The following is a 57,671-nucleotide window of genomic DNA, read 5'->3' as shown; positions in this document are numbered from 1 at the left end:
ACTCAACTGCGGATGCATCTCCGCCAGCATCCCCACCCGCAGCCAATGCTCTGCTTGCGAATTGATCGAACGACTGAACGCATTGCTCGCAGAGCGGATGTTTTCATGCATTGTGTCCGAAATCTTGACGATGCCCATGGTGTACTCCAAAATAAATATAATGTATACAAAACGTATAATATCAAAAAAGCATTCTGATGCCACCGACTGTCTATAACTTAGGCGAAATAAGACCTTGTATTAACGATCGCGATACTGCGGCTATTTAACAAAAACAGAAGGGAAATCGAAGAGGGAAATCCTCGAGGAGAGTGTCAGGCATATCCTGTCATGTGACGGGATATGCCTAGTGCCTAGCTATCTTAAAAACTCAATATTTCCAGCGCACCATCAGCAGGGCATTTCTTGGGGTGCCGTAAATGTTGTAAAACATGGCATTGCCGGGATATTGCAGGTATTTGCGGTCAAACAGGTTATTGACGGTCAGAGACAAATCCCAATGCTGGTCGATCTGGTAACCCAGCTTGGCGGAAGCAATGGCATAGCTGCCTTGGCGGGCCGTATCGGTATACATGTCGCTTTGCGCCTGCACGCCGGCCCCTACGCTCCATCCATTCAGGACGCCCGAGAACGCGCTGCCGCCAAAGCGGTATTGCGACCAAAACTTGAACATATGCTGCGGGATCTGGTTGGCTGCAAAGCGGTCGCCAGCATCCGCAGTGCTGTCGCTGCGGAACTTGGCTTGATTATAGGTATAGCCAATGGAAAGGTTCAAGTTCTCGCTGGGTTGCCCAGCAACCTCGAATTCGACGCCCTGGCTTTCCACCTCTCCAGCCTGCGTGTAGCAGGTACCTGTGGAAGTACCGCCGCAACCAATGTTGGCACTGTCGACTATGGCGCGGTTTTTATCCCGTATCCTGAACAATGCAACCGAGGCGTTCAAGCGTCCGTCGAGAAACTCGCCCTTGAGGCCGGTTTCAACCTGCCAGCCTACCCGCGGGTCCAATACTTTGCCGGATGCGTCGAAATTGGTTTGCGGTACAAAGGTATCCGCATAGCTGGCATACCAGGTGACCTGTTGGTCGATATCCCATACCAAGCCGCCATAAGGGGTGAATTCCCCGTCGGTATCGGCATTGCTGTGTTGCCATGCCGTCCTGTTGGGCCAGCCGGTGCGGTTCTTGCTGCTGAAATCAGTCCAGCGACCGCCCAGTATCAAACTCAGCGAATCCAGCACCTTGATCTTTGCCGAGGCATAAAACCCAGATTGCTCGGTGTATGTCTGGCCTTTGCTGAGGATGTTGGTATTCAGGACGCCGTCCCAGTTGTGGTTGGTGAGCGGAGATTGATTAGTCGCTGATGAATAACGCGAGCCGCCCAGATAATCATATTCTGCCTTGTTATAGCCGACAGTCAGCATATGAGTGCGGCCGAATAATTCCACCGGCCCCGATAAGTTGAAGTCCATGCTGAGCCAGGTGGTTTCAGTATCGATAAAGCCGACATTGACGTTGCTCAACCCAGTCGTCGTGCTCACGGGTGCCGTTGCATACACGCCATAGCCGGCATATTGGTTATTCTTGTAGCTATACACACCCTTGGCTACCCATCCGCTATCGAATTTGTGCTTGAAATCCACCGCAATATTCTTGTCCTCATCCTCGGCATTCTTGTCGATGCCGACAAACGTGGACTGCCGGCTCGGCAAACTGCCGTCGCTATAGGTTGGCAAGCCCCAGAAGGTTTTGTAGTCACGGTCTGAATAACTGGCCCACAAGCCCACCGTCGTGCTGGGCGTAAGATCGTATTCCAGCACGCCGTACAACAACTTATCGCGATTCATGCCGACATCGTAGAACCTGTCCTGGTCCTGGTACACCATGACCGTGCGGCCGCGCAAACTGCCATTCGCATTCAAAGGGCCGCCCACATCAAACTCCGCGCGCTGCTGGTCCCATGAACCCAGCCCCGCGACAGCAGACATCGTCAGCACATCCTGCGGGCGCTTAAGTACATAGTTGATCGTTCCGCCGGGCTCGCCGCTTCCGGTCATCAATCCAGAAGGACCGCGCAGCACCTCGACACGGTCGTAGAGTGCCAAATCACAATGGCGTGAAGTATCCTGTTGCGGCACCCCGTTGAACTGGGTATTGGCTGTATAGCCGCGAATCATGAAGCTTTCGGCGCGCTCATACCCGTAACCGCGCACGCCCGTCATCTGGTTGAGCGCTTCCCCTACCGTGGTGAAGTTCTGGTCGTTCATCTGCTGGCGCGTCATCACCGACACTGACTGCGGAATCTCGCGCAAGGTCTGCTCAGTCTTGCCTATGGTGACAGCCTTGGCCGCATAGGTACCGGTGCCTTCAGTCACTGCGCTACGTTCCAATTTGGTTGATACGCTTACTTCCGGTAAGGTGGAAGCTGGGTTGCTTTTGTCGCTGCCCAGCGATTTAGCTCTTTGCAGCACAAACACGCCATTGCCGCTATCCACCACTTCCAAGCCGGAACCCGCCAGCAGCGCATCAAATCCCTGCCGGACTGTATAGCTTCCGTTCAACCCACGGCTTGTTTTTCCTGCCACCAAGGCAGGCTGCACCGTAATACTGACTCCAACCGCACTGGCAAAGTCGCCCAATGCCGCATCCAGGGGTCCGGGATTGATGTTGTAGCTTGATACCGCTTGCTTGGTGTTTTCTTCTGCTTGTGCCGATGGAAGGCAAACTGTTCCTGCGACAGCCATGCAAAGCATGGCGCCGCGCACTGCCTGTTGCAGACTGTAATGATGAGCCTGTTGTTGCATGAAATCCCCTTTGGTGAATATGAATGCGAATTGCTTTCAATTCACTTCACACGCGAAGTGCAGATAAAGGGACAAATGCAAGTGAGAAATTCAGGCAGGTTAATTACTCAAGCTGGTCAGCGCCACCCAGTAGCGGGTACGGTAGCTTATCCTCACCGGCAGTACTTGCGGCAGGCTGGCAATCACCTGGTCGGTGTTATTCAATTGGAATGCGCCGGAAATTCGCAACTCGGCAACCTCTGGCGCACAACGCAAGAATCCTGGCCGGTAGCGCTCGAGTTCGGCCGCAAAATCCTTGAGTCGCATTTCCCGGGCATGCAACACGCCTTTTATCCAGCTGTCAGCATGCTGGTTTACCGCTGCCGGCTGCCGGATCTTGCGTGAAGAGAACGTGGTTTGCCAACCGACGGCGAGCACCTGCCGCATGCCGCTACTGGTGGTAATTTCCACCGCGCCTTGCAACACGGCAAGCGAAATATCATCGTGCTGCTGCCGCACGATGAAACGCGTGCCGAGCGGCCGCAATGTGCCGTAGCGGGTTTCCACCAGCAATGGCCTGTAAGCCGGATGTTCGGGCGGCACATTGTCATGACCAGTCTGGATAAGAATCTCCCCTGCCTCCAGCAATATCAGGCGCTGGGTTTGATCAATATTGGTGTTGATGCCGCTGGCGGTGTTGAGGTGCACCTGTGTGCCGTCTGCCAGTGCAATTTCACGACGCTCGCCGACACGTGTGCTGTATTGCGCAAAATAAAGCCGTGCTGATTCGCTGCGCCAGGCCTGCCAGCCTACAGAGCCTGCCACCACCAGCACAGCCAGCGACTTGACGGCCCTGCGCCGGCCTTCAGTGCGGGAAAGTTGCAAGGTAGCAGAGGCGAGGCCTCCGGGCAAAATGCCCAATTTGGCGCTGACTTCCTGGGCACGCTGCCATGCAGCCTCATGCAAAGGATTAGCCTGACGCCAGACAACGCAAGCCTGGCGGTCTTTTTCCGTGGCCGAGGATTCCTGCAGCCTGAAAAACCATTCAGCCGCTGCTACCGCAGTCTTTTCGTCAATGGGCGATAGGGTGGTCATACGGAAAACATGATGCAGCGCGCCATGGCCTGCACCATGTAACGCTTGACGGTACGCTCGCTCACGGCAAGCTGTTTTGCAACCTGGGCGTAGGTCATGCCGTCAAGCTGGGCCATCAGGAATGCCGCTCGCACTTTTCCCGGCAGGCCGTCCAGCATGTTGTCGATCTGCTGCAAGGTTTCCAGGATCAAAAGCTTGTGCTCGGGAGAGGGAGCTGGCAACTCCGGCATCATGGCCAGCGAATCCAGGTATGCCTGCTCCAACGCACGCCTGCGGTAGAGGTTGGCCATGAGCCGCTTGGCGACTACAGTAAGGTAAGCGCGGGGCTCTTTGAGCTGCCACCCGGATTGTTTTTCCGCAATGTGCTCGGGCGCCGTCATGATGCGCATGAAAGTGTCCTGCGCCACATCGGCCGCATCCGCTGCATCACCCAACTTACGCCGCAACCAGTCCTGCAACCAGCCGTGATGGTGGTTATAAAGAAGTTGCAGCGATTGCCGCTCCTGGTCGAAAGACATTGCCTGGCCAAAAAATAAGAATTGTTCTCATTTTAATCAGCTATCCCACCACAGTCCATCCGTTCTGAATCCTAGTTTCTATTGGGGACGTCCTGAGGCCTTGACGAAGCCCCCTCCCCATAAGCAATGGCTCTAGAAATCGATGGTAGCGGAAACGGTCAATACCCTGGGCGCGGACAAGACGATGCCGCCCGAACCGGCGCTGCTTTCCCAGAAACTGCGATTGGCCACATTCTGTATATTGGCGCGCAACGTCAATGGATGGCCGAGATAGTCAGTGCGATATCTTGCCCCGAGATCCCAGCGCACCCATCCGGGCAATGACAAGGTATTTTGTGCATTGACATATTGTTCCCCGGTCGCAATTGCCCGCGTACTCAGTGTTAGGCCAGGAGCAAAAGGCGCGTCCCACTCGAGGCCGGCATTCGCAATCCAGCGTGGAGCCGCCACTGCATCCCTGCCGTCGTTGTTTCCGTCTTGTGTCCTCATCTGGTTGGCCTGCATGTAAGTCACACCGCTAATGGTGCGCAAGCCGTCAGCCAGTTCGCCTGCCACGCTGAGCTCAATGCCGCGGTTGCGCTGCTCGCCATCCATACGGTACAGATAAGCGGTCGGGGTGCTGCCGGGCACATTGATGGCATTCGGCTGTTTCAACTCGAACAAGGCTATCGTGCCCAACAGGCGGCCAAAATCCACCTTGACCCCAATTTCCTTTTGCTTGGTTTTGACCGGCTCGAATACCTGGCCCGCGTTCTCGGCCGGAGGCGTAACCTGGGCGCCAGGGCTCAGCCCTTCGATGTAGTTGACATAGAGCGAGGTATTGTCCCAAGGCTTGACGACAATCCCTAGGGCAGGAGTGTTGACCGTTTTGTCGTACTCAGAAGCCTTGCTGTTGACGGGAGACCCGCCGTCGTAATTATCTATGGCCACCTTCTGCCGGCGCAGGCCCAGTATCAATTGCAGGGCGCCGTCATGCCAGGACATGGTATCGGACACCCCCACCGAGGATATTTTGGTTTCGGACGCCTTGCGCATACCGAAGAATCCGCCATAGGGCGCATTGGATGCAACCGGGTCGGCAACCCATACCGGGTTTTCCAGGCTGGAGGCAAATGCCGCCCATTGCGCAAACCCATAGCCTGCCTCGATATCCATGACAGAATAGGAGACATTGACTTCATGCTGGGCAGCCAAGGCCATAAACTTCACACGGCTGCCCAGCAGATAGGATTTGGTATCGGAATATTCCGGGTAGTTAACCGGGGAAACTCGCAGGAGACCATCTGCCGCCTCGATTCTTGACTCAGTACGGAAATTGCTGTGCTCATGGTCCCTCGTGCCTGCCGCGCCATACACTGTCCAAGCGGACGAGATGTCATATTCCGCCTGGGCCACTTGGTAATCATCCCGGTACTTCCTGCGTTCCCAGTCCTGTGCCAATTGCTTCCCTACCCTGGGCGTGCCGGGAATATACTGCAGGCTGGGACTGAGCCTGTATCCCAGCGAGGCCCCTTTTACATCATCAGATTGATATCCAATATCCAATGAGGCACGCAGTTTCTCTCCCCTGAAATCCAGCCCGATCGCGCCCGTGATCAAGGTTGCCTCCTGGTTGGAAATAGCCGTATCTCCGCTGCGATAAACCCCGTTCAAGCGTATCCCGAACTGGTTCTGTTCGCCCCAGCGCCGCCCTAGGTCGATATGCCCGCCCCATTGTGAGTCCGAGGCATAATTAAGCGTAAAGCGCGTAATCGGCTGGTCCGTCGCCCGTTTCGGCACCACATTGATTGCGCCGCCAACGCCGCCGCTAGGCGCCATGCCCATCAGCAACGCGCCCGGCCCCTTGAGGACTTCCACACGCTCCACGGTTTCCAGCGACAACGTACCGTAGGGCAGCACGCCATACAGGCCATTGAGGGCGACATCCCGGTTACCCAGCACGAAACCGCGCATGAAGAAATTGTCTCCGCCGCCGATGCTGGTATTGCGGCCGCGCGAGCTCATGCGCACGGCCGAGTCGTTATCGAGCACATCGGCCAAGGTTGCCGCCTGCTGGTTGCGGATGAGATCGCTGGTATAGCTGGCGATGTTGAACGGCGTATCCATGACATCGCGGTTGCCGAGCATGCCCACGCGCCCGCCACGCGCCACTTGCCCGCCAGCATATGCCCTGGGTAGCTCGCCTGGCAATTCTGCTCTCTCCCGAACGGAAATTTCGGGCAGCACGGCATCGCTCACGACTGAAGCGTTACGCAGCACATATCCGCCCCCGCTCACCTGCGCGGCCTGCAATCCGGTTCCCGCCAGCAAGGCAGCCAGCGCCCCTTGCAAGGTATATTGCCCGGCTAGGCCCGTGGTCGTCTTGCCTGCAGTTTGTGCCTCGGTAAAGGTCAACAGGACATTGGCATTGCTTGCCAGGCTGCGCAATGCTGCCGCTAATGGTCCGGCAGAAATGTTGTAATACTGCGCAGCCTCGGCTGGACGGGTCGCTGCCGGGGTGTCTGCGTGGGCGATACCCGGCATAGCAAGATACATGGTTGTGGAAAGCAGCATTGATGCGCCGCAGGCGGCAGACTGTCTGAGCGCCATGGTTTTAGGTATTGGAATGTTGCGGTGATGATGTTGCCGGCGTGGCATGTGGTTCCCCTTGTGCTGAATAGTAAAAAAACGATTCCCTCACAAGGTAAGTGCCGCGAAATAGTCAATCGGGCAGAAATTTTTTAATTAAGCGGGAGATGGCGCGCCTTCCACTGCCACCCAATAACGGGTACGCAGTTTCACCTGCACCGGCAGCACATTCGGCAGGATGGCCAGGATGCGGTCAATATCGTTCAATGGAAATACGCCGGAAAAGCGTAAATCCGCCACCGCAGGGGCACAACGCACCACGCCGGGAAGATAGCGCGCAAGCTCTGCCATGAAATCCCCCAGCCGTATATTGTCCGCGACAATCTGGCCCTTGATCCAGGCGAGCGATGGCTCATCCAGCGCAGCAGGCGTACCTATGCCGATGCGGGTAAAGAGGATGCGCTCGCCCTGCTTCACCACCAGGCGTGCCGCCGGGATTTCGGCAGGCACAATCTCTACGGCACTCTGCAATACAGCCACGGCGGTATGCCCGTCCCACTGCCGCACAACAAAATGCGTACCCAAGGCCTGTATACGCCCCTGAACGGTTTGCACATACAAGGGACGCGGATCGGCAGGCCCGCCGAAGGCTGCCTGCCGGGTCATAATGGCGATTTCCCCTGCCAGCAAACGCACCACCCTGGCTTGGTCATCAAAACGCACATCTATCGCAGTGGCGGTGTTCAGCGTCACCCTGGTGCCATCTTCCAGTGTGATGCTGCGCTGCTCGCCGGCTGCCGTGCGGTGATCGGCGGTTGCTCTTTGCCACGCATTGGTACGGCTGGTGACTGCGCCGGTGGCAAACAGTACGCCGCCCCATGACAGCAAGGTGATGATCTTGCGGCGCCCGGGCAATTTCGGCGCCTGCGACAGCGCGTAAGGGGAAAGCGCGCCGTAGGCCACCTTGGGCTGCATATTCCCCAGCCAGCCGGTGACAGTTTCAAGATGTTGCCAGGCATATGCATGGTCAGGATCGGCCTCACGCCATTGTTGCCAGCGCAGTTTGTCTTCTTCCGTCGCTTCGCCCGACATCAGCAACGTCAGCCATTCGGCAGCCTGGTCAGCCGCGGTTGCGCTGATGCGCTGCCCGCCGACCAACAGGGTTTGCGACGGCTCGGCAGGATCATGATGGTCAAGAGAATCTAACTGCGGCATAGAAGGCTCTCACACCGTCAATGCGAACAGGCATTGGCGGTTGGCCCGGGTAAGATACTGCTTGACCGAACTGGTGGACACTTGCAGGCGATCGGCAATTTCCGCATAACTCAGCTCCTCGAGATGCGCCAGCAGGAAAGCCTCTTTTACCTGCGGCGGCAAGCCGTCCAACGCCCTGTCGACCTGCTGCAATGCTTCCAGCGCCATGAGTCGTACCTCGGGCGCTGGCACCATGGCCTCCGGCAGGAAGGAAAGCATTTCAAGGTAGCTGGTTTCAAGCAATTGCCGGCGGTAGCGATGTGCCATCAGGCGGCGCGCGATCGTCACCAGGAAAGGCCGCGGCTCGCGGATTTCCTGCACCGTATCCGCCGCCATGATGCTGACAAACGTGTCCTGGGCAAGGTCATCCGCCACGAAAGCGTCGCCCAGCTTGCGTCTCAGCCAATCGTGCAGCCAGCGATGGTGGTTAAGATACAAGCAATGCAATGATTGCGGCTGATCAATCGACATGGCACGACCATTAAAATAAGAATTGTTCTCATTTTAATGCAAATCCGGGCCGGATGCATGTGTCAGAACGCAGCCTAAATACCATCCCGAGAAGGAATAAAAGCTCGGTCGATGTTCTGATGCATTCGATCCGCCATTTGCATCAAGGCAACATCGTGGGATTTTTTCAATGCGGTTTTCAGGCCGTTTTTCTGTTGATCGAGCAACTCCAGAATTTCTGTCTTCATCTGCTCACGATAGCGAGCTTCATCATAAGCGATCATGGCCTTATCCACGGCAAACCAGGTCGCAATCCCTGCCGTAACACCGCACGCTGCCGCGAAAGGGCCCGCAGGAGAGCATAGGGCTGTGGCGGTTCCCACGCCCCCAGCGATGGAACCACCACGTTTGGCAATCACTCTGGCAATCATTGAAGTGGATGTAATACGTGGCGCCAGGGCACGGCCAAGGCGATAGGCAAGCTGGCGGGCTGTATAGGCAGAAAATACTAGGCCGCCAGCACCCAGCGACACGACCGCGCGTTGCCTGTCGCGAGAGAAATCCAGCGCACTCAATACCGGCAGCTGGACAGAAGCCAGGGCGCAGGGCGCCTGCTCGATTTCCTTGATTAACTGGCCTTGCAAGGCCGAGGCCGCATATTGCAAGTCGCGGCTGGAATCAGTCAATGCCTGGCGCGGAATGTCATGAATCATCTTCTCCATTGGCTCGGGATCAAACATGGTTTGCTGCATTTTCTCATTCAGCAAGTCCTCAAGGGTTTTATTCCCAGCCACCTTGTGAGTCACAGCCACCGCCAGCCGTTCATATTCTCCCTTGATGGAGAAATACCAGTCCAGGTAATCATCTACCCGCTTTTCCACACCCGTGAAAGCCTCATCCACTTGCTGATCGATGCGTTGATGGGCAGCCAACTTGGCACTGGATACCGACTGTTGCAAATCCTGCCTGACAGAAGCCTGAAGCAACGCAATTTTATTTGCATCCACCTCGCATGGATTCAATAGCTCGCTGACCTGTTCGACCACAGGCTTGAACGCAACTTTGGGCAATCCCCAATAGACCAAGGCCAGCAAACCGATCATTAGCAGCAGGATTCTGGTTACCCGGCTTGTGGCAATATGTTGCGGTGTTTGCCTGGCGAGCCTGTCAGCCAGGCTCAGGACGCCCAGCAAATAATGATTGAGGGCATAAGCGATAACGCCAGCGGGCAGCAACACCACGAGCCAGGCCAACACTTTGACATACACATTATCAATACCGGGAATAAGCACCTGGGCGGCATGCCAGACCAGTTGATCAATTGCAGCCAGCCATGCATTCACAAAACCAATCCACTGGGTGGCAGACTCACTCAGCACGCTTGCATGGATTTCCTCAGCCAGCACATGCCAGGCGACAGGCCGGGTATCAACCGCCCCATAAAAGAAATCCAGGAAGAAGAATGCCACTGCAAGCAGCACGGTATTGAGCCACAGCAGCGGCCAGTTCCTGGCAAACACGCCAAGATAATCCGCACGCACCTGGCCTGCCAGTTGCCTGTTGCAGATATGGGCCACATATACAAGCACCAGGCAGTCCAATGCCACGACTCCCCATTGCCCGGCACTGAGCAATGTACTGGCAGACAAAAGCAATGCGGCCCAGAAAAACGCCCGGCCCACTTGCATGGCAAGCACAAAACTTCCGGACCAGAGCCAGCGCCTCAGCTTGCTATCCGGCATGGCAGCCTTGTCCAGCATGGCCCGCCGCCTGAACAAAAGGCCTTCTGACAGATGCGCAAAAACCGGCGGGCTGAAAACGATGACCAAGCCAAAGACTTGCCAGTATGTCAGCCTGCCCAGGTACAAGGACGCCCAGTAAAGTGCGGCACATGCCAGCGCAAGCGCCACTAATTGAAACGCGGATTGGCCTGATTTACCCACGATGTGATCGCCCCCAGCCAACAGCCGGATTGCTGGTCACTTTATCAATCACAGGCTGGCTATCCATTTATGGCAGATAAGGCGTGAGCCTGCCCCAATCCAAGCGCTGCTCCACCTCGTCGGCAAGACGTTCCAGGCTGGCTTCACGCAAGGCGACATAATCGTAGTGCGCCATTTCCTCTTGCGCTTGAGCAAGCTGGTGATAGCCTGCCCAGTCCAGCCAGGCCTGCGTTGCCTCGGCATGATCGAACAAGCCATGCAGGTAAGTACCCGCTATCTGGTTGTCCTCGGACAATACGCCTTCTGCCTGCGGACCGATATAGAGCAAAGGCCGTTCCAAGGCAGGGCCGCTGCTTACGCCCATATGGATTTCATAGCCAATTACGGTAGCATCGGCGAAGGCCAACTTGCCTTCGACTTCTTTGAGGTGTTTTTCCTTGGTCAGGGTGGTTTCCATCTCCAGCCAGCCGAAGCCGTCGCTAGAACCCGCGTCGCCCTCAATCCCATGCGGATCGTGAATTTTCCGGCCCAGCATCTGGAAGCCGCCGCAAATGCCCAGCACCTTGCCGCCATAGCGCAAATGCCGGGCGATCTTGTCATGCCAGCCATGCGACTTAAGCGTGGCAAGGTCACCGCGCACATTCTTGCTGCCGGGCAGGATGATGAGATCGGCAGGCGGCACAGGCTCGTTGAGTTCAATAAACTGGAAATCGACATGGGGGTGCATGCGCAGGGCATCCATATCGGTATGGTTGCTGACATGCGGCAGCACCGGAGCGATCACGCGTAGCCAGGTCTGTGGCTTTTCCAGTGTTTCTCTTGCCACGGCATCCTCGGCCTCGATATGCAGGTTGTGCAGATAGGGCAGCACGCCCAGCACCGGCTTGCCGGTTTCGCGCTCCAGCCAGTCGATGCCGGGTTGCAGCAAGGCGATGTCGCCACGGAAACGATTGATGACAAAGCCGACGATACGTTGCCTTTCCGATGCAGAAAGCAAGGCCAGGGTGCCGACCAGATGGGCGAACACGCCACCTCTATGGATATCGGCGATCAGGATTACCGGGCAATCCGCCACTTCGGCAAAGCCCATATTGGCGATGTCATTCTCGCGCAGGTTGATCTCGGCCGGGCTGCCTGCCCCTTCCACCAGCACGCACTGGTACTGCTCGCGCAGGCGCTGCCAGGAGTCCAGCACCGCCTGCATCGCAGTGGGCTTGTAGGCATGGTAGGCATTGGCTTCGAGATTGGCAGCCACCTTGCCGTGAATGATCACTTGGCAGCCGGTGTCGCTGTTCGGTTTCAGCAAAACGGGGTTCATATCGGTATGTGGCCGCAACCCGCATGCCTGCGCCTGTACCGCCTGCGCACGCCCGATCTCGCCGCCGTCGCTGGTCACAGCGGAGTTGAGCGCCATGTTCTGCGGCTTGAATGGCACGACGCGCACGCCCCTGCGGTACAATACCCGGCATAGTGCAGCCACCAGCGTGCTCTTGCCCGCATCCGAGGTGGTCCCTTGAACCATCAATGTTTTGGCGTATGTCATTGGCCCATTATCCCACTACTTTTCTCGCAACCCCAGTCTTGCTGATTGCCGCCCTGTTGCTGGACAGGTGGCTGGGCGAGCCCAGGCGCTGGCATCCGCTGGTGGGGTTTGGCAATATTGCCGCCTGGGTAGAACAGCGCCTCAACCGCAGCCATACGCCTGTGATCTCCCGCCTGCTGGGCATTGCCGCCTGGCTGGCACTCGTGTTGCCATGTTTTGCCGCAGCATGCTGGCTCACCCGGCTGGCCCATGGCTGGCTGCTGGACATCCTGCTGCTTTACTTTGCGATTGGTGCCCGCAGCCTCAAGGAGCATGCCATGCGCATCCACCACGCGCTTGTGCAACAGGATTTGCCTGCCGCCCGGAAAGCCGTGGGCATGATCGTAAGCCGCGATACGGCATCGCTGGACGAAAACGAAATTGCGGCTGCCAGCGTGGAATCGATATTGGAAAACGGCAACGACGCCATCTTCGGCGCCATTTTCTGGTTTGTGCTATTGGGCGGGCCTGGCGCGCTGTTATTCCGCCTGGCTAATACGCTGGATGCCATGTGGGGCTACCGCACGCCGCGTTTCCTCTATTTCGGCTGGGCCGCGGCGCGCTTGGACGACCTCATGAATCTGATCCCGGCCCGCCTGACTGCCTTGAGCTATGCCTTGCGCGGCCATACCCGCACTGCATTGATATGCTGGAAAGTACAAGCGCGCACTTGGTATAGCCCGAATGCGGGGCCTGTCATGGCTTCCGGGGCAGGCGCTCTACAGGTCATCCTGGGTGGAGCAGCCAGCTACCATGGAATACTAAAATCCCGTCCGGTGCTGGGCATGGGATCAGCAGCGGATACAAGCAGCATCCTCGCGGCCGTACGCCTGGTGCACCGTAGCATAGTGCTATGGCTGGCTGCCGTCCTGGTGCTGAGCTTAATTGCAGGAGCCGTCCATGCTTGAACATGGTGGCAACCTGCGGGCGGCATCAGAGCGCTTCGGCATTCCGTTCAGTGACTGGCTCGACCTTTCCACCGGCATCAACCCGCACGGCTATCCGGTACCGGATATCCCGCCATCTGCCTGGCAACGACTGCCAGAAACCGACAATAGGCTGGAACAGGCAGCCGCTCATTATTATGGCGCAAAGCAAATACTGGTCACGTCCGGCTCACAAGCCGCGATTCAGGCCCTGCCACGCCTGCGCCCGCATTGCCGGGTGACCGTGCTTGGCCCGATGTATGCCGAGCATACCCATGCCTGGCAACAGCATGGTCACACGGTCAACGAATTGGTTGACTTGCCTGATAGCACAATGCTGGGCAATACCGAGGTCTTGATACTCTGCAATCCCAACAACCCCACGGGACGTATGATTGCACCCGATCAGTTACTGCGATGGCGTCAAATACTGGCCGCTCGTGACGGCTGGCTTATCGTGGATGAAGCCTTCATGGATACTACCCCGCAATTCAGCCTGGCTGCATCCAGCCACCTGCCTGGGTTGATCGTATTGCGCTCGCTTGGTAAGTTTTTCGGGCTGGCGGGCGCACGTGTAGGCTTTTTGCTGGCAGAGACCGGGTTATTGGCCCGCTGTGCCGAGCTGCTGGGCCCATGGCCGGTCAGCGGCCCAGCGCGCATTGTGGCCGAGATAGCGCTTGCCGATCGCAACTGGCAGCAGCACAACCGCTCGCAATTGCTCGCTGCAAACCATCAATTAGCCAGCGTGCTCCGGAAATATGGTCTTGAACCCGTAAATGGCTGTGCCTTGTTCCAATGGCTCAAGCCGGAACATGCTGAAAACCTGCATCTGCGCCTCGCCCAGCTTGGCATTTGGACACGTTATTTTCCGTCGCAACAAGGTTTAAGGCTTGGTCTGCCGGGTCATGCCGGCTGGTCAAAGCTTGAGACCTCGTTAAAACAGATTTAGAGCAGCTAGCCAGGAGCGAGCGCTTCGCTGAGTTTTGTCAGCCGCTCTTAGACCATGGCAGTAAAGCGGTTTGCAGGTCCTCGATGACGCTATCCCAATCACCCACGGCTGGCTGACGGAACAATCGGGCTTGCGGATACCACGGCGTATCGGGCCGGTGAAGCATCCAGCGGTAATCCGGCACAAACGGCAGGAGCACCCACACAGGCTTACCCAACGCCCCGGCCAGATGGGCGACTGAAGTATCGACACTGATGACAATATCCATCGCCTCGATCAGTGCTGCGGTATCGGCAAAATCCTGCAATTGCTGTTGGTGCAATTGCAGGGCTGGCAACGCTGCGAGCAAGGCAGCATCCGCGGGACGTATTTCTTTTTGCAGAGAATGAAATTCCAGCGGCAAGGACAACAGTGGCGCCAACTGTGCCAATGACAGGCTGCGCCTGTGGTCGTTGGTATGCCCGGTTGAGCCTGACCAGACTAGGCCGATACGAGGGCGCGTAGCGGGTGCCAGGTTGAACAGCGCTTGCCGTTGCTGGTCTGCGTGCAGATAAGGGATATCTGCCGGCACAGACTCAACCGTCGTCCCAAATATCATGGGCAGGCTCATGAGGGGTGTAAGGTAATCAAAACCCTCGAAGCCGCTCTCGCGCGCAACCACCTGGCATTGCGGCCCCATCGTCGTCAGCAGGCCGACCAGTGGCGGCTGCACTTCCAGGATCACATGCGCTCCCAATGCCGCCACCATGGGCACATAGCGGCAAAACTGGATCGTATCGCCCAGGCCTTGCTCAGCATAAAGCAGTACCCGCTTTTGATTGACGTCACACTGGCCCAGCCACTCTGGCTTGGGCGAGCTTTTACGGACTCCCCTGGCGAAACCGGCGATGCCAAAGCCCGCTTCATAAAGCGGCCAGCCTTGCTCGTATTCCCCCAGCAGGAGATGCATCAGGGCCTGGTTCCAGCGGAATTTATTCTGTTCGGGTTCCAGTTCGGCAGCACGCGCATAATCCTGCAATGCCTCCTGAACCATGCAATAATCCAGGTATAAATTGCCGCGGTTGTTAAACGCTGTGGCATTGCCGGGAGACATCTCGATCACCCCGTTGTAGAACGCCAGTGCATCTTCAAACCGGTCCATTTCGGACAGCGTATTGGCGAGATTCAAATAGGTGGAAATGTTATTGGGGCTCAACGCCAGCGCCTGCTGGTGATCCAGGACCGCCTCATCAAAGCGCTTGGCGCCATGATATGCCAACGCGCGGTAGTGATAGGCAATGGCAGCATCCGGCTTAAGTGTGGCTGCATAGTCAAAATGGGCAAGCGCAAACTCATACTGCTTCAACGCTGTCAGGGCGCGGCCGCAGCCAACCAAGGCATCAAAATCCTCTGATGATTGCGCCAGCACCTCGTTATACCGCGCCAAGGCCGCATTGGGGTTGTCCACGGCAAGCAAGCGACCGGCCTCATCCAGTATCGAACGTATGGAAACAACACCCTGCTGTTTGACGCGACTTGCCTTGCCCATATCTCTAGCTAGCGATTGACGTATGCCACCCGCGTCACTGTGTCCTCAATAATGATCTTGCTGACACTAGCATAGTCAATCTGCAGCTTAAACGTGTGAATAAGCGGTAAATCCAGCGCATATCCTGTCAATGCGCGGATCACCCCTGCATGCGTGAAGACCAGTGCCGGCCGCTCGGCATGGTCCAAATCCGAAACAAATGCCTGGACGCGCTGTGAAAGCTGCAAAAACGACTCGCCATTGGGCGGTACATGCCGCACATGGTCCTCCGCCCACACCTCTACCAAGCCACGCGGAATATCATTCCAGGACTGCATTTCCCAATCGCCGAAATTCAGCTCCTTGAGCCGGGCATCCTGCTGCACCGACACTTGCGGGCTGAAAGTTATTGCCACTGATTCGGCAAGTTTCATGCAGCGTTGCAGGGGACTGCTATAAATCACAGGGTCCCGCACATGCCCAAGCTTGTGATACAGCGTATCAAATTCAGCGAGAAAAGTTTCCGTTACGTCAACATCGCTATGTCCGTAACAGGTGCCAGGCAATACATCCGGCGTAGTGTGGCGAACCAAATAAATTTCCAATTACATACTCCAGATCAGAATGCCAACATCAGGATACCAAGATAAAACGCCAATTCTGTCAGTTGCTGCATGGCCCCCAGGCAATCGCCGGTATAACCGCCAAGGCGTCGACTGAGCTTGCGGCTGAACCACAGCCAGACGACCGCTACCAGCAGCAATGCCGGCCACTGGTCTACCGGCAGCAATAACATAGGCGCTAGGCCAAGCACGATAGCAACCCACAGGCTTGTCAACGAAAGTTTACTGGCCAGAGGTTTTGCCTTGCCTTCTTCCCGCACATACTCCTGCCTAGCAATCACCAGCACAGCAGCCAAGCGGCTTACCGCATGTGCCGCCACCATCACAAACGGCAGGATTTCGATCTTGATATGGCTAAGACTGGTGAACTTGAGCATCAAGGCCAGCAAAAGCGCAATCGCGCCATAACTGCCGATACGGGAGTCTTTCATGATGGCCAACGCTTGCTCCCTAGTCCATCCGCCGCCCAAGCCATCCATGGTATCTGCGAGACCATCTTCATGAAAAACACCGGTGAGCCAGACTGTTGCCAACATGCTCAAGACAATCGAGACACTCAAGGGCAACAGCTGCAAACTCAAGCAAAACACCAGGGCCCCTGCCAAGCCGACCAAGACACCGACCAGCGGAAAATACCGCGCGGCATCATTCAGCTCTGCAGGTTCAAAATGCTCTATAGGAGGCAAGGGCAAGCGCGTAAAGTATCCCAGCGCCAGCAGAAACAAACGCCATTGCCGGCTCATGCGCTACCCTGGCGGCTGATACTCGCAGAATCAAACGAAGCCATCTGATTCAGGAAGTTGACAGCAGCCTGCACCAGGGGATAAACCAGCGCAGCCCCGGTACCTTCACCGAGCCGCAATCCAAGATTCATCAAGGGTTTGGCCTTGAGCTCCTGCAATAAAAGCGCATGCCCTGCTTCAGCCGAGCAATGTGCAAAAATACAGTAGTCCAGCACCGCCGGCGCAATCCGGCTTGCCACCAGCAAGGCCGCTGTCGCAATAAATCCGTCAATCAGCAAGATAACCCGGCGCTCTGCTGCCCCCAACATGGCGCCCACCATCATGGCAATTTCGAAGCCGCCAAAGGTGGCAAGCACTGCAACAGGGTCTGCTTTATCCACATGGTGATGTGCGATTGCCTGGCGGATTACGGCTACCTTGTGCTTGACGCCGGCATCGTCCAACCCCGTCCCACGCCCCACGCACTGCTCTATCGGCAAACCACACAGCACAGCCACCAAGGCAGACGCAGAAGTAGTATTGCCAATGCCCATTTCCCCCATGCCCATCACATTCGTCCCTGCATCGGCTTCAGCCTGAGCAAGTTTATAACCGTTAGTCATGGCCTTCACGCACCGGGGCAAACACATGGCGGGGATTTTCAGAAAATTACTGGTGCCCATGCTCACCTTGGCACGAATCAAATCAGGATGCGCAGAAAACTCGTAATTCACGCCAGCATCAATAATTCTGACTCGCATATCATGCTGACGGGCAAACACATTTATGGCGGCCCCGCCCCCAAGAAAATTCACGACCATCTGCCGGGTCACTTCCTGCGGATACGGACTAACGCCTTCCTCCACCACACCGTGATCCCCCGCAAAAACCAGCATGGCCGGACGTTGCAGGGCAGGCGTCAATGATTGCTGAATCAATCCAATCTGTAACGCCAAGTCTTCAAGCTGACCAAGCGCCCCTATAGGCTTGGTCTTGTTGTCGATCTTGGCTTGCAATTCAGCTTTGAGACTCTCGTCCAGCGGAGAGACAGAGAATTGTGGCAAAGTATGGCTCATGAAATTTACTTTTTAAATCAAGCTTGGAGCATACCCGAGCATGCAACTTTTTAAAATACAGGAATAAATCACGAATTTTTCGTGATCGGTTAAGATCTGTTACTGTTTTATTCGTAACCGCACCGAAGCCGATTTTTGAGCAGGTCAAGGCATGAGGGGTGATGTTTGGTTGTTCAAAATGAACGACGAATAACGCAGCAACGCGGCTCGTGAACAAAACATCAACAGGCCCTAGACTAAACGCTGAAGTTTGCTATAATGCTGGCCTTGCGTGAGCTCCGAGAGCCGACGTAATCAAAGTAACAATGGCCAGGTAGCTCAGTTGGTAGAGCAGCGGATTGAAAATCCGCGTGTCGACGGTTCGATTCCGCCCCTGGCCACCAAAGAATACCAAAGGGTTAGCTTCAGTGTTGAGCTAGCCCTTTTTGTTTTCTGCAGGATTTCTTGGCAATCTCCCAACCAAAGACAACGCCATGCCCCATGCAAGCATCCGCTGGCACACCTCCGACATTGAGATTTTATTGGTGAGGCAACTACTATGAACAAGCTTCCCTACCTCAACGGATATCCTGCCACCTTGCTTGCACAAATCTGCACCTTGCTGGAAAAAGGCCAGCTTGGCGCCTGGCTGGAACACAAATATCCAACGCGCCATGACATCCAGACGGATAAAGCGCTGTACCAATATGTGACGGACATCAAACAACGCTACTTGAGAAATGCACCGGCTGTAGCCAAAATACAATTCGACAACCAGCAGCACCCGATGAAGGGAACACTCGGCACCAACACTTTCGTAGCACGCGTGCAAGGGAACAGGCTGAAGAACAAAAACGAAATTCGCATCGCTACACTTTTTCGCGATGCTCCCGAAGCGTTTCTACGCATGATCGTGGTACACGAGCTGTCACATATGAAAGAGAAAGACCATAACAAGGCCTTCTACCAACTGTGCCGGCATATGGAGCCTGACTATCACCAATTGGAATTCGATATGCGGGTATGGCTAACCTGGCGCGAGCGCAGGCATGCTTGAATCCTGATATTTAAGACAGTTAACGACCATGGGATGCGAATATTCAGCTGGCACGACATCGCCACGCCCAAGAGCAAAATCACCAATATGGCTGTGGTATGATGGCCCGCTTGATAACTTGCGGTTTAATGTTCATGGTGAGTCATACCGATATTGATGCAAGCGAGCTTCACGCATTCTTATCCTCGCAAAAGACCATTCTGGTGGATGTACGCAACGATGATGAAGTCGCGCGGGGCGTCATTGAAGGTGCCATGCACCTGCCGATGGCCGTCATCCCCCATATGGGCAAGCTGTTGTGCGAGCACAATGAAACCGCACTGATCTTCTACTGTCACAGCGGCATCCGCTCTGCGCAGGCCGCCGCCTTCATCGCCAGCATGGACCGCGACAACGTCTACAACCTGCGTGGCGGCATCCTGGCATGGGCCAATGCTGGCTATACCTTTGTACTCAAGGCCGGTTGATCATGGAATTCCATCAAGAACTCGACGCGCGCGGGCTCAAGTGTCCGCTTCCCATCCTGCGCTGCAAGAAGGCATTGGCTAACGTAGCCGCAGGCGAAATTCTCAAGGTTATCGCGACCGACCCCGGTTCGGTCAAGGATTTCCAGGCTTTCTGCAAACAGACCGGCCATGAAATGCTGACGATTGCAGAAAACGAAGACGCCCCCCAAAAAGAATTCATTTTCCATATCAGGAAACGTGCGACATAAGCCCTGTGCGCCCATCACTACCAATCACCTTCAAATCGCTTGAATATCATAATGTCAGCGAAAATCCACGCTTGGGTAGCGCTGTATTTCCTTGCCGAGCGCCCAGCCACAGTTACCTTAGATATAGTTAAAATATGATAAATATGCTAAAAGCAAGATCAAGAGTAGCGTACACTGATACAAAAAAAAGGCATCAATACTGCGGGAAAGTGGCGGTTACCTGAACGCAAAAATACCCGCTCTTCGCGGTCGTAGGGATAAACTGCCATCTCGGAAATATCTACCTCCCAACTCATGGATGGAACAAATGGATACTTCGCCTTACCCGATACCGGCCAACGAAGAGCAGCGTTTGAAAGTCTTGGCTCAGTACCATCTTCTGGACACCCCCGAGACCGAAGATTTTGATAGGTTGGTCAACCTTGCCGCCCGCTTGTTTGAAGTGCCCATCGCCTTGGTTTCGCTGGTGGATCATGACCGGCAGTTTTTTAAGGCACGCGTGGGACTCGAGGCCTGCGAAACAAGCCGCGAAGTCTCCTTCTGCGCCCACGCGATTATCCAGGATGACATCCTCTTCATTCCCGATGCGCTGAACGATCCCCGTTTCTCTTCCAATCCCCTTGTAGTCGGTCCGCCCTTCATTCGTTTCTATGCAGGCAAGCCACTCATCGCCCCTACTGGAGAGAAGCTCGGAACAGTCTGTTTGATCGACAGCAAGCCGCGTACGACCTTCAGCGACGAAGACCGCCACAACCTCTCGGACCTGGCAGCCCTGGTCATGGACCGCATGGAAATGCGTCGCCTGGACTACGTCAAGACCATCAGCCAGAAGCGTTTCGAGAATATTGCGGCCACCTCCCCCGATGCGATCATCTGCTCGAATGCCAAAGGCGAATTTACGTTCTGGAATCGCTCGGCAGAGAGGCTTTTCGGATATTCGGCCAGTGAGCTTGCGGATAAGTCCACTGCCGTGATCGTCCCGGATAGCTGGCGTCATATCTATGACGCTGAACTGCAACGGCTACAGCAAGGCGAAAAGATGGAGCTCGCCGATCAAACTATAGAGCTATCAGGGCTACGCAAAGACGGCAGCGAGTTTCCAGCAGAGTTTTCGCTGTCGACATGGGAAGAAGGCAATACCATCAGCGTTGGCGCTATCGTGCGTGACATTACCGAACGCCGGCAAAACGAAGTGCGGTTGTTCCAACTGGCCTCGCTCGACGCGCTGACCGACCTGCCGAACCGGGGCGCATGGCGCGCATGCCTGACGGAGACGCTCGCCGCCGAGAAACCCGCGACGATCCTGCTGCTCGATCTCGATAGATTCAAAGAGGTCAACGACACCCTGGGGCATTCTGCTGGTGATACGGTATTGAAAGAGGTTGCCGCACGCATGAAAGCGACCTGTGCCAATGCCATCATGATGGCCCGGCTCGGCGGCGATGAGTTCGTGGTTCTGCTCCCGGGAAATAATGTCAGGGAGGCAAAAAACATCGCTCAACAATTGGTGAACGAGATTGCCAAGCCCTACGAGTTCGTCGGCCAGTCGATTGAAATCGGTGTCAGCATCGGCGTCTCGCTTGCACCAATGCACAGCGCCCGCTCCGATGAATTGCTTGGGGCTGCTGATCTCGCGCTCTATAAGGCCAAGGCCGCAGGCAAGGGGCGCTATGAACTATTTACGCCGGCCTTCCGCCAGGTTGCCGTGGCGCGCCGTGCATTCGAGCAAGAACTGCGGCTCGCCTTCGAGAACGGTGAATTCGAGCTTTTCTATCAACCGCAGGTCGCGACAAAAACACAGCAACTGACCGGGGCCGAGGCATTGATGCGATGGCGCCACCCTGCGCGCGGCCTGCTGGCTCCCGCTTCATTCATTGAGGTGCTGAGCGAGAAGCCCTCTGCCGCCGCTGTGGGTGAATGGATATTGCGCACCGCTTGCTTGCAGGCAGTCAAGTGGCAGGCTCACATTCCCTATTTTCGCATTAGCGTCAACCTGTTCGAGGCGCAATTGCACTCAGGCCGCCTCCTCACCGTGGTTCAGAAGGTACTTGAAGAAACCGGCCTTCCTGCGGAGTCGCTCGAACTTGAGATCGTTGAAAACATCCTCTTGCGCAACGACAATATGACACTGAAGCTTTTGCATGGCCTGCGTGATATCGGCGTCGGGCTCTCTTTCGACGACTACGGCACCGGCTTCGCCTCTCTTAGCCTATTGAAACGTTATCCGGTAAACCGTCTCAAGATCGACCGATCCTTTATTCGCGACGTCAATGCCAATCCAGAAGATGCCGCCGTGGTAAACGCCGTCATCTATCTTGGCAAGAGTTTTGGCCTCGAAGTCATCGCCGAAGGCGTTGAGACGCAAGCGCACCTGGACTTCCTCATGGACAGTCATTGCACTGAAGTCCAAGGCTACCTATTCGGGAAGCCGGTTCCAGCGGACGAGTTCTCATCCGCTTTCATTAGCACGTAAAGAGTGCTTATAAACTGACTCCACCCAAGATTATGTCTCCTTGGCAACTGGATTGGTGTGCTTGATCTTGGCCATGAAGACGACTCGGAAAACCCCGCTGCATCTTGCTTCAGCCTAATATATAAAAGCTCGGGCTAGCAGCATGGTCAAATAAAAAAGCCTCCGGTCGGAGGCTTTTCCACTACTTCAGTTTGGCCAGTTGTATCTGCAGTTTTTCCAGCGTTGAAGTGAAGACTGCTAAACGCTCCTGCTCTTGCGCAACGACTGCGGCAGGTGCGCGGGCGACAAAGCTTTCATTACCCAGCTTACCCTGCGCCTTACCGATTTCACCTTGCAAACGGGCAATTTCCTTGCCCAGGCGCTCTTTCTCAGCAGCAACATCAATCTCGATCTTGAGCATGAGCTTGAAATCCCCAGCCAATGCCACCGGCGCATCAGCCTCAGGCAATTCATCCACGATCTCGACTTCCGCCAGCTTGGCTAACGCCTTGAGATGCGGCGCATAGGCGGCCAGCTTCTCCGCGTCACCAGCCGCAATCAAAGGCACGCGGGTTGCGGGCGACACGCCCATTTCACCGCGCAGGCTGCGACAAGCGTCCACTGCCTGCTTAAGCAATGCCACCCAGGACTCGGCATCCGTATCGATCTTGGCAGGCTGCGCCTTGGGGTAGGCTTCCAACATGATACTGGGGCCGGTGCGGCCGGACAGCGGGCCCACGGTCTGCCAGATTTCCTCGGTGATGAAAGGCATCAATGGATGCGCCAGGCGCAATATGGTTTCCAGCACACGCAGCAAGGTACGGCGTGTCGCACGCTGCTCGGCTTCATTCCCGGTCTGCAATTGCACTTTGGCCAACTCGAGGTACCAGTCGCAATACTCGTCCCAGACAAACTTGTAGATGGCCTGCGCCACATTGTCAAAACGGTAATCGGCAAAGCCGCGCTCTATTTCCGCCTCGGTATGCTGCAACAGGCTGACGATCCAGCGGTCTGCCTGCGAGAACTTGAGGTAGCCTTCAGGCTGGGTCTTGCAGTCTTCCAGGCCATTGTTCTGGCCCTCGGTGTTCATCAGCACAAAGCGCGTAGCGTTCCACAGCTTGTTGCAGAAGTTGCGGTAGCCTTCGCAGCGCTGCAGGTCGAACTTGATGTCGCGGCCAGGGGAAGCCAGCGAGGCGAAGGTGAAGCGCAAGGCGTCGGTGCCGAACGCAGGAATGCCTTCCGGGAACTCCTTGCGCGTACGCTTCTCGATCTGCTCGGCCTGCTTGGGGTTCATCAGGCCGGTTGTACGCTTCTTGACCAGGTCGTCCAGCCCGATACCGTCGATCAGGTCGATCGGGTCCAGCACATTGCCCTTGGACTTGGACATTTTCTGACCCTCGGCATCCCGGATCAGGCCGTGTACATAGACATGCTTGAACGGAATCTTGCCGGTAATGTGCTTGGTCATCATCACCATGCGCGCCACCCAGAAGAAGATGATGTCGAAACCCGTCACCAGCACGGAAGAAGGCAGGTATTGCTGCAAGGCGACATTCGCCTTGTCCTTTTCCTCGTCGCCAGTCCAGTCCAATGTGGAGAACGGCCAGAGCGCGGAGGAATACCAGGTGTCCAGCACATCGTCGTCGCGCTTCAGGTTGCCGCGGTAACCGTCGTTGGCCGCGAGCTGAATCGCCTCGGATTCGTTGTGCGCGACATAGACCTTGCCGTCGTCGCTATACCAGGCGGGAATCTGGTGTCCCCACCATAGCTGGCGCGAGATGCACCAATCCTGGATATTATTCAGCCATTGGTTGTAAGTGTTCACCCAGTTTTCCGGCACGAACTTGATTTCGCCTGAAGCCACCACATCCAGCGCCTTTTGCGTGATGCTCTTGCCGTCGGCAGACGGCTTGCTCATGGCGACAAACCATTGATCGGTCAGCATGGGCTCAATCACGACATTGGTGCGGTCGCCGCGCGGCACCTTGAGCTTGTGCTTGTCGATCTTGGCCAGATAGCCCTGGGCTTCAAGGTCGGCCACAATCTGCTTGCGTGCGGCAAAGCGCTCCAGGCCACGGTATTGCTGCGGCGCAGTGTCATTGACGAAGCCTTGCAGGTTCAGGATGCCGATCAGCGGCAAACCGTGGCGCTGGCCCACTGCATAATCGTTGAAGTCATGCGCAGGCGTCACCTTCACCACGCCAGTACCAAACTCGCGGTCTACATAATCATCGGCAATAATCGGGATTTCGCGGTCACACAGCGGCAGCTTGACGGTCTTGCCAACCAAATGCGCATAACGCTCGTCTTCCGGGTGCACCATCACGGCCACGTCACCCAGCATGGTTTCCGGACGTGTGGTGGCTACGGTTAAATGACCGGAGCCATCCGCCAAGGGATAATTGATATGCCAGAGCGAGCCGTCTTCCTCTTCCTGCACCACTTCTAGGTCTGATACTGCCGTGCCCAGCTTCACATCCCAGTTGACCAAACGCTTGCCGCGATAAATCAGGCCTTCGTTATAGAGGCGTACAAAGGTCTCGGTAACTGTCCGGGATAAGCCTTCATCCATGGTGAAGCGCTCGCGACGCCAATCGGGAGAAGTGCCCAAACGACGCATTTGCTTGGTAATGGTGCCACCGGAATATTCTTTCCACTCCCAGACCTTTTCCAGGAATTTCTCGCGCCCAAGGTCATGGCGGTTGACGCCCTGCGCATCCAGCTGGCGCTCCACCACGATCTGCGTGGCGATACCCGCATGGTCGGTACCCGGCTGCCATAAGGTGTTGTCGCCGCGCATGCGATGGTAGCGCGTCAAGGCATCCATGATGGTCTGGTTGAAGCCATGGCCCATATGCAGTGTGCCCGTCACATTGGGCGGCGGCAGCAGGATGCAGAAATTATCCTGCTTGGAAGTATCCAGCCCGGCAGCATAGTAGCCGCGCTCTTCCCAGAACTGGTACCAGCGGCTTTCTATGTTCTTGGGCTCAAAGGATTTATCGAGGGTTTGGATTGGGGAGTTATCTGTGCTCATAGGGGTGGGATTTTAACATAGCGGCCCGCGCCGCAATCACGCGGTTGCGCTAAAAACCTACCAGCCTGCCGACAAGCGCACCAATGCCAGCAGGATGATGATGAACACCAGCCCATGGATGTAGCTCAACAGCAGATATTGCCGCCGCAGGCGTTGCGGCGACCTGCTGGAAAGCAGGAACAGGCGACCATCTGCAGGCGCGCGCATCACATGCACGCCAGGCGCCGTGCGTAATTCCCGGTGCTGCTTTTCCACTTCACGCGCCGCGGCGCGGCGGGCCAGTTCCCACTCCTTCAGGTCAATCTCGCCGTTGCCGTCCAGGTCGAAGCGCTTGAGCAATCCGTCCTTGTCGCGCTTCCATTCGGCAAGCAGGGCGGCAACATCCTCTTTCTGGTTGAGCGGCATATTGGCCCCGCCCACGGTGGCAAACTCGCCCAGCGCATAAATCGAACCCGCAAAAAGAATCTCTTCCACGCGCTTGTAATCCGCCGCATAGCTGACGCGGCGTTCCTGGCCTACGACTTCCGCATGGTCCGGGTCAATGAAACACTGGCCCGAGCCATCGGTAATCACAAAGGTTTCATGGCTTGCCCCCTCATGCACCAGGCGCCAGTGCCGGCCATCACGGCGTTGGAAAACCTGGAAGCGGTACCAGACACAACGCAGCGATGTAAACGGGCTGACAATCAGGTGCTCAGGGTCGGCTATCGCGCGGCCATATAGCTCGACATAGCCTTGCGCAGCGGAGGCAATGCGCGAAGTGGGCAGGTCGGCAATGGCGCGCATGCGTTTGTAATTGCCCGCCCAGGCAATAAAACTCACCCCGGCAGCCAGGGCCAGGCATGCCATCCAGACCCTGGAATCGCCAGACTGTACAGCGACCGCAAGCAATGCCAGATGCGCGGTGCCGCTCAGGCAATCTAGGTAATAGCTACGCCAGCCGCGCAACATGCAATGCAATCAGTAACTACTGCCTGAAACGCGCGGCAATATCGACATCCTTGAGCTCGCTGCGGGCAAAGCGCAGCATGGCTTCACGGTTAAAGCCCAGCGCACGGGCTACCAGCAGGTCAGGAAACTGGGCAATCCTCACATTGTGCAGATTGACGCTTTCATTGTAGAACTCGCGGCGGTCGGCAATCGCGTTTTCCAGGCCGCTGATGCGGGCCTGCAAATGCAGGAACTGCTCATTGGCTTTCAACTCCGGGTAGGATTCCGCCACGGCAAACAAGGCGCCAAGCCCGGTGCGCAATGCGCTCTCCGCCGCACCCAGCGCGACAACATCATGCTGCTCGCTGGCTGCCTGCACCCGCGAACGCGCCTGGATCACCTGCTGCAAGGTTGCCTGCTCGTGCTGCATATATTGCTTGCAGGTATCCACCAGCTTGGGCAGCTCGTCATGGCGCTGCTTGAGCAGCACATCGATATTCGCCCATGCTTTTTCGACATTGTTCTTGAGGTTCACCAGGCCGTTGTAGACCATGATGAAATACACCACTGCAACCACCAGTAGCACCACCAGGAAAATCTGCATATTGCCTCCCTTTTTTGCAGGCAGTGTAATCTGCATCTCTGTACGCAGGCAAATGCCATGTTCTTTGTCATTCCGGGCGAAGACCCGGAATCCTGTTAATACCGGTTTAGCAAATAGTTAGACCGGGGGCTCCCCATAAGCAAAAAGCCAGCAATGCTGGCTTTTTGCAATCTCACATTTAAAGCTTATACAGAACGGGTACGGCGTGCTGCAAACCCTATCAACCCCAGCCCCGCCAGCAACAAGCCATAAGTGCTTGGTTCAGGCACGGGCGCCAGCGTCGCAGTGAATGCCAGGTCACCACCCAGAGTGGTATTCCAATCCGTGCCGGTCAACTGGCTGCGGTCATTGCCATTGTTGAGGTAAACAAAAGTGCCGCCTTCATAAGCGGTATCAGGTGCAAAACCCCACTCATTGGTACTGGTCACGCCATCCTGAATGCCGGATGTCGTGAAATACAGCACATATTGACTGTTAGCCTCCAGGTTCACGGACGGATATGCTGTGATCTCAGTATATTCGCTGGAAGCAGAGAAGCGGAATGGATCAGACTGGTAAATGATCTCCCCTACCCTGGAACCTGTCCAAGTTCCCACTTCGACCGTAAATGCCGCATTCAAGTCTGTGAGGATAAAAGAAAACGACTCCAGTACCTGGGCCTGTTCACCGATGCTAATGGTTTGGCCATAGGTGGCAGTATCCGGCGTGCCGAATGGCGAGACCTCGCCATCCCATTGGTCTATAGTGCTGATGGTAGTAGCGGCATGAACTGCCGGTGCAAATGCTAATGTCAAAAGAAAACCCAATGCGGGAAATTTCATCACGACCTCCTTGATGTTGAATGAACTTAAGCGCCGTTACAACTCGTGCTTAAAAATTTCCCCCCTGCCACGTGACCCTAATCCCAGATTAAAGTTCTGGTACGATGGCAACTAAATATCACCACGGAACAATCACTATGCTGGAACCGCTCTGGATCTGGGGCATACTCGGGCTAATCCTCATCGCGTTGGAAATGCTGTCCGGCACGCTTTACATACTCTGGTTCGGCATTGCCGCACTGGGCCTCAGCCTGCTCACCTACCTGTTTCCCGCACTGGCTACCGCCTGGCAATTGCTGATCTTTGCCGCGCTTTCCCTAGGGTCGCTTGCCATCTGGAAGCAGTTCTACCGGCGCGAGCGAGATGACTCCAACATCGGCCAGTCGCGCGGTGAGGAAATTGGCCGCACCGGCACCATCACTGAAACCGTTAGCCCCAAGCAGAACGGCCGTATCGCATTTGCACAGGGCGTGCTGGGGAGCCGGGAATGGGTAGCCATTGCCAACGAGGAAATAGAAACCGGGGCAGAAGCCGTGATCACTGCCGTCGAAGGCAACCGCCTGCGCGTCAGCAGAAAAACCGCCCAATAACACCAACGAGGAGAAGCCATGTTTGAATTTGCATTTGTATTGATCGCCGCCGCCGCGGTGCTGGCCTGGAAAGGCATCCGCATCGTGCCTCAGGGCGAAGAATGGGTGGTGGAACGGCTGGGGAAATTCAATTCCGTGATTACCCCCGGCCTGCACGTCATCAATCCGATCTTCAGCAAAGTCACTTACAAGGTCACCACCAAGGACATCATCCTCGACGTGCCCGAGCAGGACGTCATTACCAAGGACAACGCCGTGATCCTTGCCAATGCGGTCGCGTTTATCAAGGTGACCAATATCGAGCGCTCTGTATATGGTATCGAAGACTTTCGCGAAGCCATGCGCAATATGGTGCAGACCAACCTGCGCTCCATCATCGGCGGCATGGAGCTTAACGAAGCGCTGACCTCGCGCGAGCGCATCAAGTCCGAGCTGAAAAACGCGATTGCGGACGAAGCTGCCGACTGGGGCCTGACGGTCAAATCGGTGGAAATCCAGGACATCAAGCCCTCGGCCAACATGCAGCATGCCATGGAACAACAGGCTTCTGCCGAGCGCGAGCGCGTGGCCGTGGTCACGCGTGCCGAAGGCGATAAACAGTCCTTGATCCTCAATGCCGAGGCACGGCTGGAAGCCGCAAGAAAAGATGCAGAAGCGCAAAAAGTCGCCGCGGAAGCCTCGGCAGAATCGATACGCCTGATTGCGGAAGCCGTGAGGGAGAACGACACCTCGGCCACCTTCCTGCTGGGTGACCGCTATATCCAGACCTTGCAGAAAATGTCCAACTCCAGCAACAGCAAGATTGTGGTCATGCCGGGCGATGTAGTCAGCGCGGTGAAAGCACTGATCGGCGGGAGCAAATAAAAACCAAGGGAGCATATGCTCCCTTTTTTATTAGTTATAGTGATTGCTTGTTACATACGGGACACGCTGCATCCTTGCTCAACTTGAGCGTGCGCCACTCCATCGAAATCGTATCCAGCAACAACAACCTGCCCTGCAAACTCTTGCCCAACCCCAACAACAGCTTCATTGCCTCTGCCGCCTGCATGGTGCCTATTATGCCCACCAGCGGCGCAAACACCCCATTCTCCGCACAATTCAGGCCTTCATCTCCCCCAAGGTTGGGAAACAGGCAGTGATAGCACGGGCTATCGTCATGGCGCATGTCAAACACCGTCACCTGGCCTTCAAAACCAATCGCCGCACCTGATACCAGCGGCTTGCGCAATTCAACACACACTTGGTTGACCGCATAGCGCACCGTGAAATTATCCGTGCAATCAATCACTACATCCGCCGCCTGCACCAATGCGCGCAGGCTGGCCTCATCCACACGCTGCGTTATAGGTTGTACTGTCACTTCAGGATTAATCGCAGCAATGGTATTGGCGGCAGATTGTGCCTTGTTGCTGCCCACCGCTGCCGTGGTGTGGATGATCTGCCGTTGCAGATTGGTCAGATCCACCTCGTCAAAATCGCAGATCGTCAGCGTACCCACGCCACCAGCGGCAAGATACAAAGCCACCGGAGAGCCAAGCCCGCCCGCTCCAACCACCAGTACATGGCTGTTGACGAGCTGCTCCTGTCCTTCGTAGCTAATCTGCGGCAAAAGGATATGGCGGCTGTAACGGAGGAGTTGGTTATCGTTCATGGATTAACTTAGAGATACATCACTCAAGCTGACACTGGCAGCCTAACAAACATCGAAAGAGAGATATTGTACCGAGGTATCAAGGCAACTGCCCGGCCTGGACCATGGCGTTGTAGAGAACGTAAGGGGAAATCCAAGTCACAATATGATTGAAACTGCCATTGGGATCACTGGCTCGAATGTCATGGCTGACGAAAATATTGTCATTATTAAGATTAACCTGTTCATCAGCACCACCCGGTGCAGCTCCGGCCAAAACCTGAGGGCCGGTACTGCCTAATGAATAAACCACTGCAACGGCATTATTGATTAAGTAACTCGTCTCACTACAGTCTGAACTACTCGCACAGACCCGAATCTCTGGCACCAACAGTGCCATCCCAACCAAGGACATTTCATTCCTAGTTGTAAAATCAGGCAATGCACTCCCTCCTCTATTGCTTTGAGCAACCTTATAGAAAACGGAAGTGCTCCACCCATCAACAGCCTGACCTTGGTCATTAACAGGCTGTATTCCCAATGTCGCAGCAGGTAGCAATTGTGCATTGGGATCACATTCACCTCCACCTTCACTGGCTTGCTGTATAAAAGCCTCGACTCCACGACTCGCAAAAGTTGCAGGACAAGGCAAGCGCCCATTTGCCTGGGCAAAGCCAATCAAGGCTTTCTGGGCAATTGCCAATTGATTTTCTGTTTGGCGTAGAGAGCTAGCTTCCCTCTGTGCTGTTACTGGCAATATTAGAGCAGTAATCACAAAACCAAGAATGACCAGAACCACGGCCATTTCAATTAGAGAAAAACCATGTTCCCTATGCATCACTCTCACTCGTAATCCTGTATCCAAGAAACTGCCAAAATCCCAGATGCCCGCTCATTAACAATTGGGACATTAACATTGTCTATATTACGTCGCCTGACTAGTACCAATTGCCTTATCTTATTTATTGCTATCCCATTTTTACGAAGCAATATAAAACAGCTTGCATCACAATTACTCTCTTGCCCTGGGAGCATCAGGACATCGGTATATTGGTCCCAGTAATTATTGAAGTACCACTCGGGCCAATCTACATGATTTTCTGTTAGACCAGGATTCCCTATCTCAATTGCCCCTCCTGAATCTGTAGGATGTATGGTAATGGTCTTATCATTTCTGATTACTCTTATTTCCCCTCTTTCAGCTCTTATTCTTTCAACCGTCCTTTTCTGCACTCCTAAACCTATTAGATGTTGCCCATCTAATGGAATTTCCACAGAAACAACAGTAGGATTCTCCTGACCATTTTGCCCTGAACTATCTTCATCACTACATTTCAAAGAATTGGCACCGCTACTGCATTGAAATTGTTTGGGCGTTTGCACCTTGGTATAAGACGCCACCGACGAGTCAGAAGGCGTAACCACATATGAGCCTTTGAAATCCCATACCAGGTTAGTAGTCTTGTTACTACATATCGCATCCCCCAACATGCATCCTTTTATAATTCCATCAGTAGAAAAATCCTTTGTCCTAGACCTAATCTCTTGTGCAACTCTTCTTGCAACACTCAATATCAACTCATCAATAGTTATATAAACCAAGCGATCATTAAAACTAGAAGTTGTTGGGCCCTGAATAAAATCTTCAGTATCAATCAGATAATCAGCATTAGAATAAACATTACCGTTTATTTCCATAGTGTCTAAATATGCTGAGACAGGTGGGGCGCTTGAAGATCGATTTTGCCCTGACAGAGGTAAACCTGGCGCAATAATCACAATTGCAACACGATTAGAAATAATCCCACCCTGACCATCCCTTATAATCATCCAAGGATATGTAGGTGCTGTAATAATCCCGGGATTAATTATTGGGTTAGTCGCAGGAGAAACATAATTTCTTACTAAATTGCGCGATACTGCGTACCATAACTTATTACCATAGGCATCCTGATAATGTCCTATTCCAGGATAAATAAGACATGGCGTAGTCGAAGGCAACGATGGTAACTGCCCAATAAAATTGGCTTCGCCTTGGCTATTCACCAATTCGAAGGAAGCAGAAGAACAATCACTTCTACCATCATAATTGGGATCATTGGTTTCACGTCTATCTGGCCACGGCATTTGACCTGGTGTCTGATTATGCGTCACCGACCAAGCAATCAATGCCTCCTTCGCTTCCGCCAATGCCTTTATCGTCCTTTCTTCCTGCCGTGCTTTCATAGCAGCAGCATCGTAAGACCTTACCACATAAGCTGTCACCGCCAGCCCGATGATAAACATGGCCAGCAGCAAGGCAGCGCCGCGCTGGCGGGCTAGGCTGGGCATGGGGGATGGGCTCATCGTCACATGCCCTTAACGGATGACACCCTGGGTGGTAGTGTTGAGTGGCGCTGAAGCAGTGGGCTCGGCAGGCTCGGTGGCGTGCACGTTGCGCTCGGTGATTTCGCCGGTTTCAGGGTGGAACACTTGCCCGGCCTTGAGCTGGATGTGGTGTCCGTTGTCCTGCATGGTGAGCGGCACGCTGTTGCTGCCTTTCTTGAATTTGCCAACCTGCACCTGGCCGTTGTCGCTGCTTTCCTGCAATGGCTGGCGGTTGACCCAGACGGTGCCCTTGCCGCCATCGCTGCGCTGGACAAAGCCCTGGATGCTGACTTCCTGCGGGATGTTCCTGACCGGCAGTTGTTCCGCGCTGCTTTCAGGCAGCGGATTAGCGGCCTGTTCGAGCATCTGGCCTTTCAGATTTTGTCTCAGGCGGTTGAGGACTTCACGCTCGGCAGGCGATGTAAACAGGCGTCCCAACGGTTCTGCTGCCAGAGCAACCTGGGTAATCAACAACAGGCTTAACAGCAGATATTTCATGGGGCGCCTCCTGATGAAGACTCGCGCAAGGTGAGCCAGTCCAGTTCGCATGCTGCATTGGCGGTGGGCACCAGCCTGTCAGGCACTACTGTGCCCACACGGTTAATGCTGCATTCACGCAACAGGAAAGGCGTTGTCTGCGCGTTCTTGAGGCCATCCAGCAATACCAGCAGGTCGCCTTCATGCAGCAGGGGCAGTTCCAGCTTCATCACGGAGCGGTACAGGCCAAATGGCGCAGTGTTGGCAATAAAGGCAGGGGTGTAAAGCGCCTGGGCGCCTATGCTGTATTTAATGCCAAAAAGCCGTTGTGCCTGGTGGATGTTGCGCAAGGCATCCACCCATTCAATGCGGTGTTCTTCACCAATAAAGCCCTGGCTGATCAGGCGCTGGTAAACCGGCAGGTAGCGGATGATGTTCTCGCGTTCCAGGCCCGAGGATTGCAGGCGCGAGCGTGCCTGCATGAGCTGGGTTTCTTGCTGGCTCAGCTTTTGGCTGACTTCATCACGGTAGGATCGGGCGTAGCCGGTGATCAAGGCGGTAAAGACAACGGCAACCAGCAATGCCGCAATCGGCAACCCCAGCCGGGCCCAGTCTGCGCGTGTCAGGGTAATCATGATGCCTCCGGCTTCAACACCAGTTTGAGCTTGAACACGGCTTTTTCGCGCTGGGCAGTGCGTTCATCCGTGGTGCTGCCCTGCAGGCTGGAGTAAGAGCTCACATTCACGGGCTGCTGCAAGATAACGACCTCCATGACGGATGCATCTGCCTTAAGCACTTCAGAAAAATGCTGCACTATCTCCAGCGCTGCACGGTAATCGCCGGCAAATCCGCGAATTTCGCCACTGACAAACCCAATTTGGTACAAGGTACCACCGCTTGCAGCTTGTGTTGGTGCCGCCGTCGCTCCCTCGCTTTCAGTATCGCCAAGGGCAAGGTTCGGGCTCATCACCCAACGCAACCGTTCCAACTGGATGCCCGGCAACTGGTTCAGCACGCTGCTGACCACTTGCATCATCTTGCCCGGGTTTGTCTCATGCTGCCTGATGGCTTCGTGAATGCCTGCTGCAGTTTGCAAATCCATGCCGTTGATCGGCGTGGCGGGGAAGTTGTTGGCGACTTCCCCGTAACGCTGTTCCTGCTGGCGGGTTTCTACCACCAACTGCTCGATTTTCTGCGCCTCCCCCATCGCCTGGACCAGGTACAGGACTGTCAACAACAGGCCGAGCAAGGCAATCACCAGCGCGGAACCTACCAGGCTCTTGCGCAGAAATTCCAGCTTGTAATGCCTGGTGATCGGCTCAGGCGCCAGGTTGTCCGGCACATTGCCGCGCGCCAGCATATGCATGTGCAGCAACTCCGGGAACAGGCGCACATGGTCAGGCGGCAAGCCGACATGGGAGGCAACCTGCGCCAGGTTGATTGCCTGGCATTCCAGGCCCTGCTCCTGCTGGATGTTGCGTGCAATGTGCTCTGCATCATCCGACGGCGTAAGCACGACCACCTTCAGCGCGGTATCACGCGCAATCAGCCGCTGGCTCAGCAGGTAAAGCCTGGCCTTGTCGGTTTCCACTAAATGAAAATAAGCCAGCTTGTCGTAGGCTTCTGCCGGTATCTGCACCTGGCGGCTGATACGCAAACGCCCCTGATGCAGATAGCTTTGCCGCAAGCCGGAGGACAACTGCTCGCTCAGCAGGATATCCCCGGCATTGAGCTTGATCTTTTTCAGCAGGCGCTGGCTGACCATGGGCAGGGTATAAACGCCTGCCAGTTGCGCCTGCTGCGCCACCATGGCTTCCAGCCACGGCTGGAGGAAATCCGTATTGGTCAGGGCAACGAACAGGAAGCGGTCATCCCGCCGCTTGTCGCGCTCACGTGTGAGGAACTGCGCCGCGCGGAAGGTGCTGCCGCGATACACGTGGTTGAGCTTGCGCTGCAGCATTTCGTGCCGCGTGCGGCCTATGGTGTGCGGCAGGGTTTCCACATGGAAATCCTCTTCCTGCGCATCCACCATCAGGTAAATGGGGACAAAGCTATAGCGCAGCAGGAAATCGGCAAACCCCGCATGGCCCTGTGCATCGTTGATAAAGACGTCATAATTGCGCAAACGGCCGAACTGCCAGCGGCCGGCAATCAGCTTGTCATTGGTGGCGCAAAGTATGAGTCTATCGAACATGAGGGCTAGAGTTTGAGTTGACTGAACGAATCGTACACCGGACCCAGCACGGAGAACATGATGAGCGCAAGCACAGCCCCGAGCACCACGGTGAGCGCAGGTTCTATCATCTTCAGCATTTTCTCCACCGACTCGTTGACGTCACGGTCATAGAAATAGCTGACATTGAGCAATGCCCTGTCCAGCCCGCCAGTGCTCTCCCCCACGCGGATCATGCGCACCACCAGCGGCGGAAATAGGCCGACATTGCGGAAACTGTCACTCATGCTTTCCCCGGCATTGATCTGCTGCCAGGCCCGGTACAAAGCCTCGGCCACAACCTTGTTATCCACAATTTCCTCGCAATTGCGCATGCCGTCCAACACCGGGATGCCGGTCTGGTACATCAGGGCAAAATAGCGCGAAAACCGTGCAAGAATGATTTTGTTGAGGATATCGCCCGTCACCGGCAGGTGCAGCTTGATAAAGTCGTAGCGATAGCGCATTTCCGGGTTTTGGCGAATGGCCACGGCAAGCACCGCCACTAGCACGACAGGCACGGAAATCATCAGCCACCAGTAATTCACCACCGCATTGGAAACCGCAATGAGGATGCGTGTCTGCAAAGGTAGCTCCTGCCCCATATTAGTCAGGAAAGACACCATCTGCGGCACCAGGTAGGCCATGAGGAATACCACGGCACCAAGCACCACTACCAGCACGAAGAGCGGGTAAGCCAACAGCTTCTTGGTTTGTGCAATGAGTTCGTCCTGCCATTTGAGCGTTGCCGCAAGGTGCTGGAATATCTCGGGCAGGCGCCCGGTCTGCTCACCGGCGCGGATCAGGCTAATGAACACGCGGTTGAAGACGTAAGGATGCTCCGCCAGCGCTTGCGACAGCATCTTGCCACCCTCGACCGACGACACCAGCGCACCAATGACCTTCTGGAAATGCAGATTGGTGGTACTGTCGCGCAAATCCACCAAGCCTTCGAGCAACGGCACGCCGGCAGAAGTCAATTGCTCCAGTTGAAAGCAGAAGATCACCAGGTCTTGCAGGCTGACCTTGCTGCGGCTGAATATGGAAGGCCGCATGGTCGCGGGCTTGAAGGTAATCAGGTCCAGCCCGATGCGTTTGAGCCGCAATTCAAGGTCGATTTCGTTCAGGGCGTCAATCTGCCCACGGGCTGATTTCCCTGCCTGATCCATCGCCTTGTAATTGAAGGTAGGCATGCGGGCTACCTGACGCGGCTCGTCAAATCGATCACGCGCATGACTTCCGCCAAACTGGTATGCCCCTCGAGGATGCGCCGCACGCCATCCTCGGCCAGCGTGGTGAAGCCTTTCTCCAGCGCCATGCTGCGCATTTCATCAAAATGCGCACGGCGCGCGATCAGGGCATCCATGTCATTATCAATACGCAGCAGTTCCATGATGGCCATGCGGCCGCGATAACCGGTAAAGTTGCATTGCTTGCAACCAGTAGCGCGATAGATGCGCAGGTCGATACGGCCTGTATTGCCCAACAGCTTGCGCTCATCGTCATTGGGCGCATATTGCTCCCTGCAATGCGTGCACAACACGCGCACCAGCCTCTGCGCCACCACGCCGATGATGTTGCCCGCCATGATATCCGGCGAAATGCCGATATCCAGCAGGCGCGGGAAAGTGCCCAGCGCGGAATTGGTATGCAGGGTGGTGAACACCTGGTGACCGGTCATCGCTGCGCGAAAGGCCATGGTGGCGGTATCGCTGTCGCGGACTTCGCCAACCAGGATGATGTCCGGGTCCTGGCGCATGATGGAACGTATGCCATTGGCAAAATCCACCTTGTTCACCTCGGCAACCGAGGTCTGGCGCATCATGGTCACCGGATATTCCACCGGGTCTTCCAGGGTCATGATATTCACCGCTTCGGTGTTCCTGAATGAAAGCAAGGAATACAGCGTGGTGGTCTTGCCGCTGCCGGTAGGGCCCGTAACCACGAGAATGCCTTCCGGGCGTGTCATCATGAGCTTGAGTTCGTCCAGGGTATGGTTGCGCAAACCCATGCGCTCCAGCGGGATGATGGACTTCTCGCGGTCCAACACCCGCAGCACGATATTCTCGCCATGAATCGTGGGATGGCTCGCCACGCGGAAATCAATCGGGCGGCCGCAAAGGTTCATGTTCAGGCGGCCATCCTGCGGCGAGCGCGTCTCGGCAATGTCCATGCCGCTGATCACCTTGAGACGCACGGCAATACCAGGCCAATAGGTCTTGTGCAGGCTGCGGATCTGCTGCAACACGCCGTCAATCCGGTAGCGGATGCGCAAGAAAGCATATTCCGGCTCGAAGTGAATATCCGAAGCGCCGCGCTTGACCGCGTCCATGAGCAGCGCGCCCACCAGCCGCACCACGGGCTGGGTGTATTCATCGCCTACGGACTGCAGGCTCTGGTAGTCGATCTCGCCGGTTTCGATTTCACGCAGGATGCCATCCACGGAAAGCTCATAGCCGTAGAACTGGTCTATATATTCTTCCAGTTGGGCTTCGGCAGCGAGCACGGGCTTGACCTGCACCTGGGTGCCCGCCGTGGCGCGCAACTGGTCCAGCGCCACCACATTGAACATGTCCGACATCGCCACCGTGAGCAGCCTGCTGGCTGCATCAAATGCCACCGGCAGCAAGTGGTAACGGCGCGCAAAACTTTCCTGCACCATATTGAGCGCATCGGCGTCGGCCACCACGGTAGCAAGGTCGATACTCTCCTGGCCGATGGTATGCGCCACCAGGTCGCGCACCACCGACTCGGTCACAAATCCCAGGCGTACGAGCTGCCGCCCAAGCGGGATATTGCTCTGTTCCTGCTCCATGAGGGCGATGCGCAACTGGTCCTGACTGATCAGGCCCTGTTGCACCATCAATTCTCCCAAGCGGAGCTTGCGACGCTGTTCTACCATGCGCGAATTCTTTTTCCGTTATGTTTTGAGCCCAGCACACCTAGGCCGCGAGCGCCTTCTATAAACGAAGGCGGCTACTGAAGCTGCTGTATCCTGGCGGCCAGTTGCGCCTGGTCCACCGCCGCCGATTCCCTGAGCGCCAATAATGCCTGTGTTTGCCGGTAATATTGCAGGGCCAGTACCTGCTTGCCCATCTGGTCAAGGCTGACAGCCAGGTTAAATGCATATTCGGGATTGGCCGCATCAAGATGATGCGCCTGGAAATAAGCCTGCTGCGCCAGCGGCCATTGACCCTGCTCGGTATAAAGGTGCCCCAGCGCCGCATGCAGGTATGCTGCATCTGGCTGCTGGCTGATCAGGCTCTTCAAGCGCGATTCACTGGCAACAGGATCGGCCTGCCCTTTTAAATCCACGATCGCTGCCTGGGCCACATGATTGCGTGGCTCCACTTCCAGCACTTTTTTATACCAGCCAATCGCATCCTCGCTGCGGTTCTGTCGCGCCGCAATCGCGGCCATGCCGAGCAAGGCATCCACATTACGCAGATCCGCCTGCAAGGCTTGCCGATATCCTTGCTGCGCCAACGCATCATCGCCACGGTTAAAGGCATCATATGCCGACAATACAGACTGGTTCACCGTTGCAGCCGCACGGTTGCGGCTGACCTGCACGCGGCTGTTTTCCGGTGGCCTGGGCGCCTCTCCAAACACTTGCGGCACTGGCTGGCTAGTTGGAGGAGTGCTGCGTACGGGTGGCTCTGCTAGAACAATTGGCGCAGGTGTCAACGCCGTCATCGTAGGCAGTCCATCTGCTTGCGCCGTAGCGTCATCCCCTTCCGCAACCGCTTCTGGCATATCATTCTCCACCACAGACGGAGCCGAGGCGAGTGGCAGCGGTTTCGGCACAATCACTTCCGGCTGCGTCAGGGAACTGGTATACCAGAGCACGCCAAAACCAATCAGCAACAGCAACGCCAGCAGCAACAAACCCTGCGTGAATGGCGATATGCGCGAATCCAGCTTCATCGTGGCTGACTTGGCAGCCAGCAGGCGAGCCGCCGCCTGCTGGTTGGCAGTAGTTTGCCCTGCTTCTGGCGGTGCTGTGTCTGCCTGCTTATTCTCACCACTGCGGGCTGTTTCATCAGCAGGGCCAAGATCAAAGACGAAATCCTCGATTTCAGCCTTTTTCAATGACTGTTGCTTGCCCTGCTCAGCCTTTTCCAATGCGCTAATTAACAGACTCATTAATCAACCTTTGCAATTGCTGGGCAGGCAGGTACTGCTTGTAACTGCTCAACTCATCGCTTTCCAGGCTCGCATTCTGGACAACAATAGGCCGCAGGAAAATCACCAGTTCGGTTTTGACATTGAAATTGCTGCGTGCCGTGAACAGTTTGCCGAAAAGCGGCAAATTGGAAACGCCAGGCACCTTGTCAGTGGCCTGCTGGATATTGTCTTGCATCAATCCGCCCAGAACAGCGGTGTTGCCACTATTGATACGCAGCATTGATTCCAGCTCGCGCACCTGGATTTGAGGAATCCTGCTCACGATCGGCGGAGTCACCGCCGCCAGTTGCGGATTGGGATCATCCACATATCCCAGAACCCGGGAAATAGTAGGACGGATATTGATATTCACCAGACCTGAATCATTGATTTGCGGTGTCACACTCATCACAACACCCACAGGCACTGTATTGGGCGTTGTGGTAACCGCTTGCAGATTGGCCGAACCTTGCACAGTCCCCTGGGAGATTTGCGACTGAATCGTAAAGTACACCAGGTTATCCACTACCTTGAGCACGGCGGTCTGGTTGTTCAGCACCATGAGCTTAGGGCTTGATAACACTTTGGTATCGCCAAACTGGCGCAACAGGCGCAAGCTGAAGTCGATATTGCTGTTGGTGCTTGAATAACCCACGCTGAATGGCACGGAAGTACCTGCAGTACCGGCGATTCCGGCAGGTGTCAGCACCGTGCTCAGCCCTAATTGGTTGGTCATGTTGAAACCGTTGCCAAGACGTGTCCAGTCAATCCCTGCCTGGTAGGTGTCATTCAGCGTCACTTCAACAATCGACGCCTCGATCAGCACTTGCCGCTTGGCACTATCCATGACCTTGTCGAGGAATTCCTGCACTTTCTCATGCTGACGGCTGGTAGCCCGCACGCTGATGATGCCGGTTTCCGGACTGGCAATCACAGTAGCGGCAAAGAGGGTCTTGTATTCTGTACGTGCCTGCTCACGCTCTTCCGCACTGTTTCGCGCTGGAGCTTGGGTGGGCGGATTAGCTTCGCCTTCTTGAGATGGCGCAGTCTCCTCGGATTGGGATGTACTGCCGGTACGGGTGATGATCACCTCTTTATCAGTCTCGGTCAGAATATCCTTGAGGTTCTGGATCAAGGTTTCCCAAAAGTGATTCCTGGACTCGCTATTGACAGCAGTACGGGAACTATTGGCCGCACCGGAAGCGCCCGACGCGCCACCACCCGATGCCCCCATACCACCACTGGCACCACCGACTCCGCCGGTGGCAGCAGCCCGCCCGGTACTGGCAATCTCTGCCGCTGCGCCAATAAAGCCCGTAGTATCACGCGACATGTTGACGTAATCCACCTTGTAACTGCGCAGCACTGGCATATCCGGCGTAATACTGAGTACATTGCCATCCACGCGGTAAGTCAGGTCCACCTGCTTGGCCAGGCGCTCCAGGATGGCGGGCAGGGTCTGGTCCACGGCATTGAAGGTGGCACGGCCCTGAATGGCGGGATGGATGTCGATATTGAGCTTGCTCTCGCGCGCCAGCGCAAAGAGGATTTCCTTGACCGGCACATCGTTGACCACAACGCTGTAGGTCTGCTCCTTGGTCCGCGGCTTGGGCGGCGGCAGGTAGCTGCTGCTCTTGACCGGCTTGGGAATCGCGGCTGCCTGCGCCGGCGTTGCAGACACTTGCTCGTCGATATGGCCGCCGGAAGGGGAAACCGTGGATTGATGGGCGCAACTTGTCAGGCCAAGCACAAATGGCAATATCAGAATGCTGGCAACTTTTGGCAACTGGCCGGACAAAATGCAACTCCCTCTGTTAGTAAATTCTGGGTTAGTGATTCTGGTTTCGGGATTTATCCCATAATCGCTACTTGAATGCAACCAAGCTATTGATGTTGCTTCATTTCTTCCATGATACCGGCAATGGTGCGCAAGTGCGCACCCGCCTGCAGTTCCTCGGGTAAAAGCTTCAATTCGGCCAGTGCATCCTGGCGGTTTTCATACGCGCCATATAATATGATAACGCTGCCATCTGCATTAACTTTAGTGTCAACGGCATATAGATCATCCAGCACCAGCTGCGCCAATACCGGCTGTAGCTGTTTTTCCAGGTCATCCCAGGCAAGATGACGCACCAGCTCTATGGTGAGATAGTGCGAAGGCAAGGTGGCAAGCCAGGCGGCTGTATGCTCTTCGCGCTGCTTGATGAGTTGCCTGATGGAAGCAACGGGGACTGGCTTGGACTCTTGTTCCAGCTCAACCGGAGCCTCGGCAGATTGCACCACTGGCTCAACCGGGGTTGTATGCGGCACAAGCACCCTCTCGTTCCATGCCACAAAAGCCCCCAATACAGCGACTGCCGTCAGCAATATCCAAGGCACTACTGAGGAACGCTTTTGGGAACTCGGCCTATCGCTGGCAAACTCGCTATCTCGGATTGCCGCCCTCACATGCCGGGGTGTTACCTGGTAGGTATTGGCGGCAAATGCAGCCAGTAACGATTTATCCGCGAGGATATTGACGCGTCGCACCAGACCCTGCGCCTTTTCCGCCAACTGCTTGATGGCACGTTTGCTGAACAGCGGCGGCCCGTAATACCCAGCAGCCCGCAAGCGAAACATGAGATATTCCTCAATTTCATCCTGATTCAACGGCCCGAGGTAAAAACTGTGGGTGATGCGCTCCTTGAGCTGACGGATTTCGCGCCGGTTAAGGTTTTCATCCAACTCCGGCTGCCCGAACAACACGATTTGCAACAGCTTGTCGTGCCGGGTTTCGAGATTGGTCAACAGCCGGATCTCTTCTAGCGTTGCCAGCGGCATGCCCTGCGCCTCTTCCACAAACACCACCACTTGCCGCTTGGCTGCGTGCTTTTCCAGCAACGCCTGTTGCAGGCGCTGCATGACTTCAAGCCGACTCAAATCGGAGGGCAAGTCCAGCCTCAGCTCCAGGGCTATAGCGTGCAGTACATCCTCCGGCGCCATGCTGGGGTTGGCAAGATAGACATTGTCCACATGATCGGGCAACTGCGTTTGCAGCATGCGGCAAAGCATGGTCTTGCCGCTGCCGACCTCGCCCACGACCTTGACGATGCCTTCGCCATGCAAAATGGCATAGCTCAGCGCTTCCAGCACTGCGCCACGATTGCCGCCGGAAAAGAAAAAATCAGTATTGGGAGTAATCTTGAACGGCGGCTCTTTCAGGCCAAAGTGTGCGTAATACACTATTCGCCTTTGTAATCCTGTTGCAGCTGGATGCGGCTGTAGAGCGTGGTGCGGTTGATACCCAGCAGCTTGGCTGCCTGGCTCAGGTTGCCATGGGTAATTTTCATGGCGGCATCGACATAAGCGCGTTCCCAGGACTTCAGCACCTGGTCGAGGTTGACGTTGGCCTGGGTTTGCAAATGTTTGTGCGCTTGGCTCGCCATGGCCGCTTCATCGGCAATCAGCGGTATATCTGCGGAGTTGCCGGCACTCTGGCCCAGCCCGGTGTGCATGAGGTCAAGCTCGGAAGCCAGTTGGGCATCCGTCACCACACGGCCTGCATACTTGGCCACCAGGCGGATAATAATATTGCGCAGCTCACGCACATTGCCGGGGAAGTGATAATCCAGCCAGCGCTGCTTGGCCTGTTCATCAAGTTCAAAAGTCTGCTGCCCGGTTTCACGCGCATAGAACTGGTTGAAATGCTCCAGCAACAGATAGCGGTCCTGGTCCAGGTCGCGCAAGGGCGGCACCCTGACTGAAAAAACGCTCAAGCGGTGGTAGAGGTCGATGCGGAAATGCCCGGCGCGCACTTCTTCGCGCAGGTCACGGTTGGTGGCAGCCACAATACGGGCGCGGCTGCGGCGGGACTGGGTTTCGCCTATGCGCTGGTATTCCCCATTTTCTAGCACACGTAACAACTTGGCCTGCAACTCCAGGGGCAACTCGCCAATTTCGTCAAGGAACAATGTGCCTTCGCCCGCATCCTCAAAATAACCGCTATGGGCATTGGCCGCGCCAGTGAATGATCCCTTGCCGTGGCCGAACAGGATGGATTCCGCCAGGTTAGGCGAGATGGCCGCACAATTCAGAGAAAGATAGGGCTGGCCTGAGCGGCGGCTGAACCGGTGCAGACAGCTTGCTACCAGCTCCTTGCCGCTTCCAGACTCGCCTTCAATCAACACCGGGAATGGCGCATCGGCAAACTGCGTGATTTGCGTACGCAGGGTTTGCATGGGCAGGCTGCTGCCGAGCAATCCCCAACTGTCTTCAGCACTCGCCGTCGCGCCGCGCTCGGCATCCTGCAGCTTGAGTGCGTTATGCAGCAACTCACGCAGGCGCTCGACATCGCAAGGCTTGGGAATAAAGTCCACAGCCCCCAGGGCCAGCGCATGCTTGACGTTGGCTTCTTCGTTTTGGCCGGAAAGCACAAGGATCTTCATGGTAGGCGCATGCGCGAGCAACTCGCCAATGACCTTGAATCCCTCATCAGGCTTGTGCGGCACAGGCGGCAATCCGAGATCAACCAATGCCAGCGGCGGCGGCTCTTCCAACTGGCGCAACAGGCTCCTGGCCTGCGCACGCGACTCCGCGACATACACCTCAAAATCCTTGCCTAGGAGGAAATGCAGGGTATCGGTGATCAGGGGGTCATCATCAATGATGATCAATGCAGGAAGCTGTGCAGCCATCAGAGCGGTTTTCCATGAATCATACTGGGGGGTAAAAGAGTACAAACCATGGCGCTACTATAAGCATATCGCCCCAATCACACAAGGCAAGCTCCTTGCGGATCAACAGCACACGAGAAATTAAGAAGCCCGATACAGTTTGGTGGATAATGATCCCATTATTATCAAGGAGCAAGTGATGTCCCTGGACGAAAACGCCATTCATTCCATCAACGAATATTTTCCATCGATTGCCCAGATTGCACTGGACCATACTTATGAAGTGGTGACGGAAGACACAACCTTTGCGGAATTCATGGAATCACTTATCGACAGGATCAACCAATACTCGGCAGAGCACGTTGCCACCGAGGTGCTGGGACTTTCTTCAAGGAAGATAGAAACCATCAATGACAGCACAGGCATCACCGTGGATGACGTGCAAGACTTTATCGACAATGCCGGGGATGATGAAGAGGACTACGAAGCGTAAAGCAACGCTGCCTTGGATAGAGGATACTTAGCGCTGGCTTACTCAGGATTTTGCTGCGACTGCTGATCTAGGCTCTTCGCGATCGCCTGGGCGAGTATGCCACGCCAAACATATCTGCAAACTCGGCCGCAGGCAAAGGTCGAGAAAACAAATATCCCTGGCCTTCGGAGCATCCAATTTCAAGCAATGCCATTTGCTGTTCCGTAGTTTCAATCCCTTCTGCGATCGTCTCCAGCGAATATGCATTTGCCATATCAATCACTGCGTTGATGACAGTTTTATCCTGTTGAGACTCAAGCATCCCCTGGACAAAGGAACGATCAATCTTGATCCGGCTTAGAGGATAGTGCTTGAGCAAGCTCAGGGATGCGTATCCTGTGCCAAAGTCATCAAAGGCGACTCCGACGCCAGCCTCCCGCAAACGCCGTAGGGATTCGAGTGCCACCTCATCATGCTCAAGCACGATATTTTCTGTGATTTCCAATTCCAGCGCAGACGCTGGCAATCCATGCCGCTCAAGCGTGGAGATGACTTTCGCAGCCAGGTCATCCACCCGGAACTGTGCCCCGAACAGGTTGACCCCCATCCTAAAATCTTTCAGCCCGTATCTTCTCCATTGCGCAACCTGGGCGCAAGCCTCATCCAGTACCCAGTCCCCCACCGTTGCAGCCAGTGGTCCATTTTCCAGTGCTGGCAGGAAAGCAGCTGGCGATAGCAGCCCGCGTTCTGGATGGCGCCAACGGATGAGCGCCTCGGCTCCTGCCAGCACACCATCGGACAATCGGACTTGTGGTTGGTAGAAAAGCACGAGTTCGCCCTCATGTACCGCACGATGCAACTCCAAACCATAGAGATGGCGCGCCACTGCTTCCATGCGGAGGGCTTGTACAAAGACAAAGGATTGTGCTCCGCCCAGTCGCTTGGCATGGAACAAGGCCAGGTCTGCATTGCCGATCAATTCCAGGGCCTCTTGTGCATGTTGCGGTGCTAGCGCTACGCCGCAGCTGGCAGTGATGCGAATCTCGTGATGGTCAATCACGATGGACTTGGCAAGGCTATTAATCAAGGTTTGTGCAATGGATTGTGCCTGGGCGAGGTCATCCATTGGATGGATTAGCAACGCGAACTCATCGCCTCCAATGCGAGCCGCTAATCCGGATTTCCCGAGACCATCCTCCAGCCTACGGGCTACTTCGCAGAGAATGCTGTCTCCCACGGCATGCCCCAGCGTGTCATTGACATCCTTGAACCCATCGAGATCCAGCATCAAAACAGCGATAGGCCTGGCAGCCACTAAGGCATGCTCCACTTCGCGATAAAAGCGTCCGCGATTTGCCAGGCCGGTGAGCAGGTCAGTGGTGGCCAATCGGTGCAACTCTTCTTCTTCGCGCTTTTTTGCGGTGATGTCATGCAAATGCGCATTGAAAATGAGTTGGCCATGCTCTTGCCAGCAAAACAGGGACAGTCCCAACTCGAACTCAGTCCCATCCTTGCGAAGGCCATGAACGTTTTCCGGCATGGATATGCCGTCGAATGTGCCTGTGGTAACCGCTTGCGCGATTAATTGATGGAAAATAGGATGCTCCCGCTCCGGGATCAGTTGGTCAACAAGCAGACTCTCTCCTTCATCGAGACGATAACCATGCAATGCCGCAGCAGCCTGGTTCCAGGTCACGATCTTGCGGTGGGCATCAAACCAGACAACCGCTGTGGGTGAATTACGTGCAAACTCCTCGAACGGGCGGCGGGATTGTTCTGTCGAGATTTCCAGGCGGCGCAATTCGAGGCGGTCTACCGCCATTTTGGCAAGCTCGCGCAAACGCTCGCAGTCTTCTTCGGAGAACTCCCTGGGCTGTCCGTCAATAACACACAAGGCCCCAAGGGCATAACCATCAGGCGAAGTTAATGGAACACCTGCATAAAACCGCAAGTTGGCAGGTCCAATAACCAATGGATTATCGTAAAACCGTTCATCCAGATGGGAATCGGGCACCACCATCACATTGGTTTGATTAATGGCATGGGCACAAAAGGAAACATCCCGCCCCATATCCACCGTACCCACGCCGACACTGGCAGCAAAGAACACATGATCACTGCCAATCATGTTGATTGCCGCGACGGGCACATTGAACATGCGCGCCGCAATTTGCACTACCGGATCAAGTGCTGGAAGTGGCCTGTCCTGCCCTAATCCATATGCAGCCAACGCTTTTAAACGTTGGTTTTCATCTGGCGGGATCATCGGACATTTCATCAGAAATTTCCTATAGGCAGTAGGGAGACAAAGCCGTTTAACTGAAATTTAATTCTGGATGAATATCATAAAATGAAAATTTACAACGGACAATGTGAATTGCCATTGTTTATATGATTCAACACTCCCCTGATATGGATTTAGTATCCGCGCTTGTCGCGCGTAAGAACCACATGACGGAATGTCATCAGGTGGTTACCCAAAGGACAACATGAAGTAAAAAGGAGTTTTATTAAGATGCATAATCCAAGCGAGATTGACCTAGCAGCTTGAATTATTAGGAAAAGAATTGGGGTGGCTGATGGGGCTCGAACCCACGACAACTGGAATCACAATCCAGGGCTCTACCAACTGAGCTACAGCCACCATTAAAACCGGATTATAACAACCAGTGTAATGGCCTGCCCGACAGGAATCGAACCTGTAACCCCCAGCTTAGAAGGCTGGTGCTCTATCCGGTTGAGCTACGGGCAGATTGTCGGGCAATCTAGACATACTACGAAATTGGTCGGGGTGGAGAGATTCGAACTCCCGACATCCTGGTCCCAAACCAGGCGCGCTACCAGGCTACGCTACACCCCGAGGGCGAGAAATATAGCGCACTCTAGAGGGAAGGTCAAACTGATTCTGCTAAAATGTCGCATTATTTTTGAAAACCTTTGTCATGACCGCCCAAATCATCAACGGAAAAGCCATTGCAGAAACCACGCTGACGGAAACAAAGTCCTTAATAGACAAAAGGCTGGCAAAAGGACTGCGTGCGCCAACCCTGGCCGTGATCCTGCTTGGCGCAGATCCCGCCTCTGCGATCTACGTGCGCAACAAAAGACTGGCCTGCGAAAAAACCGGTATCCGCTCGCTGGCCTATGACCTGCCTGCCAGCACCAGCGAGGCTGAATTGTTGGCATTGATCGACAAACTCAACCATGATGATGAAGTGGATGGCATTCTCGTACAATCGCCCTTTCCGGCGCATATAGAAGAAAAAAAGATCATAGAAACCATCAGCGCGTCCAAGGATGTCGATGGCTTCCATGCATACAATATCGGCAGGCTGGCCGTGCGCCAGCCCACCTTGCGCTCCTGCACACCTTATGGCGTCATCAAGCTCCTGCAGTCCACAGGCATCAAGTTGCTTGGTCTTGATGCGGTAGTGGTCGGCGTTTCTAACCATGTGGGCCGTCCCATGGCGCTGGAACTACTGCTCGCAGGCTGTACCGTCACCAGTTGCCACCGCCACACCAAGAGTCTGCAGTCTCATATCGAACGTGCGGATATCGTGGTTGCAGCTGCCGGCAAGCCTCACCTGGTCAAGGGCGAATGGATCAAGCCTGGTGCCGTTGTGATCGATATCGGGATCAATCGCCTTGCAGACGGCAGCTTGTGCGGTGATGTGGAGTTTGCAACTGCCAAGGAACGCGCTGGGTGGATCACGCCAGTGCCCGGCGGCGTGGGGCCAATGACAGTTGCCACCTTGATGCAGAACACACTGACGGCGCTGGAATTGCGCGAGTCCAGCCTGATTCCGGCTTAAGTTGCCATCCGGACCCATTCGCCAGTTCCGGCCTTGCAGCACAAGGCTTTTGCATCACTGAATTATTCAGTGTACACTTGCGCCTGCTTTATTTTTCTGTTAATCAAAAATTAACTTCAAGGCGCACATGGCTGAAGCAATTACACGACAATTTGTTCCTTACCAGCCCAAGGCTAATGAGGAATACATGAATGAAAAGCAGCTCAATCATTTCCGGAAGATTTTGAACGACTGGAAAGCAGAGCTAAGTCATGACATTGATCGCACGGTTCATACCATGCAGGATGAAGTCACGATGTTTGCCGACCCCAACGACAGGGCCAGCCAGGAGTCCGACATGGCACTGGAGTTACGCAACCGTGACCGCGAACGCAAGCTGATCAAGAAGATTGACGAGACCCTGTCCAAGATTAACGAAGGCGACTACGGCTATTGCAATGGTTGCGGTGTAGAGATTGGCCTTAAACGGCTGGAAGCACGCCCAACAGCAACGCTGTGCATTGATTGCAAAACGCTGGACGAAATCCGCGAAAAACAAGTCGCCAAGTAAGATTGCTGCTACCCTAATTCAGCCAATATTCCCGGTGATATTGGCTGGCCCTCTTGGCATAAGCAAAATTTGCTAACAGTCGCCAGATCAAGTTTCACAGTTTAATACAAATAAAAAGGCCGGATGATATCCGGCCTTTTTATTTACTACTGATCAAGCATCCCGTTATTCGGAAGCTGCAGGCTCTGCCGCTTTTTCTTCCGCAGCAGGCTGTTCAATCAGCGCCTTGGCACTCAAGCGAACACGACCCTTGTCGTCCACTTCCAGCACCTTGACCTTGACGACCTGGCCTTCCTTGAGGAAATCACTGACCGCATTGACACGTTGATGCGCGATCTGGGAGATATGCAGCAAACCGTCCTTGCCTGGCAACAGGGTCACAATCGCACCAAAATCAAGCAGCTTGATTACGGTACCTTCGTATACCTGCCCGACTTCAACCTCAACGGTAATCGCTTCAATACGCTTCTTGGCTTCTTCCCCGGCTTCTGCGCTGGTGCAACCGATCTTAATTGTGCCATCTTCTTCGATATCGATGGTCGTACCGGTTTCTTCCGTCAGGGCGCGAATCACTGCGCCACCCTTGCCGATCACATCACGAATCTTCTCTGGATTGATCTTCATGGTAATGATGCGCGGTGCGAATGCAGACAGTTCCTGGCGGGTTTCGCTCAGTGCATCTTTCATCAGACCCAGAATATGCAAGCGGCCTTCCTTGGCTTGTGACAATGCAACCTGCATGATTTCTGCCGTGATGCCAGTGATCTTGATATCCATTTGCAAGGCAGTAATACCGGTTTCAGTACCCGCCACTTTGAAGTCCATATCGCCCAAGTGATCTTCATCGCCCAGGATGTCGGTCAGGACAGCAACGCGGTTGCCTTCCTTGATCAGGCCCATTGCGATACCCGCAACATGCGCCTTGACTGGCACGCCTGCATCCAACAAAGACAGGCAGCCGCCACAGACAGATGCCATGGAACTGGAACCGTTGGATTCAGTAATTTCCGAGACGACGCGGATGGTATAACCGAACTCTTCCTGGCTAGGCAATACAGCCAGCAGAGCACGCTTGGCCAAACGGCCATGGCCGATTTCACGGCGCTTTGGCGTACCGACACGGCCAGTCTCACCGGTTGCATAGGGAGGCATGTTGTAATGCAGCATGAAGCGGTCAGTATATTCACCTTGCAGCGCATCAATGATCTGCTCATCACGACCGGTACCCAAAGTCGCAACCACAAGAGCCTGAGTTTCACCACGGGTGAACAATGCCGAACCGTGAGTACGCGGCAACACGCCAGTACGGATGCTGATAGGGCGCACAGTGCGGGTATCACGGCCATCAATACGGGGTTCGCCATTCAGGATCTGGGTACGTACAATCTTGGCTTCCAGATTGTGGAGAATATTCTTGATTTCGCCAGCTTCAGCACTGGAAGTTTCCTCAGTGGCCAACTCAGCCAGCACACGGCTCTTTACCTCATCCAGCTTGGCAGAACGCGCGCCCTTGGACTTGATCTGGTAGGCCGCATTGATATCATCACCAGCAGCAGCTGTTACCTTCTCGATCAAGGCAGTATTTTCTTCAGGTGGAGCCCAATCCCATGGCTCGTTACCCACTTCAGCCGCCAACTCATTAATCGCATTGATGACGGCCTGCATTTGCTCATGGCCATAGACCACGGCACCCAGCATGACATCTTCCGGCAGTTCCTTGGCTTCAGATTCCACCATGAGCACAGCGCTGTCAGTCGCAGCCACCACTAGGTCCAGCTCGGTTTCTTTCAGTTGGCTGGCAATCGGGTTGAGTACGTACTCGCCATTGATATAGCCAACACGGGCAGCGCCGATAGGGCCATAGAATGGAATACCGGAAACAGCCAGTGCAGCAGAAGCGCCAATGATTGCTGGAATATCAGAATCGATTTCGCTATCCGACGACAGCACAGTCGCAACAATCTGCACTTCGTTCAAAAATGCTTCCGGGAATAGCGGACGCAGCGGGCGGTCGATCAGGCGGGAAGTCAGTGTTTCCTTCTCAGAAGGACGGCCTTCGCGCTTGAAAAAGCCACCAGGAATCTTACCGGCAGCGTAAGTACGCTCCTGGTAATCAACAGTCAGCGGGAAGAAATCCTGGCCGGCCTTGACTTCTCGCTTGCCAACCACAGTCACCAACACTACGGTATCGCCGTAGCTCACCACGACAGCGCCATCAGCCTGGCGTGCAATTTCTCCGGTTTCGAGAGTCAGCTCATGCTGACCATAGGGAATCGTTTTCTTGATTGCCGTCACAATATTTGTCCTTTAATAAAAAAATAAGCCGACAAGCATTGCGTCTCCGCTCTGCTTTCGGCTTATCCTATGAATTCACAAGTGCGCGATTATTACTTACGCAGACCCAAGCGTTCGATCAATGTACGATAGCGATCGGCATTCTTGCGCTTAAGGTAGTCCAGCAGCTTGCGGCGCTGACTTACCAACTTCAGCAGACCACGACGGGAATGGTGATCCTTGGCATTGCTTTTGAAATGCTCAGTTAAATAGGTAATGCGAGCACTAAGAAGTGCAACTTGAACTTCTGGGCTGCCTGTATCGTTTGGAGCTTGTTGGAAATCAGCAACAATCTTTGCTGTTTCTTGAACTGTAATTGCCATAACTTAATCCTAATGTTGTGAGATGTGTTTTGCGTCAATGCAAATGCAGGTTACATCAAGCCCGCTAGAGCATTCATTTACAATCAACTTTTAATTATAACCCCATTTAGGTATAAGTTCAATAAACCAGTATTGACATACTTGGAGCCACTAAAAAGCCAACAGTGAATAGCGAAAGCGATCACTCAATCAAACTTTCAATTGCTGTCACTAACCTGCCTGACGAAGCAAACGCTTGGGTGCAATAGAGCCACGGGAAGTTTGTTCGCCAATGCCTAGGAAAACGCCCTGTGCAGAGTAAAGCCTGAACAATCCGTCAATGCTTAAACCTGACTTCCACACTTCCTGGCCACGCAATAAATAAAAAGTGCTATCGGCATCAATAATGACCTGAGGCAAATCCTCAATCGCAGCATCCGCGCCCAGCAAAACTTCGTCACGCTGCTCCAGCGACATCTGATCTAGTTGCTCGATCGTGACCGCATCCTGCAGATTGAAATGAGCCGTCGTCAGGCGCCGCAAACCACCCAGATGGGCGCCACACCCCAGCGACTTGCCAATGTCTTCTGCCAACGTCCGTATATAGGTGCCTTTGCTGCATGACACCACCATCTCAAACTGCTCACCATCAAACCGTTCAAGCGTAATCGCATGTATGGTGACCGGCCTAGGCTCCCGGGCAATTTCCACACCATCCCGGGCATACTCATACAGCGCTTTACCTCCATGTTTCAAGGCAGAATACATGGGAGGCACCTGCAAGATATCGCCCACCATCTTTTTGAGGGCGGCTTCCAATTCTTCTAGCGTCGTCGTGACCGGCAATCGCTCCAGCACCTCACCCTCGGCATCACCCGTCGTTGTTGTGCTGCCCAGCGTCACCAATGCCCGGTAACTTTTGTCAGCATCTAATAAGAAATGGGAAAACTTGGTGGCTTCGCCCAGGCAAATAGGCAACAAGCCGCTTGCCAACGGGTCAAGGCTGCCGGTATGGCCGGCCTTTGCGGCCTGGTACAGGCGCTTGACCACCTGCAGGGCTTGATTGGATGAGATTCCTAATGGCTTGTCCAGCAATAGCACGCCGTCGATATTGCGCTTAATTCGCCTGAATTGTTGCACAGCGTCACCCGTGTTAATCGGCAGATTCGTCGTTTTGCACAGGCGTAGCTGGCGGCAACACTTCGTCGATCAGCTTGGCGATATGCATGCCGTGATCAATCGAGGCGTCATAGACAAAATGCAATTGCGGCACTGTCCGTAGCAACAGGCGCTTGGCCAGTTGGCTACGCAAGAAACCTGCTGTCTTCTCCAGCCCTTTCTGCAACTCCGCGCTGCCGGCTGGCGCGGTGTAATAGATCTTGGCGTGTGCCATGTCACCGCTAACTTCGACTTCCGTTACCGTCACCATGCCCACGCGCGGATCTTTTACCTCGAACTGGAGCAGGTCAGCGAGTTCACGCTGAATCTGCTCTGCCACCCGGTCGCTTCTGGAGAATTCCTTGGCCATACGCTTAGAGTGTTCTCGCTACTTCAACCACTTCGAATACTTCGAGAATATCGCCGACTTCGATTTCATTGTAGTTCTTCAAGGACAAGCCGCATTCAAAGTTGGACTTAACTTCCTTGACGTCATCCTTGAAGCGCTTGAGCGAATCCAGATCGCCGGTATGAATAACCACGTTGTCACGAATCAGACGGACCTTGGAGTTACGGCGGATGACACCATCCTGCACATAACAACCAGCCACCGCACCAACGCGGGAAATACGGAAGACTTCGCGGATTTCCACAGTGCCGATCACGTTTTCCTTCTGTTCTGGTGACAACATGCCGCCCAATGCCGCCTTCACTTCATCCACAGCCTCATAGATGATGGTGTAGTAGCGCACATCAACACCGGAGCTTTCAATCAGCTTGCGCGCACCTGCATCGGCACGCACGTTGAAACCAATGATCACGGTCTTGGATGCCGCCGCCAGGTTGACGTCAGATTCGGTAATCGCGCCTACCCCGGTGTGGATGATATTGACCTTGACTTCATCGGTGGACAATTTCTGCAGGGAAGTTGCCAGGGCTTCGTAAGAACCTTGCACGTCTGACTTGATGATCAACGGCAGTACCTTGACCTCGCCCTCGCCCATCTGTTCGAACATGTTCTCCAGCTTCGCAGCTTGCTGCTTTGCCAGCTTGACGTCCCTGAACTTGCCTTGACGGAACAAGGCAATCTCACGTGCCTTGCGCTCATCATTGAGCACAATGACTTCCTCACCGGAATTAGGCACATCGGACAGACCGAGAATTTCCACCGGGATGGATGGACCAGCCTCTTTCACATCATTGCCGCTTTCGTCCAACATGGCGCGTACGCGGCCGTAAGCACTGCCGGCCAGAATCATGTCGCCACGCTTAAGCGTACCGGACTGCACCAATATAGTGGATACCGGGCCACGACCTTTGTCCAGACGGCCTTCAATTACTAGGCCCTTGGCGGGGGTATTCTTAGGCGCCTTCAGTTCCAGCACTTCCGCTTGCAGCAACACCGCTTCCAGTAGGTTATCGATGCCGAGCCCTGTTTTGGCCGAAACTTCGACAAACATGGTGTCGCCACCCCAATCCTCAGGCACGACCTCATGCGTCACCAGTTCCTGCTTGACGCGCTCGGGGCTGGCCTCAGGCTTATCAATCTTGTTAACCGCCACAACCAGCGGCACGCCAGCGGCCTTAGCATGGTGCACGGCCTCAATGGTTTGCGGCATGACACCGTCATCAGCGGCAACCACCAGGATCACGACGTCAGTCGCCTTGGCACCACGGGCACGCATCGCAGTAAACGCTTCGTGGCCTGGCGTATCGAGAAAAGTCACCATACCGCGCGGTGTTTCCACATGGTAAGCACCGATATGCTGGGTAATCCCACCGGCTTCACCGGAAGCAACACGGCTGCGGCGGATGTAATCCAGCAGAGAAGTCTTGCCGTGATCAACGTGGCCCATCACGGTAACCACAGGAGGACGTGCCTCCTGAATGGCCTCCGCATGCTCTTCATCATCCAGGAAAGTTTCCGGATCGTTGGACGCGGCGGCCTTGGCATTGTGTCCCATTTCCTCCACGATAATGATCGCGGTTTCCTGGTCCAGCACCTGGTTGATCGTCACCATCATGCCCATCTTCATCAAGGTCTTGATGACCTCGCTAGCCTTCACCGCCATCTTGTGGGCAAGATCGCCTACAGTAATGGTTTCAGGCACCAGTACTTCATGTACGATTGGCTCTGTCGGCGCGGTGAATGCGTGCTGCTGGGCTTCATTTCCCTTGGATTTCGACTTGCCCTTTTGCGCACGCCAGCCCTGGGTAGCAATCCCTGTATTACCGCGCGCTTTCACGCCACCACGTTTTTTGCTGTCGCTATCGTTCCAATCCTTGGCACTACCCTTGCCCGGTTTCTTGGCAGACTTGTCTTCCGCCTTGGGAGCTTCCTTGACAGCAGGTTTATGCAATGTACCTTCGGAGAGCTTGCTCGCCGCAGCTTCGGCCGCACGCTTGGCTTCTTCCTGGCGACGCTGGATCAGCTCCTGCTTTTTACGCAGATCTTCAGCTTGAATCGCCATCAAGGCAGCCTGACGCTTGGCTTCACGGTCACGCAAAGCCAGCTCTTCGTCGCCGAGAAGCTCCTTGGCAGTCAGCTTGGTGCGTACTGGCTCTGCTGGCTTCTTCTCCTCTACAGCAGCGGCTGGCTCTGTATGCTCTGTCACTTCCGGCGCAGCTTCAATTACTGGTTCCGGTTCTGGTTTCGCCTGTACAACCACAGGCTCTGGCTCAGGAACAGTCTCGACAGCAAGTTCTGGCACGGGCTCAACGACCGGCGCATCAACGATTGGCTCATCAACAAGAGGAGCAGCCAGAGCGGACTCTTCCTCAGCCGCCTCTAGCGCCGGATCACGACGCACCAACACGCGCTTTTTACGCACCTCTACCTGGATAGTGCGCGCCTTGCCGCTGCTATCCGACTTCTTGATTTCAGTAACCTGCTTCCGGGTCAAAGTAATCTTGTTCTTGGGCTCCTGCGCGCCATGTTCCTTGCGCAAGTATTCCAGCAAGGATGTCTTGTCCTGTTCGGTGAGTGTGTCGTCATAAGTTGCCTTGCTGACACCAGCCCCTTTTAACTGCTCCAGAAGCAGTTCAGCCGGCAGCCCTAATTCACTGGCAAACTGTGCTACGCTCGATTGTCCCATTCTGTTACTCCAATCTCTTTCATGTGCACTATCAGTCAGTGCATTTCCTTATAGCGACCAATCCCTGCCTCAAGCAAACCAAGGCGCACGCGCGGTCATAATCAATTGTTTTGCGCGGTCAGCATCCATGCCGGTCAGTTCCACCAGATCATCGACGGCCAGATCAGCAAGATCATCCATCGTGGCAACGCCCTTGCTCGCCAAGGTACGTGCGGTCGCCTCATCCATGCCTTCCATGCCTAACAGGTCTTCAGAGGCTTCGCCCACTTTCTCTTCCTTGGCAATGGCCTCTGTCAATAACGCTGCACGTGCACGCTTGCGTAATTCATTGATCGTGTCTTCGTCAAACGCCTCGATCTCGCTCATTTCAGCCAAAGGAACATAGGCAATTTCTTCCAGGGTGCTAAACCCTTCCTGCACCAGGATATCGGCAACCTCTTCATCCACATCCAACTTCTCGACAAACAATTGCAGAATGCCGCTATGCTCTTCCTCGTTCTTCTTGGCCGCTTCTTCCTCGGTCAGGATATTCAATGTCCAGCCAGTTAGCTCTGATGCAAGACGCACATTCTGGCCGCTACGGCCAATGGCCTGCGCCAATTGCTCTTCATCTACAATCACATCCATGCTGTGGGCATCCTCATCCACAACAATACCGGAAACTTCAGCTGGCGCCATCGCATTGATGACAAACTGGGCAGGATCCATGGACCACAACACAATGTCCACACGTTCACCCGCCAGTTCCCCTGTCACTGCCTGTACACGCGAACCGCGCATACCGACACAGGTACCGACGGGATCCAGGCGCTGATCATTGGACTTCACAGCAATTTTAGAACGCAAACCAGGGTCGCGTGCTGCCGACTTGATCTCGAGCAAGCCTTCTTCGATTTCGGGCACCTCAAGCTCAAACAACTTAATCAGGAATTCTGGAGCAATGCGCGAAAGAATCAATTGCGGCCCGCGGCCACCACGCTCAATACGTGAAAGATAGGCACGAACACGATCGCCCACGCGCAGGTTTTCCTTTGGAATCATCTGCTCCCGCGGCAGCACGGATTCAAGCCGGCCCACTTCGATAATCGCATTACCTTTTTCCATACGCTTGATGACACCAGTTACCAAGTGCTCCTTGCGCGCGAGGAAATCATCCAAAATCTGCTCACGTTCAGCCTCACGCACCTTTTGCAAGATCACCTGCTTGGCTGCTTGTGCGCCAATACGGCCAAACTCTACAGACTCCAAAGGCTCTTCAATATAGTCGCCCACGGCCAATCCCTGAGCACGCTCGTCATCTACGGCGACTTGGGCATCCGGATTTTCTAAAACCTCAGACTCAACGACCTGCCAGCGACGGAAAGAATTGTATTCACCATTTTCACGGTCAATTTCTACACGGACATCGGCATCTTCAGTAAAGCGCTTCTTGGTAGCAGAGGCCAACGCCAGCTCCAATGCCGTAAAAACAACGGCTTTAGCCACATTCTTCTCATGGGCCAACGCATCGACCAATAATAATATTTCGCGACTCATTTCAATCTCCGCCAAAAAATTGGTGCTTAGAACTCAGGGGACAATCTCGCCTTGTCGATATTGGAAAACGCCACACGCTGCTCGACGCCTTCACACTCCATCACAAGGTACTCCTGATCCACGCCACGCAATATGCCTAAAAAATTCTTCCTGCCTTCAACCGGCACACGCAACTTCACCTGAGCGCGTTCACCAGAAAAACGCACAAAATCTGACACTTTCTTTAACGCCCTATCCAGACCGGGCGAAGATACTTCCAGCCTGTCGTAATCTATATCATGCTCCACCGCCAACAGATTGCTTAAGTGATTACTCACCAAGACACAGTCGTCGATATTGATGCCCTCTGGCTTATCAATAAACAAGCGGATCAATTTGCCGCGGTTGGCCAACTCCATATCGACCAGCTCATACCCAAGCTGGCTCAGAGATTTTTCCAACAATGCGTTCAAATCCTGCATAGCAAACCTTATTGCCTGATTCTACAAATAAAAAATGGGCTCAACGCCCATCCCCAAGATTGCTATTATAGCAAGCAGCCATTGATAACACAAAAACGAAAGCCCTCATATAGAGGGCTTCGTCGCCATCCAGATGAAATCTGGATGTTAAATAAAAGCCTGGCGGTGACCTACTTTCGCATGCGAGGTGCATACTATCATTGGCGCAGAATCGTTTCACGGCCCTGTTCGAGATGGGAAGGGGTGGTTCCAATTCGCTATGGCCGCCA

The 57,671-nt window shown here is 54.9% G+C and carries 48 protein-coding genes, 4 tRNA genes and 1 rRNA gene (1 of these 53 running past the window's edge); 12 read left to right on the top strand and 41 right to left on the bottom strand.

Features of this window, described 5'->3' with window-relative positions:
* The 9 genes from LG198_RS05135 to LG198_RS05095 all read right to left on the bottom strand — a co-directional run.
* Window positions 1-138, bottom strand: the 5' portion of a protein-coding gene (locus tag LG198_RS05135) for a ParD-like family protein (RefSeq protein WP_230342109.1). Its footprint begins 120 nt before the window's first position; only the first 138 of its 258 coding nucleotides appear in the window; its start codon is at window positions 136-138; its stop codon lies off the left edge, out of view.
* A 232-nt stretch (window positions 139-370) separates the two neighbouring features.
* The gene (locus LG198_RS05130; RefSeq protein ID WP_230342108.1) at window positions 371-2,800 is read right to left on the bottom strand and encodes a TonB-dependent siderophore receptor; all 2,430 of its coding nucleotides are present in this window, start codon (window positions 2,798-2,800) and stop codon (window positions 371-373) included.
* Window positions 2,801-2,899: 99 nt separating this feature from the next.
* Complete coding sequence (locus tag LG198_RS05125; RefSeq protein WP_230342107.1) at window positions 2,900-3,874, bottom strand: FecR domain-containing protein; 975 nt, start codon at window positions 3,872-3,874, stop codon at window positions 2,900-2,902.
* A complete protein-coding gene (locus LG198_RS05120; RefSeq protein WP_230342106.1) occupies window positions 3,871-4,392 on the bottom strand; it encodes a sigma-70 family RNA polymerase sigma factor in 522 nt (173 codons plus the stop codon). The genes LG198_RS05125 and LG198_RS05120 overlap by 4 nt, the downstream gene beginning before the upstream one ends.
* Window positions 4,393-4,524: 132 nt before the next feature.
* Window positions 4,525-7,029 carry a TonB-dependent receptor gene (locus tag LG198_RS05115; protein WP_230342105.1) on the bottom strand — a complete coding sequence of 835 codons (2,505 nt, stop codon included), beginning with the start codon at window positions 7,027-7,029 and terminating at the stop codon, window positions 4,525-4,527.
* 87 nt (window positions 7,030-7,116) lie between these two features.
* Complete coding sequence (locus LG198_RS05110) at window positions 7,117-8,175, bottom strand: FecR domain-containing protein (protein ID WP_230342104.1); 1,059 nt, start codon at window positions 8,173-8,175, stop codon at window positions 7,117-7,119.
* 9 nt (window positions 8,176-8,184) lie between these two features.
* Complete coding sequence (locus tag LG198_RS05105) at window positions 8,185-8,685, bottom strand: sigma-70 family RNA polymerase sigma factor (RefSeq protein WP_230342103.1); 501 nt, start codon at window positions 8,683-8,685, stop codon at window positions 8,185-8,187.
* A gap of 74 nt (window positions 8,686-8,759) precedes the next feature.
* Window positions 8,760-10,607, bottom strand: a complete 1,848-nt coding sequence (locus LG198_RS05100; protein WP_230342102.1) for a hypothetical protein — start codon at window positions 10,605-10,607, stop codon at window positions 8,760-8,762.
* Between the two features lie 67 nt (window positions 10,608-10,674).
* Window positions 10,675-12,129 (bottom strand): cobyric acid synthase, encoded by a 1,455-nt coding sequence (locus LG198_RS05095; RefSeq protein ID WP_230342285.1) that lies wholly within the window; start codon window positions 12,127-12,129, stop codon window positions 10,675-10,677.
* Between the two features lie 14 nt (window positions 12,130-12,143).
* On the opposite strand from LG198_RS05095, the gene cbiB reads away from it, so the two are divergent.
* Together cbiB and cobD are read left to right on the top strand one after the other, a co-directional pair.
* Window positions 12,144-13,097 (top strand): adenosylcobinamide-phosphate synthase CbiB, encoded by a 954-nt coding sequence (gene cbiB, locus LG198_RS05090; protein ID WP_230342101.1) that lies wholly within the window; start codon window positions 12,144-12,146, stop codon window positions 13,095-13,097.
* Window positions 13,090-14,064: a threonine-phosphate decarboxylase CobD gene (cobD, locus tag LG198_RS05085; protein ID WP_230342100.1), complete on the top strand. Its 975-nt coding sequence runs from the start codon at window positions 13,090-13,092 to the stop codon at window positions 14,062-14,064. Before cbiB ends, cobD begins: the two co-directional genes overlap by 8 nt.
* Window positions 14,065-14,101: 37 nt before the next feature.
* Here cobD and LG198_RS05080 read toward each other — a convergent pair whose 3' ends face one another.
* Genes LG198_RS05080 through cobT form a run of 4 tightly spaced genes read right to left on the bottom strand, consistent with a single transcriptional unit; the run spans window position 14,102 to window position 17,992 of the window.
* A complete protein-coding gene (locus LG198_RS05080; protein ID WP_230342099.1) occupies window positions 14,102-15,592 on the bottom strand; it encodes a tetratricopeptide repeat protein in 1,491 nt (496 codons plus the stop codon).
* An 8-nt stretch (window positions 15,593-15,600) separates the two neighbouring features.
* Window positions 15,601-16,176: an alpha-ribazole phosphatase gene (gene cobC, locus LG198_RS05075; RefSeq protein ID WP_230342098.1), complete on the bottom strand. Its 576-nt coding sequence runs from the start codon at window positions 16,174-16,176 to the stop codon at window positions 15,601-15,603.
* 14 nt (window positions 16,177-16,190) lie between these two features.
* The gene (locus tag LG198_RS05070) at window positions 16,191-16,937 is read right to left on the bottom strand and encodes an adenosylcobinamide-GDP ribazoletransferase (protein ID WP_230342097.1); all 747 of its coding nucleotides are present in this window, start codon (window positions 16,935-16,937) and stop codon (window positions 16,191-16,193) included.
* Window positions 16,934-17,992, bottom strand: a complete 1,059-nt coding sequence (gene cobT, locus LG198_RS05065; protein ID WP_230342096.1) for a nicotinate-nucleotide--dimethylbenzimidazole phosphoribosyltransferase — start codon at window positions 17,990-17,992, stop codon at window positions 16,934-16,936. The genes LG198_RS05070 and cobT overlap by 4 nt, the downstream gene beginning before the upstream one ends.
* A 307-nt stretch (window positions 17,993-18,299) precedes the next feature.
* On the opposite strand from cobT, the gene LG198_RS05060 reads away from it, so the two are divergent.
* The 5 genes from LG198_RS05060 (at window position 18,300) to LG198_RS05035 (ending at window position 22,216) form a co-directional block, all read left to right on the top strand.
* Window positions 18,300-18,375, top strand: a tRNA-Phe gene (locus tag LG198_RS05060).
* A 155-nt stretch (window positions 18,376-18,530) separates the two neighbouring features.
* Window positions 18,531-19,028, top strand: coding sequence for a M48 metallopeptidase family protein (locus tag LG198_RS05055; protein WP_230342095.1), 498 nt, complete (start codon window positions 18,531-18,533; stop codon window positions 19,026-19,028).
* A gap of 134 nt (window positions 19,029-19,162) precedes the next feature.
* Window positions 19,163-19,495, top strand: a complete 333-nt coding sequence (locus LG198_RS05050) for a rhodanese-like domain-containing protein (RefSeq protein ID WP_230342094.1) — start codon at window positions 19,163-19,165, stop codon at window positions 19,493-19,495.
* A 2-nt stretch (window positions 19,496-19,497) separates the two neighbouring features.
* On the top strand, window positions 19,498-19,743 hold the full coding sequence (locus LG198_RS05045; protein ID WP_230342093.1) for a sulfurtransferase TusA family protein: 246 nt from the start codon (window positions 19,498-19,500) through the stop codon (window positions 19,741-19,743).
* A gap of 307 nt (window positions 19,744-20,050) precedes the next feature.
* Window positions 20,051-22,216 (top strand): putative bifunctional diguanylate cyclase/phosphodiesterase, encoded by a 2,166-nt coding sequence (locus tag LG198_RS05035; RefSeq protein ID WP_328484881.1) that lies wholly within the window; start codon window positions 20,051-20,053, stop codon window positions 22,214-22,216.
* Between the two features lie 181 nt (window positions 22,217-22,397).
* Here the strand turns inward: LG198_RS05035 and LG198_RS05030 are convergent, their stop codons facing one another.
* The 4 genes from LG198_RS05030 to LG198_RS05015 form a co-directional block, all read right to left on the bottom strand.
* Window positions 22,398-25,229, bottom strand: a complete 2,832-nt coding sequence (locus LG198_RS05030; RefSeq protein ID WP_230342092.1) for a valine--tRNA ligase — start codon at window positions 25,227-25,229, stop codon at window positions 22,398-22,400.
* Between the two features lie 57 nt (window positions 25,230-25,286).
* The gene (locus tag LG198_RS05025; protein ID WP_230342091.1) at window positions 25,287-26,180 is read right to left on the bottom strand and encodes a hypothetical protein; all 894 of its coding nucleotides are present in this window, start codon (window positions 26,178-26,180) and stop codon (window positions 25,287-25,289) included.
* Window positions 26,181-26,196: 16 nt separating this feature from the next.
* Window positions 26,197-26,763, bottom strand: coding sequence for a LemA family protein (locus LG198_RS05020; RefSeq protein WP_230342090.1), 567 nt, complete (start codon window positions 26,761-26,763; stop codon window positions 26,197-26,199).
* A 185-nt stretch (window positions 26,764-26,948) separates the two neighbouring features.
* The gene (locus LG198_RS05015) at window positions 26,949-27,584 is read right to left on the bottom strand and encodes a PEP-CTERM sorting domain-containing protein (RefSeq protein ID WP_230342089.1); all 636 of its coding nucleotides are present in this window, start codon (window positions 27,582-27,584) and stop codon (window positions 26,949-26,951) included.
* A gap of 137 nt (window positions 27,585-27,721) precedes the next feature.
* Between LG198_RS05015 and LG198_RS05010 the strand changes: the two genes are divergently transcribed.
* Complete coding sequence (locus tag LG198_RS05010; protein ID WP_230342088.1) at window positions 27,722-28,174, top strand: NfeD family protein; 453 nt, start codon at window positions 27,722-27,724, stop codon at window positions 28,172-28,174.
* An 18-nt stretch (window positions 28,175-28,192) separates the two neighbouring features.
* Window positions 28,193-29,038, top strand: a complete 846-nt coding sequence (locus LG198_RS05005) for an SPFH domain-containing protein (RefSeq protein ID WP_230342087.1) — start codon at window positions 28,193-28,195, stop codon at window positions 29,036-29,038.
* A gap of 34 nt (window positions 29,039-29,072) precedes the next feature.
* Here LG198_RS05005 and LG198_RS05000 read toward each other — a convergent pair whose 3' ends face one another.
* From LG198_RS05000 to LG198_RS04945, 12 genes are all read right to left on the bottom strand, one after another.
* Window positions 29,073-29,828, bottom strand: coding sequence for a HesA/MoeB/ThiF family protein (locus LG198_RS05000; RefSeq protein ID WP_230342086.1), 756 nt, complete (start codon window positions 29,826-29,828; stop codon window positions 29,073-29,075).
* A gap of 79 nt (window positions 29,829-29,907) precedes the next feature.
* Entirely contained in the window at window positions 29,908-30,645 is a 738-nt protein-coding gene (locus LG198_RS04995) for a type II secretion system protein (RefSeq protein ID WP_230342085.1), read from the bottom strand.
* A 5-nt stretch (window positions 30,646-30,650) separates the two neighbouring features.
* Complete coding sequence (locus LG198_RS04990) at window positions 30,651-32,153, bottom strand: hypothetical protein (protein ID WP_230342084.1); 1,503 nt, start codon at window positions 32,151-32,153, stop codon at window positions 30,651-30,653.
* Between the two features lie 12 nt (window positions 32,154-32,165).
* Entirely contained in the window at window positions 32,166-32,672 is a 507-nt protein-coding gene (locus LG198_RS04985) for a hypothetical protein (RefSeq protein ID WP_230342083.1), read from the bottom strand.
* Window positions 32,669-33,286, bottom strand: a complete 618-nt coding sequence (locus tag LG198_RS04980; RefSeq protein WP_230342082.1) for a hypothetical protein — start codon at window positions 33,284-33,286, stop codon at window positions 32,669-32,671. The genes LG198_RS04985 and LG198_RS04980 overlap by 4 nt, the downstream gene beginning before the upstream one ends.
* Window positions 33,283-34,845 (bottom strand): hypothetical protein, encoded by a 1,563-nt coding sequence (locus LG198_RS04975; protein ID WP_230342081.1) that lies wholly within the window; start codon window positions 34,843-34,845, stop codon window positions 33,283-33,285. Before LG198_RS04975 ends, LG198_RS04980 begins: the two co-directional genes overlap by 4 nt.
* A 5-nt stretch (window positions 34,846-34,850) precedes the next feature.
* Window positions 34,851-36,056 carry a type II secretion system F family protein gene (locus LG198_RS04970; protein ID WP_230342080.1) on the bottom strand — a complete coding sequence of 402 codons (1,206 nt, stop codon included), beginning with the start codon at window positions 36,054-36,056 and terminating at the stop codon, window positions 34,851-34,853.
* 5 nt (window positions 36,057-36,061) lie between these two features.
* Window positions 36,062-37,765: a GspE/PulE family protein gene (locus LG198_RS04965; protein ID WP_230342079.1), complete on the bottom strand. Its 1,704-nt coding sequence runs from the start codon at window positions 37,763-37,765 to the stop codon at window positions 36,062-36,064.
* A gap of 74 nt (window positions 37,766-37,839) precedes the next feature.
* Window positions 37,840-39,009, bottom strand: a complete 1,170-nt coding sequence (locus LG198_RS04960) for a tetratricopeptide repeat protein (protein ID WP_230342078.1) — start codon at window positions 39,007-39,009, stop codon at window positions 37,840-37,842.
* On the bottom strand, window positions 38,993-40,828 hold the full coding sequence (mshL, locus tag LG198_RS04955; protein WP_230342077.1) for a pilus (MSHA type) biogenesis protein MshL: 1,836 nt from the start codon (window positions 40,826-40,828) through the stop codon (window positions 38,993-38,995). Before mshL ends, LG198_RS04960 begins: the two co-directional genes overlap by 17 nt.
* 86 nt (window positions 40,829-40,914) lie before the next feature.
* Window positions 40,915-42,252, bottom strand: a complete 1,338-nt coding sequence (locus LG198_RS04950; protein WP_230342076.1) for an ExeA family protein — start codon at window positions 42,250-42,252, stop codon at window positions 40,915-40,917.
* Window positions 42,252-43,703: a sigma-54-dependent transcriptional regulator gene (locus LG198_RS04945; RefSeq protein WP_230342075.1), complete on the bottom strand. Its 1,452-nt coding sequence runs from the start codon at window positions 43,701-43,703 to the stop codon at window positions 42,252-42,254. Before LG198_RS04945 ends, LG198_RS04950 begins: the two co-directional genes overlap by 1 nt.
* Window positions 43,704-43,881: 178 nt before the next feature.
* Between LG198_RS04945 and LG198_RS04940 the strand changes: the two genes are divergently transcribed.
* Window positions 43,882-44,175 carry a hypothetical protein gene (locus LG198_RS04940; RefSeq protein ID WP_230342074.1) on the top strand — a complete coding sequence of 98 codons (294 nt, stop codon included), beginning with the start codon at window positions 43,882-43,884 and terminating at the stop codon, window positions 44,173-44,175.
* Between the two features lie 67 nt (window positions 44,176-44,242).
* Here the strand turns inward: LG198_RS04940 and LG198_RS04935 are convergent, their stop codons facing one another.
* The 4 genes from LG198_RS04935 to LG198_RS04920 form a co-directional block, all read right to left on the bottom strand.
* Window positions 44,243-46,432: a sensor domain-containing phosphodiesterase gene (locus LG198_RS04935; protein WP_230342073.1), complete on the bottom strand. Its 2,190-nt coding sequence runs from the start codon at window positions 46,430-46,432 to the stop codon at window positions 44,243-44,245.
* Between the two features lie 290 nt (window positions 46,433-46,722).
* A tRNA-His gene (locus tag LG198_RS04930) sits at window positions 46,723-46,798 on the bottom strand.
* A 31-nt stretch (window positions 46,799-46,829) separates the two neighbouring features.
* Window positions 46,830-46,906: transfer RNA gene (locus LG198_RS04925), tRNA-Arg, on the bottom strand.
* A 31-nt stretch (window positions 46,907-46,937) separates the two neighbouring features.
* Window positions 46,938-47,014 (bottom strand) — tRNA-Pro (locus LG198_RS04920).
* Between the two features lie 82 nt (window positions 47,015-47,096).
* Between LG198_RS04920 and folD the strand changes: the two genes are divergently transcribed.
* Together folD and dksA are read left to right on the top strand one after the other, a co-directional pair.
* Complete coding sequence (gene folD, locus LG198_RS04915) at window positions 47,097-47,966, top strand: bifunctional methylenetetrahydrofolate dehydrogenase/methenyltetrahydrofolate cyclohydrolase FolD (RefSeq protein ID WP_230342072.1); 870 nt, start codon at window positions 47,097-47,099, stop codon at window positions 47,964-47,966.
* 127 nt (window positions 47,967-48,093) lie between these two features.
* The gene (gene dksA, locus LG198_RS04910) at window positions 48,094-48,516 is read left to right on the top strand and encodes an RNA polymerase-binding protein DksA (RefSeq protein ID WP_230342071.1); all 423 of its coding nucleotides are present in this window, start codon (window positions 48,094-48,096) and stop codon (window positions 48,514-48,516) included.
* Window positions 48,517-48,681: 165 nt separating this feature from the next.
* On the opposite strand, the gene pnp is transcribed toward dksA, so the two are convergent.
* From pnp to rrf, 8 genes are all read right to left on the bottom strand, one after another.
* Window positions 48,682-50,811, bottom strand: coding sequence for a polyribonucleotide nucleotidyltransferase (pnp, locus tag LG198_RS04905; RefSeq protein WP_230342070.1), 2,130 nt, complete (start codon window positions 50,809-50,811; stop codon window positions 48,682-48,684).
* A gap of 92 nt (window positions 50,812-50,903) precedes the next feature.
* Complete coding sequence (gene rpsO, locus LG198_RS04900; protein ID WP_015829110.1) at window positions 50,904-51,173, bottom strand: 30S ribosomal protein S15; 270 nt, start codon at window positions 51,171-51,173, stop codon at window positions 50,904-50,906.
* A gap of 210 nt (window positions 51,174-51,383) precedes the next feature.
* Window positions 51,384-52,292: a tRNA pseudouridine(55) synthase TruB gene (gene truB, locus LG198_RS04895; RefSeq protein ID WP_230342069.1), complete on the bottom strand. Its 909-nt coding sequence runs from the start codon at window positions 52,290-52,292 to the stop codon at window positions 51,384-51,386.
* A gap of 13 nt (window positions 52,293-52,305) precedes the next feature.
* Complete coding sequence (gene rbfA / locus LG198_RS04890; protein WP_230342068.1) at window positions 52,306-52,680, bottom strand: 30S ribosome-binding factor RbfA; 375 nt, start codon at window positions 52,678-52,680, stop codon at window positions 52,306-52,308.
* A gap of 4 nt (window positions 52,681-52,684) precedes the next feature.
* Complete coding sequence (gene infB, locus LG198_RS04885) at window positions 52,685-55,405, bottom strand: translation initiation factor IF-2 (protein ID WP_230342067.1); 2,721 nt, start codon at window positions 55,403-55,405, stop codon at window positions 52,685-52,687.
* A gap of 69 nt (window positions 55,406-55,474) precedes the next feature.
* Entirely contained in the window at window positions 55,475-56,941 is a 1,467-nt protein-coding gene (gene nusA / locus LG198_RS04880) for a transcription termination factor NusA (RefSeq protein WP_230342066.1), read from the bottom strand.
* A gap of 26 nt (window positions 56,942-56,967) precedes the next feature.
* On the bottom strand, window positions 56,968-57,402 hold the full coding sequence (gene rimP / locus LG198_RS04875) for a ribosome maturation factor RimP (protein WP_230342065.1): 435 nt from the start codon (window positions 57,400-57,402) through the stop codon (window positions 56,968-56,970).
* 157 nt (window positions 57,403-57,559) lie between these two features.
* Window positions 57,560-57,671 (bottom strand): 5S ribosomal RNA (rrf, locus tag LG198_RS04870); the annotation flags it as partial.

Origin of the sequence: Methylobacillus arboreus (genome assembly GCF_020532725.1) — a bacterium.
Lineage (GTDB): Bacteria > Pseudomonadota > Gammaproteobacteria > Burkholderiales > Methylophilaceae > Methylobacillus > Methylobacillus arboreus.
Note: the sequence above shows the minus strand (reverse complement) of the source record. Positions and strands in the feature narration are given on the sequence as shown.

Excerpts from the sequence above, each read along its gene's own strand:
- cobD (WP_230342100.1), top strand. The coding sequence starts at position 13,090 with ATGCTTGAACATGGTGGCAACCTGCGGGCGGCATCAGAGCGCTTCGGC.
- LG198_RS05070 (WP_230342097.1), bottom strand. The coding sequence starts at position 16,937 with ATGAGCCGGCAATGGCGTTTGTTTCTGCTGGCGCTGGGATACTTTACG.
- LG198_RS05055 (WP_230342095.1), top strand. The coding sequence starts at position 18,531 with ATGAACAAGCTTCCCTACCTCAACGGATATCCTGCCACCTTGCTTGCA.
- dksA (WP_230342071.1), top strand. The coding sequence starts at position 48,094 with ATGGCTGAAGCAATTACACGACAATTTGTTCCTTACCAGCCCAAGGCT.
- LG198_RS05050 (WP_230342094.1), top strand. The coding sequence starts at position 19,163 with ATGGTGAGTCATACCGATATTGATGCAAGCGAGCTTCACGCATTCTTA.
- LG198_RS05015 (WP_230342089.1), bottom strand. The coding sequence starts at position 27,584 with ATGAAATTTCCCGCATTGGGTTTTCTTTTGACATTAGCATTTGCACCG.
- rbfA (WP_230342068.1), bottom strand. The coding sequence starts at position 52,680 with ATGGCCAAGGAATTCTCCAGAAGCGACCGGGTGGCAGAGCAGATTCAG.
- LG198_RS05125 (WP_230342107.1), bottom strand. The coding sequence starts at position 3,874 with ATGACCACCCTATCGCCCATTGACGAAAAGACTGCGGTAGCAGCGGCT.
- LG198_RS04945 (WP_230342075.1), bottom strand. The coding sequence starts at position 43,703 with ATGGCTGCACAGCTTCCTGCATTGATCATCATTGATGATGACCCCCTG.
- LG198_RS04960 (WP_230342078.1), bottom strand. The coding sequence starts at position 39,009 with ATGAGTCTGTTAATTAGCGCATTGGAAAAGGCTGAGCAGGGCAAGCAA.
- LG198_RS05030 (WP_230342092.1), bottom strand. The coding sequence starts at position 25,229 with ATGAGCACAGATAACTCCCCAATCCAAACCCTCGATAAATCCTTTGAG.
- LG198_RS04965 (WP_230342079.1), bottom strand. The coding sequence starts at position 37,765 with ATGGTAGAACAGCGTCGCAAGCTCCGCTTGGGAGAATTGATGGTGCAA.
- LG198_RS05080 (WP_230342099.1), bottom strand. The coding sequence starts at position 15,592 with ATGGGCAAGGCAAGTCGCGTCAAACAGCAGGGTGTTGTTTCCATACGT.
- cbiB (WP_230342101.1), top strand. The coding sequence starts at position 12,144 with ATGTCATTGGCCCATTATCCCACTACTTTTCTCGCAACCCCAGTCTTG.
- rimP (WP_230342065.1), bottom strand. The coding sequence starts at position 57,402 with ATGCAGGATTTGAACGCATTGTTGGAAAAATCTCTGAGCCAGCTTGGG.
- LG198_RS05045 (WP_230342093.1), top strand. The coding sequence starts at position 19,498 with ATGGAATTCCATCAAGAACTCGACGCGCGCGGGCTCAAGTGTCCGCTT.
- LG198_RS05105 (WP_230342103.1), bottom strand. The coding sequence starts at position 8,685 with ATGTCGATTGATCAGCCGCAATCATTGCATTGCTTGTATCTTAACCAC.
- LG198_RS05035 (WP_328484881.1), top strand. The coding sequence starts at position 20,051 with ATGGATACTTCGCCTTACCCGATACCGGCCAACGAAGAGCAGCGTTTG.
- rpsO (WP_015829110.1), bottom strand. The coding sequence starts at position 51,173 with ATGGCAATTACAGTTCAAGAAACAGCAAAGATTGTTGCTGATTTCCAA.
- cobT (WP_230342096.1), bottom strand. The coding sequence starts at position 17,992 with ATGAGCCATACTTTGCCACAATTCTCTGTCTCTCCGCTGGACGAGAGT.
- LG198_RS05110 (WP_230342104.1), bottom strand. The coding sequence starts at position 8,175 with ATGCCGCAGTTAGATTCTCTTGACCATCATGATCCTGCCGAGCCGTCG.
- LG198_RS05025 (WP_230342091.1), bottom strand. The coding sequence starts at position 26,180 with ATGTTGCGCGGCTGGCGTAGCTATTACCTAGATTGCCTGAGCGGCACC.
- LG198_RS05010 (WP_230342088.1), top strand. The coding sequence starts at position 27,722 with ATGCTGGAACCGCTCTGGATCTGGGGCATACTCGGGCTAATCCTCATC.
- LG198_RS04935 (WP_230342073.1), bottom strand. The coding sequence starts at position 46,432 with ATGAAATGTCCGATGATCCCGCCAGATGAAAACCAACGTTTAAAAGCG.
- nusA (WP_230342066.1), bottom strand. The coding sequence starts at position 56,941 with ATGAGTCGCGAAATATTATTATTGGTCGATGCGTTGGCCCATGAGAAG.
- LG198_RS04985 (WP_230342083.1), bottom strand. The coding sequence starts at position 32,672 with ATGAAATATCTGCTGTTAAGCCTGTTGTTGATTACCCAGGTTGCTCTG.
- LG198_RS04970 (WP_230342080.1), bottom strand. The coding sequence starts at position 36,056 with ATGCCTACCTTCAATTACAAGGCGATGGATCAGGCAGGGAAATCAGCC.
- LG198_RS05115 (WP_230342105.1), bottom strand. The coding sequence starts at position 7,029 with ATGCCACGCCGGCAACATCATCACCGCAACATTCCAATACCTAAAACC.
- LG198_RS05000 (WP_230342086.1), bottom strand. The coding sequence starts at position 29,828 with ATGAACGATAACCAACTCCTCCGTTACAGCCGCCATATCCTTTTGCCG.
- LG198_RS04990 (WP_230342084.1), bottom strand. The coding sequence starts at position 32,153 with ATGAGCCCATCCCCCATGCCCAGCCTAGCCCGCCAGCGCGGCGCTGCC.
- LG198_RS04975 (WP_230342081.1), bottom strand. The coding sequence starts at position 34,845 with ATGTTCGATAGACTCATACTTTGCGCCACCAATGACAAGCTGATTGCC.
- LG198_RS05120 (WP_230342106.1), bottom strand. The coding sequence starts at position 4,392 with ATGTCTTTCGACCAGGAGCGGCAATCGCTGCAACTTCTTTATAACCAC.
- LG198_RS05130 (WP_230342108.1), bottom strand. The coding sequence starts at position 2,800 with ATGCAACAACAGGCTCATCATTACAGTCTGCAACAGGCAGTGCGCGGC.
- LG198_RS04980 (WP_230342082.1), bottom strand. The coding sequence starts at position 33,286 with ATGATTACCCTGACACGCGCAGACTGGGCCCGGCTGGGGTTGCCGATT.
- LG198_RS05005 (WP_230342087.1), top strand. The coding sequence starts at position 28,193 with ATGTTTGAATTTGCATTTGTATTGATCGCCGCCGCCGCGGTGCTGGCC.
- LG198_RS05020 (WP_230342090.1), bottom strand. The coding sequence starts at position 26,763 with ATGCAGATTTTCCTGGTGGTGCTACTGGTGGTTGCAGTGGTGTATTTC.
- LG198_RS04995 (WP_230342085.1), bottom strand. The coding sequence starts at position 30,645 with ATGCATAGGGAACATGGTTTTTCTCTAATTGAAATGGCCGTGGTTCTG.
- LG198_RS05095 (WP_230342285.1), bottom strand. The coding sequence starts at position 12,129 with ATGGTTCAAGGGACCACCTCGGATGCGGGCAAGAGCACGCTGGTGGCT.
- infB (WP_230342067.1), bottom strand. The coding sequence starts at position 55,405 with ATGGGACAATCGAGCGTAGCACAGTTTGCCAGTGAATTAGGGCTGCCG.
- LG198_RS04940 (WP_230342074.1), top strand. The coding sequence starts at position 43,882 with ATGTCCCTGGACGAAAACGCCATTCATTCCATCAACGAATATTTTCCA.
- folD (WP_230342072.1), top strand. The coding sequence starts at position 47,097 with ATGACCGCCCAAATCATCAACGGAAAAGCCATTGCAGAAACCACGCTG.